Consider the following 55034-nt stretch of genomic DNA (forward strand, 5'->3'; position numbering starts at 1 on the left):
AATCACCCGCACCACGCGCAGAACCGCGAGCAGCATCGCGTCCGCCCGGGCCAGCACCAGCGCGGTGAGCAGAGTCGCGACGGCGTGCGCCGCGGTCATCGCCCAGCCGTCCGGCGCGGTAGCCGCACCGCTCGGGTCGTGTCCGCCGAGCGTCGTCAGCACGAGGTGCATGACGAGCTGTCCGCCGCCGAGCACCGCGATCGTGCCCAGCGGTCCGCGGGCCCGGCCGGCGAGCGCGGTGGCGGTCCAGCCGAGCAGGCCGGTCAGCAGCAGGGTGAGCGCGGGATCCGGCAGCCCGCCGTCGGCGGCCGCGTGCGCGGTGACGGCGAGTGACGCCGAACTCAGAGCGAGCAGTCCGCCGCGGACAGCGGCGAGTGCGCCGCGATGCCGGGCCGGAGTGCTCATTCGGGCAGCTTAACGGCACTCCGGTGGGTGACTGAAGCCTCTCGAATGGTGAACACCTGCGGAAAACGGCCAGGTAGGCGGGTCTCGATCCGGTAAATACCGCCCGGTGGGGCCCATCGCTTCGGTTGCCGACCCCTCGCTGATGCGAAACGGTGGGTAATCACAACCGAGAAGTGGGGGTTTCGACCGTATCCGTTCCGGGTAGTCACCCTGCCGATTGATGGGCTACTCCGAACGGGTGACGTCCGGGGCTCGCAAGCTGGCGGGAGAACGAATACGGATGAACCTCTTCGAGTACATCTCGGACCGGTGGGGAAGGCTGCTGCTCCAGGCATGGCTGCACACCAGCATGGTGGTGCAGTGCACGATCCTCGCCGCGATCCTTGGCGTGCTGATCGGCATCGCCGTCTACCGCAGCCCCATCGGCTCCGCAGTCGCCACGGCGCTGGCCAGCACGATCCTCACCGTCCCGTCGTTCGCCCTGCTGGGTCTGCTGATCCCGCTCTCGGGCCTCGGCTCGACCACGGCGGTGATCGCGCTCGTGCTCTACGGCCTGCTGCCCATCGTCCGCAACACGATCGTCGGCCTCGACGCGGTCGACCCGGCGATCACCGACGCCGCCCGCGGCATCGGGATGAGCAGGCTCTCCGTGCTCACCCGGGTCGAACTGCGGCTGGCCTGGCCGGCGATCCTCACCGGCATGCGGGTCGCCACGCAGATGCTCATGGGCATCGCGGTGATCGCGGCCTACGCCAAGGGCCCCGGCCTCGGCGCGGAGGTCTTCTCCGGCCTCACCAACGCCGGGAGCACGAACTCCCTCAACCAGGCCCTCACCGGCACCGTCGGCGTGGTCATCCTCGCGCTGGTGCTCGACGGCGTCTACGTCCTGATCAAGCGATTCACCATTTCTAGGGGTGTCCGTGGCTGAGCACACTGCGACCGAAGAAAACGTCTCCGGCGTCGAGATCGAACTGGACCACGTCACCAAGCGCTACTCCGGCACCCGCGCCCCGGCCGTCGACGACTTCTCGATGGTCGTGCCCGCGGGCAAGATCGTGGTGTTCGTCGGTCCGTCCGGCTGCGGCAAGACCACCACGATGCGGATGATCAACCGCCTGATCGAGCCGTCGTCCGGCCGCATCACCATCGGCGGGCAGGACGCGCTGAAGCTCGACGTGGACACCCTGCGCCGGCAGATCGGCTACGCGATCCAGCAGGCCGGGCTGTTCCCGCACTTCACCGTCTCGCAGAACATCGCCGTCGTGCCCGGCCTGCTCGGCTGGGACAAGAAGAAGGTGACCGCGCGGGTCGAGGAGATGATGGACCTGGTCGGGCTCGACCCGGCCGATTTCCGCGACCGCTACCCGCGTCAGCTGTCCGGCGGACAGCAGCAGCGCGTCGGCGTGGCCCGCGCGCTCGCCGCCGACCCGCCGGTGCTGCTGATGGACGAGCCGTTCGGCGCGGTCGACCCGATCACCCGCGGCAACCTGCAGGACGAACTGCTGCGGCTGCAGACCGATCTGAAGAAGACGATCGTCTTCGTCACGCACGACTTCGACGAGGCGGTCAAGCTCGGCGACCGGATCGCGGTGCTCGGCAACCAATCGAAGATCCTGCAGTACGACACGCCGGAGTCGATCCTGGCGAACCCGGCGGACGACACCGTCGCCGGTTTCGTGGGCGCCGGTGCTTCGCTCAAGCAGCTGACCCTGCTGCGCGTGCGCGACGTCGAACTGCAGCAGGACGCGCTCACCACGACGATCGACGAATCGCCCGCCGACGTGCGGGAGAAGCTGAGCAAATCGCGCAAGCCGTTCGCGCTGGTGCTCGATCAGCGGCGGCGGCCGATCCGCTGGGTGCACGTGCGCGAGCTGACCAACGCCACGTCGCTGGGTTCGGTCGGCAAGCCGCTGCGCGACATCGTGAGCCTCCAGTCGACGCTGCAGGACGCGCTCGAGGCGATGCTCGCCGAAGGCGGTTCGGTGCCGGTCACCGGCGCACGCGGCGAGTACGCGGGCACGATCAAGCTGGACACGGTCATCGCGACGATCCAGCAGCTCCGTGACGAGCACGCCGACGACCACGTCGACGAGGACGGGGCCACGGAATGACCGCTGCCGTCGATACCGGTTTCAGTACCGAGTCAGGCTCCCGCCGCGCGGAACGCGTCCGGCTGTTCGCCCAGCCCGTCGTGGTCGTGCTGATCGTCGCGATCACGCTCATCTGGGTGTTCGCCAGCGGGCTCACCGCGACCGAGAAGGAAACGCTCAACGCGGAGTCGCTGTTCACCGCGCTGCGCGACCACGTGGCGATGACCGTCGTGGTCACCGCGATCGTGGTGCTGGTGGCGGTGCCGCTCGGCATCATCGTGACCCGGCCGTGGGCGAAATGGCTCGCGCCGGTCTTCCTGGCGATCGCGAACATCGGTCAGGCCGCGCCCGCGCTGGGCGTGCTGGTGCTGTGGTTCATCTTCACCGGCGCGGTCGGCGGGCTCTGGGTCGCGGCGCTGCCGCTGGCGTTCTATTCGCTGCTCCCGGTGCTGCGCAACACGATGGTCGGCATTCAGCAGGTGGACCCGTCGCTCATCGACGCGGGCCGCGGCATCGGGATGTCCGCGCAGAAGGTGCTGTGGCGGGTGGAAGTCCCGCTCGCCGTCCCGCTGATCCTGGCCGGCCTGCGCACCTCGCTCGTGCTGGCGGTCGGCACCGCGACGTTCGGCATGTTCGTCAACGCCGGCGGGTTCGGGCTCCTGATCGACACCGGCTACAAGCTCAACCTCACCAAGGTGCTGATCACCGGTTCGGTGCTGGCCGTCGCGCTGGCGCTGCTGGTGGACTGGCTGGGCGCGGTCGCCGAGCAGTACTTCGGACCGAAGGGACTGCGCTGATGAACGTCCTGAAAAAGGCGGGCGCGCTGGTCGGCGCCGCCCTGCTCGCCGGGACGCTCTCGGCGTGCGGGCTCGACGTCAACACCTCGATCCCGTTCAAGATCGAGCCGGGTTCGATCCGGCCGATCCCGTCGCTCGAAGGCCAGCGGGTGGTCGTCGGGTCGAAGGACTTCACCGAGAACATCATCCTCGGCTACATGGCCGAAATGGCGCTGAGCGCGGCGGGCGCGGACGTCATCGACCTCACCGACATCAAGGGGTCGAACTCGTCGCGGCAGGCGCTGCTCAACGGGCAGACCGACGTGACCTGGGAGTACACCGGCACCGGCTGGATCAACTACCAGGGCAACGAGCTGCCGGTGCCGGGCGGGGAGAAGGCGCAGTACGAGGCCACGAAGAAGGCCGACGCGGAGAAGTACGGCGTCACCTGGCTGAACTACTCGCCGCTGAACGACCAGTACGCGTTCGCCACCACCGAGGCGTACGCGGCGAAGAACAACCTCAAGTCCACGTCGGACCTGGCGAAATTCCTCACCGAGCATCCGGACCAGAACCGGTTCTGCCTGGAAACTGAGTTCACCAGCCGCCAGGACGGGTTCCCGGCGGCGGTGAAGGCGTACGGGTTCAAGAACCCGAAGATCGAGAACTTCGGGATCGGCACCATCTATTCGGCGGTGGCCAACGGCACCTGCCCGGTCGGCGAGGTGTTCACCACCGACGGCCGGATCTCCGGGCTGAACCTGCGCGTGCTCGAGGACGACAAGAAGGCTTTCCCGCAGTACAACGCCGCGGCGACGCTGCGAACGGAGTTCCTGAACCAGCACCCGGAAATCCGCGGTCCGCTGGAGAAGGTGGCGGCGGCGCTCGACAACAAGCAGATGGTCGAGCTGTGCAAGAAGGTCGACGTGGACGGCAAGGACGCCGGCACCGTCGCGCACGAGTGGATGCTGGAGAAGGGCTTCATCAAGTAGCGCCCGAGGTCCGTGAAGGGAACCCTGAGGGACTCTGAGTCCCTCAGGGTTCCCCTCACGGCTTTTCAGATGCCCAAGCGGTGCAGCAGCTGGTCTTCCAATCGCTCCAGTTCGCCGGTCACCGCGCGGTGCGCGGCCTTGCGCCGAGCGGCGGGCATGCGCTCGGCGGCGCGCACCGTGGCCGACAGCTGCTCCAGCGTCGACTGCGTATCGGCGGCGAACTTCTGGTCCGCGTCCGTCGCCTTCGCCGACTTCTTCAGCTCGCCGAGGCCCTGCACGAGACCCGCGATCCGGGCGTGCAGCGCCGCGCCGCGGCCGGTGTACTCGCCGAGCTGGTCGACGGCGACACCCAGCTTGCGGGCCTGGTAGCGGTCGTATGCCTCCCGCGCCGCGCCCGCCGCGCGGACCGCGTACGGCGCGAGCACCGGCAGCACCGCCGGTCCCAGCACCTTGGCCACCGCGACCGCGTTCTTCGCCTTCTTCGGGGTGATCCGGGCTTCACCCTCGTCCTGTTTGGCCTTGTCTTGCTTGGCCTTGCGCGCCATGGCCGTTACCTCCCACGCCTTCTCCGGATGAACTTACTGGTCCCCGACGTGACGGGCATGTCGGCTCGCGCGGGGAATGTCGTACCCACGATCTATTGTGATCGCTATGGGAGACGAGGTGTTGCTCGACGCGGGAGCAGTGAGTCGTTGCCGCCGCCGGGTGCACCTGGAACACGACCCGGCGATGCGGGACGTGCCGCTGCCGCCGCCGGATCCGACGGCGCAGCAGCGCATCGACGACGCGACCGCGCACCGCGAGGAAATCCTCGAACAGCTGGTCGCGGCCTCGGGGCCGGACGCCACCTGGGCGCGGGTGCCGCGCACCGCGTCCGCGGGAGAGCGAGTGCGGCTCACCCAGCAGGCGTTCGCCGAGGGCACGCAGTACATCTGGGGCGCGCTGCTGCCCCCCGATCCGGTCGGGCACCGGCGCGGCGGGATCGATCTGCTGGTGCGCGTCGGCGAGGGATACGTGCCGGTGCTGGTCGTCCGGCACCGGATCACCGACCGCGGCCAAGGCGCGCCCACCACCGCCATGACGGAGCTGGATCCGGCGCGTCGTTCGCCGGACCAGTTGCGCAAGGTGCGTTCGCAGCCGCGAGACCAGCTGCGGCTCGCGCACCTGCGGCGAATGCTGGAGTCGTACCAGCTGGCGGCCGGCGGACAAGCAGTCGGCGGCGTGATCGGTCTCGACGCTGATGTCGTCGTCTGGCACGACCTCACCGCGGGCACCTGGCCGGGCGGCCGCAGCGCACTGGACGAGTACGACTCGCGGTTCGAAGACCGGCTCGCCGTGGCGACCGCGGCCGCGACCGGTGCCGAAGCGCTGGCCGCGCCTTCGCGGGTGCTGGAGTGCAGGCGGTGCCCGTTCTGGGCCACCTGCGAGGTCGTGCTCACCGAAACCCGCGACGTGAGCCTGGTGGTGCGCGGCGAGGACGCGGGCGAGCTGCGGCGGGTCGGAGTGTCCACTGTGGACAAGCTGGCCGCGCTGGACCCGGCCGCCGAGGCGCCGCCGATGAACTGGACCGGCGGCACGTTCTCCGACGCGATCATGCTCGCCCGGGCGTGGCTGGCGGATCTGACCGTGGTGCGCCGCACGCCGCGGGTGGAGGTGCCGCGCGCGGACGTCGAGGTCGACGTGGACATGGAGAGTTTCGGCGACGCCGGGGCTTACCTGTGGGGAACGCTGCTGTCCGGAGTGGACATCGGGGTGCCGCGGGGGTACCGGGCGTTCGCGACCTGGGAGCCGCTGCCGACGGTGGACGAGGCGCGGTCGTTCGCCGAGTTCTGGGCGTGGTTCACCGACGTGCGGGAGCGGACTCTCGCCGCCGGGCTGACCTTCCGGGCGTATTGCTACAACGCGCTCGCGGAGAACCGGTGGCTGTTCGGGTCGGTCGAGCGGTTCCGGGAGTACTCCGGGGTGCCGGAGAAACGGGCCGTGCAGTCCTTTGTGGACTCTGACGAGTGGGTGGATCTTTTCCTCAGCGTGACCGATCAGTTCCTGTGCTCGCGGGGCAAGGGACTGAAGGTGATCGCCCCGGTGGCCGGGTTCGCCTGGCGGGATCCGGAGGCGGGCGGCGAGGCGTCGATGCGCTGGTACCGCGACGCGGTCGGCATGGACGGCGAGGTCCCCGACGACGAGCAGCGCGAGCGGCTGCTGCGCTACAACGAGGACGACGTGCTGGCCACCAAGGCCCTGCGGGAGTGGATGAGCGGGCGGGCCCAGGACGAGGTCCCGTACATGCTGGACCTCTGATTCCTCCCGGAAGCCGCGGTGGCCCCGGAATTTCCGCACGGAGACAGCGAAACGAGTGTTAGCGGTTCCGAAGGGCTGTCGCCGAGCAGGGTAGGCGGCTGACCTGCGAATGGCGCCGGGGGTGTGCTGCAGTGTCCGGGCAGCACACTTGACCCGGCAGGAGGTTATTCGCCCGCGCGCAGTTTCTTGTTTTCCCGCTGGGACTCGTGGAGCTGGTCCTCAAGGGCGACGATGCGGCAGGCGGCGTCGACGGCCGTGCCCTGGTCGACCAGTTCGCGCACGCGTGCGGCGAGACGCAACTGCTGGCGGGAGTAGCGGCGATGCCCGCCGGACGAGCGCTGCGGCTCGATCAGACCGGCCTCGTCCAGGCTGCGCAGGAAATTCTGGCTGGTGCCGAGCATCTCGGCGGCCCGGCCCATCGTGTAAGCGGGGTACTCGTCGTCATCGAACTTGTCCGCCCCGCTTGAACCCGCGGACGGGGTACCGCGTGGGTCAGGGATCATTCCACCTCCACATCACAAGGGACCCCGGGTGCCACGCGGCACCCGGGGTCCCAGGGTTGGGTTTCATCATTGTCAACCGGCCGTGAGGCCGACTTCTGGTATCCGCGAGGTCCGTTCACCGGACAAACTGCGCGGAGATCGCTGATTCGTAACCGAGAACCACCTGCCAATCTGATGGGACTGCGGTACCCGCGCGGCATTGCTGCTCCGCCGCCGCGGGCGATCCAATGATGTTCCCGTTCCCTTCTTTCCGGTGTTTTCCTCTTGCGGTGTTGCACTTCCGGTACTGCTTCTACTGCTGGTACTGCTTCTACTGCTTCGAACGTCACCGGCTGGAACCCTTCCGCTGATCGGCCCCAGCACGCGTAACGCCGCTGGTCACTGCCCGGAACCCCATCGAAAATCGGCTCCGGCCACCTGACCGTTTCCGCACCGCGTGACTTGCCGGTGCGTTTACTGCAACTGCGTTTCCTGCACGGTCCCGGTCGAAACCCGTTCGTTAAGCGGCTTCGTCCTGCTTGACCGTCTTGTCTCACCTCACGGGCAGTTCGTCATCTCCCGTGCCTGATTGACGTTGTCTCTCTCGTACAAAGAGGATGCTACCCACCATCGGCATCGAATGTCTACCCCGACCGCCATAGATTTTCTCCAAGTTAGGTCCTCGGCCGGATTTCCGATATACTCGTCGGCGAGTACTCGTCCACGAGGAGGTTCGGCGTGAAGCGGCGGAAGGTGTCCAACATGCTGGGCCTCGCCGTGCTGGCCACGTTGTGCGAGCGGCCGATGCACCCGTACGAAATCGGCAATGTCCTGCGGGGGCGCGGCAAAGAGGGCGACCTGAAGATCAAGTGGGGCTCGTTCTACACAGTGGTCGGCAACCTCGAAAAGCACGGCTACATCGAGGCGGTCGAGAACGTGCGGGACGGCGCCCGGCCGGAGCGGACCGTGTACCGGATCACCGGCCCCGGCCAGGCCGAGCTGGAGGATTGGGTCGCCGAGCTGCTCGGGACGCCCGATCCGGAGCCGACTCGGTTCCACGCTGGGCTGTCGGTGATGCTCGCGGTCGGGCCGGATGTCGTCGACCAGCAGCTGGGGCACCGGATCGGCGAGCTGGAGCGGATGATCGACGACCGCGTCCAGATGCTGGAGGAGGCGCGAACCCAGCTGTCCCGGCTGTTTCTCGTGGAGAGCGAATACCAGCTGGCGATGTGGCGCGCGGAGGCCGAATGGGTCCGCGGGCTGCGCGAGGAGCTGGCCTCCGGAGCGATTCCGGGGGTCGGGGAATGGCGGCACTACCGGGAAACCGGGGAGCTGCCCGACATGAGCGCCTTCGTCAAGACCGAAGGCGAATAAAGAGGTCCCGGAGGAGGTGCTGGCACACCGCCGCCGGGACCGGGAACCGTCGAACTGGAAACCGCTGGTGCGGAATCTGTCCTCAGGCCGCGTCGAGAAGGATACCGGCCCCGCGGCAACCGGTTCGGTCTCAACCGAACAGGGAGAAGCACATGGGGAACACCCAGGTCAAACGTCATCGCACGAAACTGCTGCCGGAGATGGAGGGGCCGATCGCGCGGGCATACGCGCGCGGGCGCGGCACCGAACCGCAGCTCGTGCAGTACCGCGAATCGGCAGAAATGCTGGCCGCGGACCTGGCCGAGGGCACTGACCTGCTCGAGGTCGCGCCAGGGCCGGGTTTCTTCGCCGTCGAGATGGCCCGCACCGGGCGGTGCACGGTGACCGGACTGGACGTCAGCCGCACGTTTGTCGAGCTGGCCAGGGAGTACGCGAAAGAACAGGGCGTCCCGGTGGACTTCCGCCGAGGCGACGTCGCGGCGATGCCGTTCGCGGACGGATCGTTCGACTTCCTGATCTGCCAGGCGGCGTTCAAGAACTTCGCCGACCCGGTGGACGCGCTCGACGAGATGCACCGGGTGCTGCGGCCCGGCGGCGTCGCATTGGTGCAGGACTTGAGCAAGAGCACCACGGACGCGGAGCTCGACGCCGAGGTCGCGCGGATGAATCTCGGTCCGGTGGCCACGTTCACCACCGTCCGCACGCTTCGCGGGCTGCGGCGGCGGGCGTACACGCCGGAGCAGTTCCGCGCGACCGTCGCGGAGTGCAAGTTCCGCACCTGCGAGGTGACCCCGGACGGGATCGGCCTCGAGGTGCGGATGCGCAAGGCGTGACCTGAACAGCAGGGTGTGCCGCCGAGGGGGCGGCACACCCTGCTGTTCAGCAGGTCAGCGCGGGGCCATCCGCAGCGAGCCGTCCATGCGGACGACCTCGCCGTTGAGGTAGTCGTGGTCGATCAGCGACACAGCGAGCTGCGCGTACTCGTCCGGCCGCGCCAGCCGCTTCGGGAACGGCACGCCGGCGGCGAGGCCGGCCCGGAACTCGTCGCTGACGGTGGCGAGCATCGGGGTGTCGACGATGCCGGGCGCGATCGTCAGCACGCGGATGCCGTGCGAGGCGAGGTCGCGCGCGGCGGGCAGGGTCATCCCGACCACGCCGCCCTTGGACGACGCGTACGCCACCTGCCCGATCTGGCCGTCGAACGCGGCGACGGACGCGGTGTTGATGATGACGCCGCGTGCGTCGTCGGCCAGCGGCTCGGTCTTCGCGATCGCTTCGGAGGCGATGGTGACCACGTTGAAGGTGCCGATCAGGTTGATCTGGATGACCTTCGCGTACAGCCCGAGGTCGTGGCGGCCCTTCTTGGACAGGATGCGCGCGGACGGCCCGATGCCGGCGCAGTTGACCACCGTGCGCAGCGGTACGCCGGAGCCGGCCGCGGTGTCGACGGCGGCCTGCACCTGGTCCGGGTCGGTCACGTCGGCCTCGACGTAGGTGACGCCTTCGACCTGCTCGGCCTTCTCGATCGAGGGCGCGAGGTCGAGGGCGAACACTCGCGCGCCTTTCGCGGCCAGTGCCTTGGCGGTCGCGCCGCCGAGACCGGACGCGCCACCCGTGACGAGCGCTGCGGTGTCGGTGATCTGCATCTTCAGCCTTCCTCCTGCTCTCAGGTGCCGCGGTGCACCTCCGCGCCCAGGTTAACGCTCGTTCGCACCCGTGCCGGAGTGTGCCGCCTCACCCGCTGTCTCGTCGCGAGGAGTATTCGGCCGCGACCGCTTCCGTTAGCACTGAGGTCAACTCCGGCTGTCACCTTCAGCACCATGAGCTCAGCTCGGATCGTGGTGGTAGGGACGGGATACGTCGGATTGACCACGGGGGCTTGTCTCGCGAGCCTCGGGCACCGCGTCACCTGTGTGGACGTGGACGTGGCGAAAGTGAACCGGCTGTCGGCCGGCCGCGTGGACATCCTCGAACCAGGACTCGCCGAATTGGTTTCCCGCGGACTGGCGAACGGACGGCTGTCGTTCGTCGTCGGAGCGCGGGAAGCCGTTCGTGGCGCGGAAGGGGTGTTCCTCTGCGTGCCGACGCCGATGGGCGCGGGCGGGTCCGCGGATTTGCGTGCGGTGGAGTCGGTGACCACCGAGATCGGCGACGTGCTGCCGCCCGGCTGCGCGCTGATCACGAAGTCGACGGTGCCGGTCGGCACCGCGAAACGGATCCGCGCGATGGTCGGCCGCGACGACGTGCCGGTGGTGTCCAACCCGGAGTTTCTGCGGGAAGGCACTGCGGTGCAAGACTTTCTGCACCCGGACCGGATCGTGGTCGGGTCGGATTCCCATTCGGCGGCCGCGTGGGTCGGGCAGCTGTACGGCGATCTCGCCGCACCCATTGTGGTCGCCGACGCGGCCAGCGCGGAACTGGTCAAGTACGCGGCGAACTGCTTTCTCGCGCTCAAACTGTCCTATGTGAACTCAATCGCCGAGCTGTGCGAACGACTCGGCGCGGACATCGACCTGGTCACCGAAGGCATGGGCTACGACCGGCGGATCGGCCGCACATTCCTGAAACCCGGCCCGGGCTGGGGCGGTTCGTGCCTGCCCAAGGACACCAGCGCGCTGGTCAAGGTCGCCGAATCGGTGGACTACGACTTCCGGATGCTGACCTCGGCGATCGACGAGAACATCGCCCAGCGCGACCGCATTGTGGCGAAGATCGCCGGCGCCTGCGGCGGAACACTGGCCGGCGCGCGGATCGGCGTGCTGGGCCTGGCGTTCAAGGCGGGAACGAACGATCTGCGCGATTCTCCTGCGCTGGCAGTGTCTTCGGTGCTCGGCGCGCTCGGCGCGGAGATCACCGCGTACGACCCGGCGGTGTCCGGCGGGATCGCCGGGATGACCGTCGTGGACGATCCGTACCAGGTCGCCAAGGACGCGGATGTCGTTGTGGTGCTTACCGAATGGGCCGAGTTCCGCAATCTGGACTGGGTGGCGATCGCGGACGCGATGGAAGGCGACGACGTCGTCGACACCCGCAATCTCCTTGACCCGGGGATGATTCTCGACGCGGGGCTGTCCTGGCAGGGCGTCGGCCGTCCGCGCGCGGCCCGGCGGCGAGTGGCGATTTCCTGATTGGAGATTCGCGCGGACTGGGTTATGCTCACCGGCGGCATCGCGTGTCGGTCACCGGCTGGGTGAGACATGGAGGTGCTGGGATGCCTTCTGGAGGCATTGCTTCGTGTCCGTTTCCCTAGAACTGAATCACCTGATGATCCCGTCCCGGAACAACCGGGAATCCGCCGAATTCTTCGCGAACCTGTTGGGATTCGAGATCGGCGAGGAATGGGGTCCGTTCATCCCCGTCGAAACCAGCAACGGCGTCCGGCTGGACTTCGCCACGATCCCGGACGGGGATCGCAACCTGCAGCACTACTGCTTCCTCATCCCGGAGGACGACTTCGACGCGTTTTTCCTGCGGCTGAAGGAAACCGGGATCGAGTACCACGCCGACCCGATGGGCAAGCAGGTCGGCGAGATCAACCACAACCACGGCGGCCGCGGCGTGTATTTCCTTGACCCGGGCGGAAACGGGATCGAGGTCCTCACGCAGCCGTACGAGCCGGAGCGGAAGCGCCCCGCGCGCTGGTAAGTCCTTTGTAGACGGACGGCGGGCGGGTCACAGCGGAAGCGAGGCCCACCCGCCGCCCGCGGCCAGCAAGGTCCGGACGCCTTCGGCGTGATCGGCGAAAGCGGCCAGATCGGCGTGCAGCAACGCGGCCCGCTCGGAATCGAGCGGGTCCGCGTCGTCGCGCCACAGTTCGAGCGTCCAGTTGGCGGCCAGGATCATCGAGCGCACCAGCCCGGCGACCGCGGAGTCCGGCTGGTCGTGCGCGGCGAGGATCTCGTCGCACGCGGTGAAACAGCGTTCGAGGCCGCGGACGGCTTCGGCGGGCGTGCCGTCCCAGTCCGGTCCTGGCCAGGCGCACGAGCCCAGCGCGAGCCACAGCTGCCAACCGGCGGTCAGTTCGGCTTCGTCGCGGGGCGTCCAGTGCGCGGCCATCCCTCGAGTGTGCGCCCCGGCAGCCGGTTTGCCGCCGGGGTTTTGGCCGAGGTCACGTGCGTGGTTGTTCCCACAGCCAGAACTCGATCCCCTGGTCGTCGGCACAATCGGCCGTTCGGCCGTACGGCTGGTTCTCCACCTCGCCTGCCCGGCCGCCCGCCTCGCGCACCCGGCCGAGCGCCGCTTCGAGGTCGTCGACAGCGAACATCAGCTTCCAACCGGTCTGCAGTTCCGGCCCGCCCCACAGCCCGCCGGGAAGACCGTCGCCCTCGATGCGCCACGCGGTCGGCAGGCTGCCCTGGTTGAACTGCCAGCCGAGCACCGCGCCGTAGAACGCCTTGGCCCGGACGTCGTCGGGCACCTGGAAGGTGAAGTACCCGGCCTCGCCGTGCCGATACGTGCGCTCCCCAGGCTTTTGCGCGCTCGGCGCGGCCTTTCCGACCAGCCAGCGCTGGCCGTACGGGTCGCGGATCACGCCGTTCAGCCCGTAGCCGCGGTCCTCGACCGGACGCAGCAGTTCCGCGCCCAGTTCCACCGCGCGCTGCGCCGCGCCCCGAGGATCGGGCACCTCGACGCGCACCAACGCGCCACCTTCGGGAGCGACGACGTTGCCTAGTTCGGGGAATTCCTCGGCCAGCATCAGCACGCTGTCGCCGATGTCCAGCTCGGCGTGCCCGACCCGGCCGTCGTCCATCACGATCGGCTCGGACCGTCGGCGCGCGCCGAAGACCTCGACGTAGAAATCGAGCGCGGCCCGGGCGTCGGTCACGACCAGGTAAGGCGTCAGCGCCCCTGCTCGGGCCTGCTGGGTTTCGGTGGTGGTCATCTCCGCTCCGTTCAGGATCAGCCGGCGAAGGTCGTCCCGCAGCTGGTCGGCGAAGGCCGGATCGGGGTCGGCCGGAGTCGAGGGCAGCGCGAGCGCGTCGAACGGTTCAGCCATCACGTCCCTCCTTCTCCTGGTAGCTGCGGCGAAACGCGGTCTTGGCCCGCGTCAGCAACGCCTCCGTCGCGTGGATGGTCCGGCCCAGGTGCGCGGCGACGTCGCGCACCGGAAGGCCGTCGACGTACCGCAAGGTGAGCGCCGCCCGATGCGAGACCGTCAGCGATTCGAGCACCTGCCGAGCGCGCAGGGCGTCGAGCTGTTCGTCCCAGGGATCCTCGACGTCGCATTCGGCGTCGTGCACGAGCCGCAGCCCGCGCTGTTCCCGTTCGGCGCGCCGCCAGTGATCGGCCAGCTTGTGCCGGGCCACTCCGATCAACCAGGGCGTGCTCACCGGCGGCGCTTGCTCCTTACGGCAAGCGGCGACCGCGCCGAGGAACGTCTCGGACGTCAGCTCCTCAGCCAGCACGCGGTCGCCACACCTCGCGAGCAGGTAGCCATAGACCTCCGGCAGGGCCTTCTCGTAGAGGCCGAGCAGCGCGAAGGCCGGGTCTGGCTGCACCCGGGGTTCCGTCACATCCCCATCGTCGTCCGGGAGCGGGGTTTTCCGTCGGTCGAATTTCTCAGCGGGGGTCGGGCAGCTTCCGCGCCAGCCCGGACACCAGCAGCGCGAGCGCCGCCAAGATCCCGATGACCAGCACGAACGCACCCTGGTAGCCCATCGCGCCGGGCACACTCAGGCTGGCGAACAAACTGCCCAGCACCGCGACGCCCAACGCCAGCGACGTCTGCTGGGTCGTGGTCAGCACGCCGCCGCCGACACCCGCCAGATCCGCAGGCACCCGGGACAGCACGACGCGGAACAGGGTGCTCATCGCGAGCCCGTTGCCGATGCCGATCAGCACCATCGCCGGGGCCAGCTGCCAGAGCGACAGGTCGGGCCAGTCCAGCAGCGCGGTGCCGGCGAGCGCGAGCAGGCCGACCGCGAGGATCGACCCGCCGATCGGCACGATCTTGCGCCCGAACCGGGCGACCAGGTGGCTGCTGACCAGCGACGTCGTGAAGTACGCGACGGCCATCGGGGTCAACGCCAGGCCAGCGCCGAGCGGGCCGAGGTGCAGGCCGTTCTGCAGGGTCACCGCGTAGATGAACATGAACGAACCGAAGGTGCAGAAGAACGGCACCGCGACAGTGAGACCGTGCCGCACGCTCGCGGTGCGCAGCAGGGCTGGCGGCAACAGCGGCGTTCCGCCCGCGGCTTCAAGCTTCCGCTCCACCCGGGCGAAGCCGTAGGCCGCGAACGGGAAGAGCACCAGCAGCGCGATGCTCCACCACGGCCAGCCGAGCGCGCGGCCTTCCATGAGCGGGATCAGCAGCGACAGCAGCGAAACGGCCAGCAGCACAGTGCCCCAGCGGTCGACGCCGAGCGGGTTGCTCGCCCGGCTGTCCGGCACCGTGCGGCGCGCGAGCAGCAGGCCGATGATCCCGATCGGCACGTTGACCAGGAAGATCGGCCTCCAGCTCAGGTCCCATACGTTGGCCGCCACCAGCGCGCCGCCGAGCAGCTGCCCGACCACGGTGGCGATGCCGCCGGTCGCGCCGTAGAGGCCGATCGCGCGGGAGCGGCGTTCGCCGGACGTGCCGGCCTGGATGATCGACAGCGCCTGCGGCAGCAGCAGTGCCGAAGCCGCGCCCTGTGCGACACGGGCGATGACCAGCGTCGCGGCGTCCGGGGCGACCCCGCAGGCCAGCGAGGTAAGCGTGAACAGCGTGAGGCCGAGCAGGAAGAGCTTGCGGCGGCCGAAGGTGTCGCCAAGTCGACCGCCGAGCACGAGCAGCACCGCGTACGCGACGCCGTAGCCCGCGACGACGAGTTCGAGGGTCGCGGTGGACGCGCGCAGGTCGGCATCGATCGTCGGCAGGGCGACGTTGACGATGAAGAAATCGATGATCGGCAGCGCTGCCCCCAGCAGCACGGTGATCAAGCCGGCGGACGTGAGTCCCGTCCTCGCCGGCGTCCCGACAGCAGCGGTGGCCGTCGCCGGGGCAGGGGTGGTAGTCGTCATGGGTACTACGTTCCGCCGCGCGCGACCCTGGTACCAGGTGTGCTTTTATCCTGGTACTGAGACTACCTGGTAACAGGGTCGGCGGTGTGCTTACCTGGTAGTCGTGACCACTGGCATCGAAGACCGCCTGCGCCGGACCGAGCTGGGCGAGTTCCTCCGCAACCGGCGCGGGCGGATCACGCCCGAGCAGGTCGGCCTGCCGCTCAGCGGCCGCCGCCGCACGCCGGGGCTGCGCCGCGAGGAGGTCGCGCAGCTCGCCGGGGTGGGCGTCACCTGGTACACGTGGCTCGAACAGGGCCGCGACATCAACGCGTCCGAACAGGTGCTCAGCGCGATCTCCCGCACGCTCCGGCTCGATCCGCACGAGCACGTGCACTTGTTCACCCTCGCCGGCGCGCCGGAGCCGGTGACCGAGAAGAAGCACTGCTCCGCGATCACCCCGTCGATGCGGGACATGATGGTCCAGCTGGAGCCGTTCCCGGTCGCGGTCCGCAACGCGCGCTTCGACGTGCTCGGCCACAACGCCGGCTACGACTGGCTGATGGGCGGCGTCGACGCGATCCCGTACGAGGAACGCAACACGCTCGTGCAGTGCCTGCTCAATCCGCAGTGGAAGGAGCGGATGGTCGACTGGGAGCAGAACGTGCCGCGGATGGTCTCGTCCTTCCGCGCGGCGATGGCCGAGCACGTGGGCGAGCCCGGCTGGAAGTCGCTGGTCAAACGGCTCCGAGCGGAGTCGCCGTGCTTCGAGGAGCTGTGGAGCCAGCACGACGTGAACACCGAGCTGGCCAAGACCAAGCGGTACCTGCACCCGGAGGCGGGCCTGCTGACCTTCGACTTCACCTACCTCTACGCCGGCCGCCGCTCGGAAATCCGGATGTCGGTCTACACCCCGGCGAACGACGAGACGCTGGAGAAGCTGCGGGAGTTCGTGCCGGCCAAGCGGTAGTACAGGTGGGTCACGCCTTCACCGGGGGTGACTTCGGGCGTGCCGAGGCACACCGGTCCTAGACCGAACTCGCCGAAGAACGGCACCCCGCCGCCGAGCAGCACCGGCACCAGATCGATTCGCACCGCGTCGAGCAGTCCGGCCTTCAAGCACTGCCGCGTCATCTCGCCGGAGTTCACGCCGACGTCGCGGCCGTCGGCCAGTTCCTTCGCCCGCGCCGCCGCGACCTCGATGCCTTCGGCGACGAAGGTGAACGGCGAGTCCTCCCACCCGGCAGGCGGCTGATGCGTCACCACGACCACCGGCCCTCCGAACGGATGCATCCCGCCCCAGCCCGAGGTCAGGTCGAACAGCCGCCGTCCGACGACCAGCGCTCCGGTCGATTCAAGCTGCGCGCGCATGACCTTCGCGCTGGCCGGGGACCGTCCAGCGACATGCTCGCCCCAGCCACTACCTCGCCCATGGCCGTCTCCTTTTCCGTCGTTTACCCAAGGAACGGAGCCAGTCGGACGTCCTCGACATACCGCGCCGCGCGTAGTCCGATCCCGCGCTCCACGACGGACGCGCCGAGTCGCCTTCCCCGGTAGCTTTCGCTCCATGCACTACTGGTGGCGGACGCGGAACCCGTGGTTCGGGCGGGTGTTCCGGACCTTCGTGGTGCTCGCTTTCGTGCTTGGCGGCTCCAGCGCGTCCGGTCGCTGGCAGCACGCTCCGCATCCGCTGAGTCCGCTCGGCGCCGCGTGGCTGGCCGCGACCGTGCTCACCCTGCTGTTCGTCCACCGGTATCCGCTGCCGCTCTTCGTGCTCACCGCGGCCTCGGCGTACGCGTACTACCTGTCGCCCGAACCGGGCGGGCCGGTGATCATCGTCCCCACGATCGCGCTGTTCGTGCTCACCCGGCGGAAGGGCCCGGTGGTCGCCGGAAGCACCGGCGCCGCTGTCCTCACGGCGGCCTACGTCGTCCACATCATCCTCGCGCAAACGTTTGCAGTCAGCGCCTGGGCGCTGTTCTCCGTGGTCTGGATGGCCGCCGTGATCGGCATCGCGACCGCGGTCCGGTTCCAGTTCGCGGCCGTCGCCGCCCGGCGCGAGCAGGCCGATGAGCACCGGCACCGGATGGCCGAGCAGGAACGGCTCCGCATCGCTCGCGAGGTGCACGACGTCGTCGCCCACAGTCTCGCGATGATCAACGTCCAGGCGGGCGTCGCCGCGCACGTCGCGGATCGGCGGCCGGAGGAGGCGAAAGAGGCGCTGCTCAACATCAAGGCGGCCAGCGCGTCCGCCCTCAACGACCTCCGCGCGACGCTCGCGGTGCTGCGTTCCGGCGAGAACCGCGCGCCCGCGCCAAGCCTCGCGCAGGTCGAAGAGCTGCTCGACCATGCGCGCGCCGCCGGGTTGGAAGTCGAGCTGCACGGCGAGGTCGGCGACCTGCCCGCGCCGGTGGACGGCGCGGCGTACCGGATCCTGCAGGAGTCCCTCACCAATGTCGTCCGGCATGCCGACGGGGCTCAGCGCGTCGAAATCCGCTTCGAACGGAAGGCGGGCACGCTGGTCCTGATCGTGCGCGACGACGGCCGCGGCACCGTCCAGCCGACACCCGGGCACGGGCTGCGCGGCATGCGGGAACGCGCGGCCGCGCTCGGCGGCAGCGTCGAGGCGAGTGTCACCGGGCAGGGTTTCCAGGTGCGGGCGGAACTGCCCGTGGAGGGGGAGAAATGACCATCCGCGTCGTACTGGCCGACGACCAGGCCCTGGTCCGCGCCGGATTCCGGCTGCTGCTGGACACCGAGGACGGTTTCGAGGTGGCCGGCGAGGCGGGCGACGGCGAGCAGGCCGTCGCGCAGGCGGTCGAGCACCGGCCGGACATCGTCGTGATGGACATCCGGATGCCCGGCACCGACGGCCTCGAAGCGACCCGCCGGATCACCTCGCACCCCGACCTCGCCGGGGTGAAAGTGCTGGTCCTGACCACTTTCGACGTCGACGAGTACGTCTACGAGGCACTCCGCGCCGGGGCCAGCGGCTTCCTGCTGAAGGACACCGAACCGGTCGAACTCCTGCACGCGCTGCGCGTCGTCGCGGCGGGGGAGGCGCTGCTCGCCCCGACCGTCACGCGCCGGTTGATCGCCGAGATCGTCGGACGGCCGGAGCACCGGCGCATCGACACCTCGGCCGTGCGGGAGGTGACCGAACGCGAACGCGAGGTGCTGGCGCTGGTCGCGGGCGGGTTGTCGAACGACGAAATCGCCGCGCACCTGGTGATCTCCACGGCGACCGCGCGAACGCACGTCAGCCGCATCATGACCAAGATCGGCGCTCGCGACCGGGCGCAATTGGTGGTGCTGGCGTACGAATCCGGCCTCGTCACCCCGCGCCGCGGCTCGCACGAATGAGCTAAGCCGAGAGTGTGAGTTACGCCGTGTCGGTGAACGTCCTCCCACCCTCGCACGCCCTACAGGCAGAGCATCACCCTCAGCGAGGGGTGTGGCGGAAGGAGTCCCCGTGGCGTGGGAGATCGTCGTGGTCGCCGCGCTGGGCCTGGTTTTCCTGGTCCGGTTGGTAGCGCAGCTCCGGCGGAGCTGACGGACGGCGACGCGGCGGCATCGCCCGGCGCACCGGCGGTTCGGCAGTGCGGTCGACGCCCGATTCGGCAGGCCGCGCCCGGTGGGCGCCGCCATTCGAACGGGGCGGCATCGCGCGCGGAGCGTCGTTCGGCGGCGGAGCGCCGTTCCTCGGCATCCGCCCGTTCGGTGCCGGAAGCGGCCGAGGCGCCGGACGACGCGGCGGTGCCGGTTCGGCGGGAATCCTCGGGATCTCGAGGGTCACTTCGGTGTCGTCGACGAACTGGGTCTTTTCCCCTGGCGTTTCGACCGGCGGTTCCACCGGCGGTTCGGGCGTTTCCGGCGCGGGCGGAGGCGGCTTCGGCCGGTGCGACAACCGCCGCGCCAGCGAGTGGCTCGGCCGCTCGACGAACCGGTAGCTGAACTCGACCACCCCGAACACCACCGGGATCACGATCAGCAGCGCGATCGGCAGCGGCACCGCCGGGCGCAGCAACTGCAGCAGCACGAACGTGACCAGCATGTGCAGCAGATAGATCGAGTAGCTGCGCTCGGACAGCATGGTCCAGATCTTGCGCTGCTTCAGCCGGTCCTCGGCGAACATGCCCATCAGGAAGCAGGCGACGGCGAAGGCCAGCGCGAGGTTGTACGAGCTGTCCACGCGGCCGACGTTGATGATGTCCGCCAGCACGTACAGCGACCACGCGCAGCCGCCGTACAGCGCGCCCGTCCAGAGCGGGATCTGCTTCTTGGTCGTCGCCCAGACGACCTGGCCGATCAGCATCGCGGGCAGGTACGAGACGTTCACCGCGAACAGCGACCACGACGGTCCGAACTGGGACCGGCTCATCATCACCACGAAGATGAACGTCAGCTCCACCGCGATCCCGAGCCACACCCACCGGCGCAGCAGCGGCAGCACCGCCATCAGCAGCAGGTAGAAGATGACCTCGACGATCATCGTCCAGGCCACCGGCACCAGCACGACCTGCGGGAAGATCAGGTAGTTGACCAGCGCGGTGTTGGTGAGGACGGTGAGCGGGTTCAGCGTCTGCGCCTGCCCGGTCGACGGCGGGTGCAGGTTCACCAGCAGCAGGAACGCGGTCAGCAGCACCACGAACAGCATCGGCGCGTACACCCGGATGAACCGGTTGAGCGCGAATCGCCCGGTACCCTGGCGCAGCGCGATCGGCGTCACGACGAAACCGCTGACCAGGAAGAAGAACGGCACCGCGATCTGCCCGATGCCCTGCTTCGACATGTGCATCGGAGCGCTCGTGAGCGCCTCGATGAAGTCGACGTACGGGGCTTTGTCGTTCTTCGCGATGACCCACGGATGGGCGATGTGGCTGTAGAAGACCAGCAGCGCGCCGAGGCCGCGACCGATGTCGATGAAGACGATCCGGGTCTTCTTCGGCGGCGCGGGCGACGACTCGGCCAAGGCAGCGGAATCCGGCTCGGCCAGCGTGCTCACCCCCGTCTTCCGCTACCGACAACCTCGTGAAGGTTACCGCCTCGTACCCCCGGCCCGGACGTACTCCCCGCAATTGGCGGTAAGCGGGGGATAAGTCACAACACCCGTTCTGGCCTCGGATTATGCAGTCGGCAGGTACGATCAGGCGCGAATTCGTCCGGTTTCGCACGAGGTAGTTCAGGAGTTCGGGGAGCGTGCAGCAGTCCAGTCTCGACGGAGCCGTCGAGCGTTCAGCGACCCTGCGAGCCGCGTTCCGCCAAGCCGCCCCGGCGATCAGCCTCTATCTGTTGTTCCAGATCGTCGCGTTCGGCGTGCTGTGGATGATGAGCTGGAAAGCCGACGTGTCGCCGGGCCGGTTCATCGACAACTTCGACGCCAACTGGTTCGTGTCGGTCGCGCAGCACGGCTACGACCAGCCGATCACGCTCGGCACCGACGGGCTTCCGGTCGAGAACAGCCTGGTGTTCTTCCCCCTCTACCCGGCGACGGTGGCCTTGCTGGCGCTGGTCGGGATCCCGCCGCTGGCGGCCGGGGTGACGATCTCGCTGCTGGCCGGATGCGCGGCCGCGTGGGGCCTGTTCGTGCTGGGCCGCGACCTGGCCGGACCGCGCGTGGGCCTGCTGGTCGCCGTGCTGTGGTCGATCGGGCCGGGTTCGACGGCGCTGCATCTGGCGTATTCGGAATCGCTGCTGATGGCGCTCGTGTCCTGGACGTTCGTGATGCTCGCGCGGCGCGAATGGCTGGTCGCCGGCGGGTTCGCGGTGCTGGCCGGGCTGACCAGGGCGAGTTCGGGCGCGTTGATCGCCGCCGTCGGCATCGCCGCGCTCATCGCGGTTTTCCAGCGGCGCGACGGCTGGCGGCCGTGGGTCGGCGGGCTGCTCGCGCCGCTCGGTCTGCTGGGCTACCTCGGGTACGTCTGGATCCAGACCGGCCGCCCGGACGGCTGGTTCTGGCTGCAGAACGCCTGGCGGATGCACTTCGACTTCGGCGTCTTCACCTGGACCCAGGTCCGCGACGGCCTCACCTCGGACGACGCCAGCTGGATCACCGTGACCGCGCTCGTCGTGCTCGCCGCGGTGGTGCTGCAGTTCTGGACCTGGGCGACGCGGCTGCCGTTGCCGTGGCAGATCTACGGCACGCTCACCGTGATCATCGCGCTGTGCTCGTCGAATTTCTTCCAGTCCCGCGCGCGTTTCCTGCTGCCGGCTTTCGTGCTGACCGTGCCGGTCGCGCTCATGCTGGCGAAGCTGCCGAACCGGGTACTGGCGGTGCTGCTGCCGGTAATCGCCGTCGGAAGTGCTTGGTACGGCTCGTTCCTGCTGACCATCGCGCACGTGGCGCCCTGAGGCACCACGTGCGCGATCAGCTCAGGGCGCGAGCCAGAGCGTGACGAACTGCTTCTCGTCCGCCTTGGCCGCGGCGATGATCGCCGAGTCTTCGAGCACCTGGTCGGCCGGACCGTCGTCGGTGACCACCTTCGGCGTGTAGCCGAACGAGCGGTACCCGGCGAGCACGGCGACCGGATCGTCGCCCAGCTCCGCGATCGCGCCCGGGTCGAACTCGCACACGACGTGCGGCCGGTCGCGGCGCAGCACCTCGGCCAGACCGGCCAGCGCACGGTGGTCGCGGCCCTGCAGGTCGACCTTCACCAGGCTGATCCGCTGCCCGGTCACCTCGGGCACGGCGTCCAGCCGCACCGCCGGGACCTCGACACCGGAGCCGTCGGTGGTGACGCGGTTGTCGCCGCTGTTGCCCGGGGTCGCCTGCGCCAGGTGCACGGTGCCGGGCTCGTCCCACGCGGCCGACTCGACCACGGTGACCAGCTCGCCCGCCGCGGCGGGCAGGTTGACCTCGACGTTGCGGCGCAGGTACGCGGCGTTGACCGGGTCGGCCTCCACCGCGATCACCCTGGTCACTTCCGGCGTGGCCCGAAGCAGCCGCAGCGTGTGGTAGCCGACGTGCGCGCCGATGTCGAGGAACGCGCCGTCCGCCAGCGACGCCATCAGCTCGGCCTCGCTGTCCTCCCAGGACCGGTGGAACAGGATCCACGGGAGCATGACCTCGTCGACCGGCATCAGCAGCGCGCCGACGTCGCACTGGACGACGTCCGCCCCGCGCGGCACCGGAGCATGCCGGAGCCGGGCGGCGTCCCGCATCGCACTGACGTCGAGGGTCACCCGCTGGATGGCCTTCTCGTCGGCGTCGAGCCGCTCGTCGCGGGTCGCGAACATCTTGTGCACGGTCCCCGCCGCCGTTTCGACCTGAGCGCCGACCCCGTCGTAGCCCTCGGCCAGCTTCGCCACGTCCGCTTCGAGATTGCGCAGCGCGAGGTCCGTTTCCGGGGTCTGCCGGCGCAGCTCGTCGACCGTGCCGCGCAACGCTTCGAGCCGTTCGCCGAGAGCGCGCGTGGACAGTGCGGTCCGGCGAGACTCGTCGATGTTGCGTTCCAGGCCTTCGATCCGGTCCAGCAACCGCCGGTTGCTTTCCTCAGTGGCGCTGAGCAGCGCGCTCATCACGTGCCGCTGGTGCACGTCGTAATGGTCGATCGCGCGCAGCACGGCCTTGCGCAGCGCGGGCGCGAGCGGCAGCCGCGACGGCGCGCCTGCTTCCGGACGCCAGCGCAACGCCTCGGTCGCCTGCTGCAGCGGGCTGAGCGGGTGCTCCGGCACCGGTGCCGCAGTGCGCTGCCGCTCCTGCCAAGTCGCGTGCGCCTGCTCCAGTTCGCGCCGCATCCACTCGGCGGCGGCGGTCATCGACCGCTCGCGCAGGATGACCTCCCGCGCCCGTCGGCCGCGGGCGGTCGCCTCGGCCGGGTCGTCGGCGATCTGCAGCATCGCGGCCGCGGCGGCGTCCAGATCGGGCTCCGCCCAGACCGCGTCGGAGTGGTACGGGTAGTTGCCGTCGCCGACCGGCACCAGCCGGTACGGGATCGGCCAGCCGGTGGACGCGTCGAGGAACTCGGTGGTGCTGGAGTAATCCGTCGAGAGCACCGGCATCGCGCGGGCCATCGCCTCGGCGACGGTGAGCCCGAAGCCCTCGCTGCGGTGCAGCGAAACGTACGCGGTGCTGGTCTCGTACAGGTTGTGCAGTTCGGCGACGCTGAGGTAGCGCTCGATCAGTTCGATCCGGTCGTCGCCGCGAACCACCGCGCGCAGCCGTTCGGCGGCCTGCGGGTGCAGCTTCGCGTTGATCGCCTTGACAGTGAGCCGGACGTCCTCGCGGCCGGGGAACGCCCGCTGGAACGCTTCGACCGCGCCCCAAGGGTTTTTGCGCTCCGCGACGCTGTTGAAGTCGAACGCGAACAGGAACCGCACCGGTTCGCCCTTGTCCCGCGCGGGCGGGGACGGCTCGCCCGGATCGCGCACCGGCACCGGAATCGTCTTGACCGGGATCGGCGAATGCTCGGCGAACGCGCGGCGGCAGAAGTCGCTGACAGTCCAGACCTCGTCGAGCATCCCGAACGCTTCGTGCTGCCACTGCGGGAAATCCTCGAGTTCCCAAGCCCACAGCCCGATCCGGTACCGGCCTGCGCCGACCTCGGGGTGGTTGGTCAGGATCGTGCGGGTCTGGTCCGCGTTCACCGCGAACACGCTGACCGGGAACCGCGGATCGCCGACCGTCGCAGGCCGTTCGATGCCGGTGCGGTTCGAGACCGCCTTCTCCTCCAGCACCGTGGCAACCGGCACGCCGCCGGTTTCGATCGCTTCGAGCACGATCCGGCCCATCTCGCCGAGTCCCAGCTCAGCGGTCAGGTAGCCGAGCAGGTTCACGCCGAACTCGTCGTGCGGCGGACGGGTGGCGACCGGTTCGGACGGCAGCGCCCACTCCGGCAGCCCGGCCTCGGAGACGCCGGACCCGGCGCACCAGTGCCGGAAGGCGTCCGCGTCGTCGCCGTAGGGATGCGGGAAGGCCATCTGCAGGTCGATCCGCGACGCCCAGATCGCGTGCGTCAGCCGGTTCAGCCCGGCCGCGGCCTGGCCCTGGTCCTCCGGGGTGGCGAGCCATTCGCGCAGCGCGAGCCCGCCGTCCTCGGCGTAGGCGTGCGGCGGCGCGGGCTTCTTCTTGCGCTCGGACTTGATCCAGCCCTCGCGGAAAACGCGCCGCGCGAGCTTCGGCACCGGTGTGCCGTCCTGGAAGTCCTTGAAGCCGTACGGAATCGAGTCGAGCGACTCGGCGTACCCCGCTTCGCGCAGCTTCGTGCCGTACGAATCGCAGATGGCGCGAAGGTCGTCGTTGTGCGACAGCAGCACGCGCGGCTTGCGCGCGCAGTGGAAGCTGAGCAGCCACGGCTTCTCCGGCCGGTAACCGCTGAAGTGGAAGAACCGCAGCTTCGCGCCGCCTGCGGTCAGGTTGCCGTCCTTGTCACGGCCGATCGGCCGCTCGTGGAGGTTCCAGTACGCGACGTCGAATCCAGGGTCAGTGACCACGTGGTGCCGGAACAGCGACGGCACCTGGTCGACCCAGCGCTGATCGGTGAACAGCTGCTGCTCGGGCGCGACGATCGCGTCGTGACGCAGCCTGCCCGCCCAGAAGTCGAGGAACGGCCCGGCGCCGCGGCCGACGCCGATGAAGCCGAGGTTGAACATGCCGGTGCCCATGATCACCGCGTCGTCCGGCTCCATGCCGTCCTGCGGCAACGGCGTCAGGAAATGCGGCGCGAGCACGATGTCGTGCTCCTTGGCCAGCTCGGCGACCTCGGGGATCGGCGCGAACAGCTCGATGTCCGGGTCGAGGTAGATCGCGGCCTCGGACTCTTTCAGCAGCTCGCGCAGCAGGTACGGCTTGACCGACGTGGCGAGTTCGGTGACCGAGTAGGCGGTCGCCATCCGCAGGTAGTCGTCCTCGTCGATGCCGAACGCGGCCGGGCCGACGACGGTGAGTCCGTCGCCGGCCCGGTCCGACTGGTCGCGCGGGGCGTCGATGACCGCGATGACGAAGCGGCCGCCCGGATGGTGCTCGAGGTAGGAGCGGGCCAGCACGCGCGCGGCCGGCACGTAGTTCCGGGCGACGATCGTGCAGGCGGTGGTCCCGGGCTCAGGCATCGGCGGTCAGTACCGTGAGCTGCTGGTTCAGCGCGGTGGTGAAGTCGGTCTTCGTCTGGTCCTTGCCGGACACCTCGACGCGGACGACCACGTTCCCGTGCGCGTAGTGCCCGCGCGACTGGGCCGACTGGCCTTCCTTCGCGTCGATCGAGGTCGCGTACACGCCGTTCGGCGCGGTGGTGTCGCGCTTGGCCCCGTTCGTGACCTGGACCTCCATCAGCTTCTCGGCCGCGGTCTTCGCCGCGGTCGGGCTGCTGGCCTGTGCCAGGAACAGCGTGATCAGGTTGCCGTCCTCGAGGTGGTACACGACGAACTTGACCTTGGACACGCCCGCCGCCTGGTAGGCGCTCAGTTCCTGCGGGTTGAGGTACTTCAGGGTGTCGACCTGCGAGAACGACGTGATGTCGTCGTGCGTCTCGGCCTTGCCCGGCATGCTCGCGACGCCGAGCGGGTCCGGCGGCTTCGGAGCCGACGACGGACCGGGCTGGTGCTGCGCGGAGGTCTGCTCGGTGCCGCCGCCCCCGCTGTCGCGGCCCCACAGCCAGTACGCGCCGAACGCGATGCCGGCCAGCACGATGACGGCGCCGACGATCGCGCCGATCTTCTTGCCGTTGCTCTTCTTCGGCTTGTCGGTGAAGTACTCCGGACCCTGGCGGACCCATTCGGAGTCGCCCCCGGACGGGCCGAGCGGCGGAAGGTCGCCGCCGCCCCACGGCGGGGTCTGGTCGCTCTCGGCCGCGTTCCACGGCTGCTGCGGGAAGCCCCCGGGCGGCGAGGCGGGCGCGCCCTGCGGGAATCCGCCGGGCGGGGAGTAGTGCGCCTGCGGCTGGTGCTGCTGCGGCTGCACGACCTGGGTGCGCTCGGGACCGGGGTCCGCGGGCGGCTGCTGGGTCTGCCACGACTGCACGACCTGCGTGCGCTCGGCACCGCCGTCGGCGGGCGGCTGCTGCGGGGCCTGCGGCTGCTGCTGCGGCATGCCGCCGGGCGGGCTGACCGGGGCGATCACCTGCGTCGAGTCCGCGCTCTGGCTCTGCGGCGGCGGGGCGGGCTGGTCCTGCTGGCCGACAGCCGAGGACAGCACCTGATCACGCCGGATGCGATAGTCGTCCGCGGAGAGTCGCCCTGACGCGAGCTCCTCGTCCAGCCGGCGCAGCTCCTCCTGCCAGGACACCAGGGCCCCCCTTATCTGTCGGCATGGCGACGGTCAATGCGTCGTCGCTACCCGATTGTGTGTGACGACGTGGACATTGTGCACGGGTGCGACCCCGCGTGACCTGGCGGGTCGCCTTGTGCGCCGGGCGAGTTCAGCTGGCGGGCAGCGCGGCCGCGACCTTCGCGCGGATCTCTTCCATCCGGGACCGCAGCGCCGCCGGATCCTGGCCGACCGGGCCCGACACGCCGATGCCGACCGACACGCCGCCGGAGGTGTACCAGAAGGCCAGCACGCGTCCGGCCGGGCTGCTCCCGGTGTAGAGCAGGTCGGTGGCCGCCGGGCCGAGCGGGCTGCTGTCGAACCCGCCGGTGACGAGGTTCTGCCGCAGCCCCTGGACGAGCTGGCCGGCCTGCGCCTTCGACGGCGTCGGGACGGCGATCAGCGTCGTGCCGCCGTCGGTGCCCCCGTAGGCGTGGAAGACGAGCTGGTCCGCGCCCGCCGCGCGCATGAGGTTCGCGTCGGCGTCGGAGACCGCCTTGGCCTGGACCGCCTTGTCCAGCGCCATGGTCGAGTTCGCCGGGTTGGGCGTGCCCTGTAGCGCGGGCAGCTTGTCCTCGAGCGAGGGCGGCTGGGTGTTCGGCGCCGAAGACGCGGCGGGCGGCGGCGCGGCTGTGTCGTTCGAGTCGTTCTTGTTGCCGAGGAACCAGATGCCGCCGACGACCAGCGCCAGCACCACGAGCACGGCCAGCGACAGGAACAGCCAGGTCGGCTTCGAACGGCGCGGTTTGGCGTCGTCCTCCCAGAGCCGGCGCGGCTCCGGCTGGTTGCCGTTCGCCGGGATCGCCCCGAAGACCGCGGTGGGCCGGTCGTCGGCGGGGCTCGGCGCGGTCGTCGGCCGGTCGGTGGAGAACGGGGTGCCCGGGGTGTGCGCGAACGCGGGCTGGGTCTTCTCCGACGCCGGGGTCGCCTGGGTCGCCCCCGCGGAGTTCAGGAACGACTCGACCGCGGGCGGTTCGGGCGCTGGCATCGCCGGGTTGGTGCTGGCCCATCCGACGACAGGCTGGTTCGGTTGTTGCTGCTGGTTCGGCTGTTGGCCGGGGGAGTGCCACTGCACGGGAGCGACGCCCGGCCAGGTTCCCGGCTGCGCGGGCATCTGCTGCTGGGGCTGGTGCGGCGGGGGCGGGCTGGCCTGGCTCGGCGCGCTCGGCGGCGGCGCGACCGGGCTCGGCGGCGGGGAGAAGAAGGGCGCTGCCGGGCTGGCCGAGTTCGCCGGGTTGGCGGCGGGCTGCTCCGGCGTCGTGGTGCCTCCGGGCGGAGTGCTCGGCAAAGCGGTGCCGTCCGGTCCCAGCCGCAGGCTGGTCGTCGGGCCGTCGAACGGACCGTGTCCCGTCATCGTCGCCACGACCTGCGGAGTGCCCGATTCCGGCGAGCCGTTCTCCGCGGAGGTGCTTGGCTGCGGTGCTGCCTGGCCGCCCGGGGAGGGCGTGCCAGAGCTGCTGGAAGACGCCTGCGGGGCCGGGGTGCTCCAGGTGGGTGACCCGCTCGCTGCGGGCGCGTCCTGCCGCAACGGCGACGCCACTGGCGAAGCCGCCCCGCCGCCCGACGCCTCGGCGAGCAGTTCGTCGCGCTGGCGGCGGTGTTCGGCGTGTCCGAGGCGGCCGGCGGCCAACTCCGCGTCCAAACGGCGGAGCTCTTCCTGCCAGCTCATCACGCAACCCCCTGTCACCGGTTCGGGCGACAGTGTTCCACGCGCCCCGGCTCCGTGGGGCTCAGGTGCGCAAGATCAGCCGCGATCTGCCCAGATCAGGCACCCGGATCGCGGCCAGCCGCGCACCCTCACCTCGTCCGTACGATCGGGGTATGTCCTCCGCGCGCGGTGCGCTCGCCGCCCTTGCCGTGGATCGGCTCGCCGGTCTCGACATCACCGCTGCCGAACTCGTCGAGGCCGGGGCGCGGGCCGTCGGCGAGGGCCTGGACGCGCCCTCCCTGCCTGAACTGGCCGCCCTCGACCACCGCGACCACCAGGCGGTTTCCGACGCCTTCTCGCACGTGGTCGCGGAGCTGGGCATCGAACTCCCGGCCGACGCCACCGCCGCGCAATGGCAACTGCTCGGCGAACATCTCGGCGAGATGGTGCGCGGCGACCTTCCGCTGGCCGAAGCGGCGAAGAGCGTCAAAGCCTTCGACGGACGGCTCGGCCACCCGGCCGCGCTCTCCGAACTTCGCCAGTGGCTGGCGATGCTCGCGACCTGGATCCCGACCGACGTCACGCCGGTCAGCTACTGCGAGCAACAGGTTCTGCAGCAGGCACGGGCGGTACTCGCCGGTCCGTGGCCGCCGGTCACCCGTTAAGCGGCAAAAACTGTCGTACATATGTTCTAAAATTGGCCGTGTACTGGGGAAACATCCACCGGAAGGCGGCCGCCCATGACCAGTTCTCAGTCGGCATACGTCACGCTGCCCACGTTCGTCGGGTACAGCGCCAGCAAGGGCCCGTCGCGTTCGTCGTTCGTCCGCAGGCAGCGCCGGTTGTACGAGGATCCGGCCCGGGCGGCGTTCAACTACTACCGGCGCGCGGCGAACGCGGTCCGGGCCGGCCGAGCGGCCCGGCAGGACGAGGTGGCCATGCGCGCGCTGGTCAACAACGCCGACGAGCGCACCCGCCCGCATTACGCCGCCATCGCCGAGGGCTGGCTGCGCTATCTCGGCAGGCGCGATCCGAGGCTGGTCGAGGTCGGGCGGGCGAAGTTCGCGCTCGGCGAGCTGGAGATCGGCATCACCCCGCAGCTGGGGCTGCGGAAGTCGAACGGCCGCAAGTTCGCCACCTGGCTGTACTTCAAGGAGGAGCCGCTCACCCGGGATGCCGCGCAGCTCGCGTTGTGGCTGCTCACCGAGGGCATGCCGGATCTGCTGCCGGGAGGGGAGGCGCTGGTCGTGGACGTGCGCCGGGCGAAGGAGTTCACCTTGTCGGCACGGGACCGGGAGCGGCTGCGGCCGTGGGCGTTCAGCGAGGCGTCGGCGTTCGTCACGCTGTGGCGCGCCGCATAACGGCTGCGTGCATGACTGACGGGGGCGTGGGGTAGAGGTAGCTGCGGACCGGGCGGTGTTTCCCGGTCCGCAGGCCACCCGGTCGAGTGACAGCTTGGCGCTCGGCTCCGGTGGACTGGACAATCCCGGCCCCGGACACGAAGCTTTCGGCAGTTTCGAGCCCGGTCGATGACTTCGAGGTCGACAAGTGAACGCTGCTGCAGCCTGGGAGCCGCTCTCGCGAGTGGCTGACGAACCCGCTTGGTATTGGGTGCACGACAAGCTCAGGTTCTGGCCGAGCACCTTCGCGCACGACTGGCCGGGTTTCCATGAGCCGCGCCCTTCGGCGGCCTGGGATCTCTCCACCGGCGAGTACGACCGCGCCTCGGCCGAGTTCCGCCTCGGCCCGTACGCGGTGGAAGAGCACGACGTGGCCCGCGCGGTGCTGGCCGCCCTGCAGGAGGCGACGGCCGAGGACGAGTGGCTGTGGGTCCTGCACTGGCAGCACCAGTCGTTCAAGTTCTGGCCGCACCGCATGCGGCAGAACGCGGCCTGGCCGGTCTCGGTCTTCCCTCGCGGCGACTACCACCTGTTCCTGGCCGCCGATTTCAGCTACGGCACGCTCGGCCACCCGTGGGAACGCACCCTGTGCGTCTTCGGCGACAAACTGCTCCCCGCGGTTGAAAAGCACGCCGACGGCATCCTCACGAACCAGCTGCGCCGGGACGGCCAGCCCTCTGCGCTGACCCGCTGAGCACCGCCGCTGCTACCGTCTCGCACGTGTTCGAATACCACGGCTGGGTGACCATCGCCGCCACCACGACGGGCGACGACGACGCAGCTCTGCTGGAGCGCCTGGTCGAGCGGGTCCATCGCTCCCTGCGCGACACAACCATGCTGGACCTAGTCGACCTCCGCTGGAGCGCGGGCCTGCCCATGCTCCATCTGGGTGGTCTAGACAAACACGGCGGAGCCATCACCCCGCAACTCCTGGAAACCTTCGCCCGGGTAGCGGAACTGGCCCCCGGCTCCTACGGCCTCCTGCACATCTGGGACGACCAGCACCCAGAACACGACAACGCCTTCCAGGTATACCGAATGGCAAGAGGCCAAATAACCGAACAAAAAGACCCGCACCTGTCCCCAGTAGCCCCCACCGCCCTAGACACCTACGAGCTATAACCAACAGGGCCAACAAGAGCTAACACGGGATTCTGAACCACCTCCGCGGAGAACCTTCCCCGCAGCTCTTTCGCTTGCCACGCAAGCACAAACCAGCCCCCACCCAACCGCAGCCGACGGCACCGCGGGGGTTCCGGGGGCTCGGCCCCCGGGTGAAATGGCGAAGGGCCCGTATCCACGCTTTTTGTGGATACGGGCCCTTCGGAACCTGAGCGGATGACGGGATTCGAACCCGCGACCCTCACCTTGGCAAGGTGATGCGCTACCAGCTGCGCTACATCCGCGTTAACCGCTTGGTGCTCGGTGTTGAAGACACTCTATACCGTCGCCTCGGTGACACTTTCGGGGGCCCCGAGATACGCGCGGACCTGCTGAGATGTGGTGCTTGCGCGTCACGTCGAGCGCACAAGGGGTGACGACGGGCGCTCTGCTCCGTATGGTGTCCCCAATCGACTTCAGTGGTGAGTCCTTCGGGGGAGGAGGTGCCTTGCCGGATGACCGAGCTGGGCACGGCGCCGCCACCAGCGGCCTCGGAATCCGACGAGCAGGCACTTTTGAAGCGGCTGCGCGACGGCGAGGACGCCGCGTTCGGGGAGTTGTTCGAGCTGCACGCGGCGGCGGTGCGCAGATTGGCGCAGAGCCTCGCCTCCGACCGCTCTGAAGCCGAGGACATCACCGCGGAGACCTTCTTCCGCGTGCTGCAGGCGTTGCGCCGCGGTGCGGGTCCGCGGGACTACATCCGGGCTTATCTGCTGACGGTCGCGCGGCGGGTGTCGTGGGAGTGGCACGGCGCGCGGCGCGATGTGCCGGTGACTGACGACGAGCTGACGTTCCGGGCCGGCGCTGGGGTGGACACGCCCGCCCGTACGGCCGAGCACACGTTGATCACGACGGCGTTCACGAGTTTGCCGGAGCGGTGGCGGACGGTTCTGTGGCAGACCGAGGTCGAGGGCGAGCAGCCGTCGATGGTGGCTCCGCATTTCGGGCTGTCGGCGAACGCGACGGCGGCGTTGGCGCGGCGCGCGCGGCAGGGGCTGCGGGCGGCGTATCTGCAGGCGCATTTGTCGGTGAACCGCGGGCCGGAGACGTGCCGGGCGGTGGTGGAGAAGCTGGGCGGGTTCACCGCGGGCAGTGTCACCGGCGCGGAGGCGGAGCGGATCAAGGCGCATTTGCTGGGGTGTCCGTCGTGCCGGGCGACGCAGGACGAGCTGCGGGATGTGTGCTCGTCGTTGCGGGCGCACGCCGGGGTGCTGGTGCTCGCGGTGCCGGCGTTGGCCGGGATCGGGAAGGTCGGCGGCGCGTTCGCGACCGTGAAGAGCGTGGTGTTCGGCTCGAAGGTGAAGGTCGGGCTGGCGCTGGCGTCGACCGCGGCGGCGGGCGCGGTGAGCCTGACCGCTGGTCCGCTGGTGTTCGGGTCGCATCCGGTGCAGAACGTCGGGCTGGGCGGGGGCGCGCCGGAACTGGCGTTGCAGCCGCCGGAGCAGCCTCCGCCGCCGGCGCAGCAGGGGCCGCGGATCATCTCCGGGAAGCTGTACGGAAGTGCGCGGCCGGCGCGATCGGCCGTCCATCCGGGTGCTTCGCAGCATCTGGGCGTGGCCGAGGTGCCCCATTTGCCGCCGGCGCCTCAGCCGGACTCCGCCGAGCAGCCGGCGACGCCGGATTCGGCTGGTTCGACCCCGCGCGACGATCTGCCCGGTCAGGAGAGCAGCCATTCGGGTTCGCCGATGACGAGCCGGTCGTCGAGCACTGAGTCGCGCGCGGATCTGGACACGTCCACCAACTCGTCCACCCCGGGCGTGCTGAGCACGACGACGGACGACACGAGGTCGACTTACGCCCCGCCGCCCTCGTCGTATGTGCCGTCGCCGGATTCGTACGTGCCGCCGTCGGTCACGACGCCGCCGACCGGGTCTCGGCACGTCGCTTCGGCCGCTCCGCAGTCGTCTGCTGACTCGTCCGGCCGCCCGAAATCCTCGAGGGCAGCCAAGACTCCCAAGCCCGTGAAGTCCGGCAAGCCGGCCAAGCGCGCCGACTCCGCCAAGCCCGCCGTGCCGGCGAAGTCGTCCAGGACGGACTCCACGTCCGGGAACGATGTCACCGGTTCGGCCGATTCCTCAGCGGACGCAAGCTCCCGAACAGCCAAAACCCGGCAAACCGCCAGTAACTCTCAGTGAGCACCTCGCGCTCGACGGCACGGTCACGGTAACGTTGACCGAGTTCGACGTCGCCCGGGAGGCAACAGGATGAACCGGCTGGTGCGCGGCGAAGACGGTCGCCATTGGGTGGTCCGTGCCCAGATGGAGTGGCGGGCTCCCGCCACCGCAGACGATTTCGAACACGACGTCGCAGGCAGTTACGGACCTGGCATCGCGATGATCGTGGTCATGGTGTTCCTGGTGGTCGCTTTGGTGGTCTGGACGCCCGATGTCGTGAAGGTGCCCGCGTGGGTGCTGCTGGCGTTGCTGCTGGTGGTGCTGTTCTTCCCGCTGCGGTGGATCCTGCGCCGCCCGTGGACGGTGGTCGCCGAGACCGAGGGCGACGTCGCGGGGGACCGGCCGTCGGAGCGCTGGGTCGGCACGATCCGCGGCATGCTCACCGTGTCCGGCGAGGTGAAGCGGATCTCGAAGACGATCCAGAAGCATTCGCTGCCGGACTTCGACGGTCCGCTGCACCCGGTCGAATAGGCCTGGCCGGAACGGGACCGGCGCGCGAGACTGGTGCCATGCCCGAGTTGCCCGAGGTCGAAGCACTGGCCCATCACCTGCGCGAACACGCCGTGGGGAGCACCGTTTTCCGGCTCGACGTCGCGTCGCTCAGCGTGCTGAAGACCGCGGTGCCGCCCTATACCGAGCTGCACGGTCGCGAGATCACCGACGCGACCCGGCACGGGAAGCACCTGGACGTCGTCCTGGGCGATCTGCACCTGGTGGTGCATCTGGCGCGGGCCGGTTGGCTGCGCTGGTCGGACGGGTTGTCCCCGGCTCCGTTGAAGCCGGGCAAGGGGCCCATCTCGCTGCGGGTGCATCTGGAGTCGGCGTCCGGGCCTGGCTTCGATCTGACCGAGGCCGGGACGAAGAAGGGGCTGGCGGTGTGGATCGTCGCGGATCCTTCCGAGGTGCCGAGCGTGGCCCGGCTGGGGCCGGACGCGCTGGCGATTGATGCTTCGCAGTTGCGGGAGTTGTTCCAGGGGAAGGGGACTCGGCTGAAGTGGGCGTTGACTGATCAATCGTTGATCGCGGGGATCGGGAATGCTTATTCGGACGAGATCATGCATCGGGCGAAGTTGTCGCCTTATGCGACTGTGGGGAAGTTGGACGAGGGTGCGTTAGAGGTCCTCGCCGAAGCGATTCATGAGGTGGAGACGGACGCGGTCTCGCGGTCTGTGGGGCAGAAGGCTGCGAGGTTGAAGGGGGAGAAGCGGTCTGGGCTGCGGGTGCATGCTCGGACTGGGCTGCCTTGTCCGGTTTGCGGGGACACTATTCGGGAGATTTCGTTCGCGGATAAGTCGTTTCAGTATTGTGCGACTTGTCAGACTGGGGGGAAGCCGTTGGCTGATCGGCGGATGTCTCGGTTGTTGAAGTAGGGGGTGTGGGGGCGGCTCGTCGCCTGGCGGCGACATTGCGCCCTGGTGGGTTGGGGGCACCCCGAAGCCCGATTGTGATGACGTCCGCATTTTGGCTTCGTATCGGGGTGCGGGGGTGGTGTGGGTGTTTGGTGAGTTGGGTGCGTCCGCGGTGGTTTCGCGGGGGGTTGAAGGACTGCTTGGGCAGCTACGTCCGTGGAGGTTTCTCGTACGGTGCGTAGATGTCCGTGAGGGGAACCCTCACGGACGCTGATTCCCTCAGGGGTCCCCTCACAGCCCGCTGGTCTTGCGGGGGCAAGGTCGCTGGTTGGTCTCCACGGGTGCCGGTTGGTCTTGGGGCGAGGCTTGCGGTTGATCTCGACGGGCCTCGATTGGTCTCGTGGGGAGGCGCCGTGAGACTGGCGGGCAATCCCCTCCGCTCGCTCCTGCTCCCCCTCTGCTCGCTCCCGCCGCGCGTGCGGGGAGGTTCCCTCACAGCGCACCCGGAGCCAAGTGGGCCTTCGCGCGCTCCGCGTGCAAGGAGCCAATCTGGGCTCGCAAATGGGTGCCGGGCCAATCTGGTCCGCCGGGCCACTTCGGGCTCGCAATCGGGGCACCCGGCCACCCCATCCCCCAAGAACCCTCATCCGCACTAGCAAACAAATGAAGGGACCCTTCACCCCTAACCATCCGTAGCCATGAAGGGTCCCTTCACTCCACCCCCGGCGACTCATCGCCATCGTCACCACCCGAATGGCGCAAGATCCTCACGCTCACCGGGAGTGACGGTAGGGTTTGCCCACCCTCGGCGTCGCTACTGGACAGAAAGTGGGAAGCAGACCTTGCACCCGGTCGGTCGAGCGCAGAGCATGGACGTCGTGTCCGACTTCCCCTATGCGCTGGTCGTCCCGTGGGTCCTGGTCGGCATCCTGGTGATCGTGGTGCTGGTCCTCGCCTTCCGGGCGCGCCGGCCCAAGGGCGTCATCCAGGACGCCGTTCTGCAGGCCGTCCACCGGATGTCCAAGGCCACGCCCAACTTGCGGGCTGGGCTCGACGAGGAGGCCGCCAACCGGATGACGGCGGAGTTGCTCGAGGTGCTCGACTGCTTGGCCGTCGGCATCACGGACAGTGAAGGCACGCTGCTGTCCTGGGCGGGCGAGGCCACCGATCACTATCTGGACGTCGTCGAGGACATCGGGACCGCGTTGCGCAAGCATCGGCGGGCCGTCGCTGATCACAACAAGATGCCGTGCAATCACCGGGGCACTTGCAAGATGAAGACCGCCGCGATTGTGCCGATTCTCGTCGAGGGCGAGGCCGAGGCGACGCTGATCGTGGTCGGGCGTACGCGCGGCAAGCTGGTGCAGATGGCTGAGGCAGTGGGTCAATTCGTCTGCACGCAGTTCGAGCTCGCGCGGCTGGAAGAGTCGCGCAATCAGTTGCAGCAGGCGGAAATCAAAGCCCTGCGCGCACAGATCTCGCCGCACTTCGTCTACAACGCGCTCAACACGATCTCCGCGCTGATCCGCACCGATCCGGAGGAAGCGCGCGAACTGCTGCAGGACTTCGCGGACTTCACCCGCTATTCGTTCCGCACGTCCGGCATGTACACCACGCTCGCCGAGGAACTGCGCAACATCGACCGGTACCTGACCATCGAAAACGCTCGATTCGGCGGTCGGCTCGAGGTGCGGATGAAGATCGCGCCCGAGGTGCTGAGCGTCGTCGTGCCGTTCCTGATCATTCAGCCGCTCGTCGAAAACGCCGTCAAGCACGGTCTGGCCAGCAAGCCGAGCGGTGGCTGCGTCACGGTGATCGCGCGCGACGACGGGCACGAAGCGCTGATCACGGTCGAGGACGACGGCATCGGGATGGATCCGCGTCAGCTCACCGATCTGCGCAACGCGCACCGCACCGGCGCGCACGTCGGGCTCGGCAACATCAACCAGCGGATGCGGCAGGTGTTCGGCGAGGACTACGCGCTCACCGTCGAAACCGCGCCGGGTGCGGGGATGAAGGTCGCGTTGCGGGTGCCGAAGTTCAAGCTCGGGGTGCGGCCGAACATGCCGGACTACTCGGCGGACGTCCCGCAGCAACCGCAGGTGCCGGTCGAGCCGGAACCGGAACCCGACGGAGTGCACGGCTCGCGTTCGGGAATGCTGCCCGCGCACTGAACTGGTTAGCCTGGGCAGATGAGCGTGACCGACAAGCTGACTTCCCGCCTTCCCATGCTCGGCGACCGGGGCGACCGCAAGGACGTGGTCGCCGTCGTGAAGCTGCACGGGGTGATCACGCCGACGCCGTCGCCGCTGGCCCGGGGCGCGATCAACCTCGGTGCCGTCGAATCCGCGCTCACCAGGGCGTTCGCGCACGACCGGCTCAAGGCGGTCGCGTTGCAGATCAACTCGCCGGGCGGCGCGCCCACGCAGTCCGGCCTGGTCGCGGAGCGGATCCGGCAGCTGGCCGACGAGAAGGGCGTGCCGGTACTGGCTTTCGCTGAGGATGTCGCCGCGTCCGGCGGGTACTGGCTCGCGTGCGCGGCCGACGAGATCTACGCGCACCGGACGTCCATGGTCGGTTCGATCGGCGTCATCAGCGGCGGATTCGGGTTCACCGGACTGCTCGAACGCTTCGGCATCGAGCGAAGGCTGCACACCGCGGGAGCGAACAAATCGCGGCTCGACCCGTTCAGCCCGGAGAAGCCAGAGGACGTCGAGTGGCTGAAGAACATGCACAGCCAGCTCCACGAACTGTTCGTCGAATGGGTCAAAGAACGCCGCGGTGACCGGCTGACCGATTCCACCGACCTGTTCACCGGCGACGTCTGGCTCGGGCAAAAGGCCGTTGACCTCGGGCTGGTCGACGGGCTCGGCTCGCTGCGCGAGATCGTCCGCGAGCGGTACCCGGACGCCGAGGTTTCCGTGGCCGAGCCCAAGAAACCGCTGCTCGCGCGGCTCGGGATCGGGGCTCCTGTGGCGGCGAGCGCGCTGCTGGACGCGGTCACCACGAAGGCGGCTTGGTCGCGTTTCGGTCTGTGACAGCTGGTGAGCGGCGACTCCGGTATGCCACTCACAAGCGGCTCTCTCCGCTGGGGTCTGGACAACGCACCTCGCAATCGGCAGGATGCGTCTCACTGTGAGTGCTCACGACGACACCCGGAAACTCATCGTCCTTGCCGTGGACGACGAGCTGGCCGGGCTGGACGAACTCAGCCACGGACTCCAGAACAACCCGCACATCCACCGCGTTTTCCAGGCCTCGGACGCCTCTGACGCGCTGCGGCTGTTCTCGCACGACGACCCGGAACTGGCTGCCCGGCGGGCAAACGGCCTGCCGACGGTCGACGCCGTGTTCGCCGACATCGACATGCCCGGCCTGTCCGGGATGGAGATGTCGCGTGTGATCGCGGCGATGAACCCGTCGCCGGTACTGGTGTTCGTCACCGGGCACGCCGAGGAAGCGGTGAACGCGTTCGACCTCGGCGCGGTCGACTACGTCCTCAAGCCGTTCCAGCAGGACCGGCTCGACCGGTCGGTCGCGCGCGTGCGCGAGAAGCTGGCCACGGCCGCGGGTCCGCCCGCGGGCCAGGGCGGCGCCGAGCCGGTGAAGAACGACGACGAGGTCATCCCGGTCGAACTGGCCGGCACCACGAAGCTGATCCCGCGTTCGTCGGTCCGCTGGGTGGAAGCACAGGGCGACTACGCGCGGTTGTTCACCACTGAGGGCAGCCACCTGGTCCGGATCCCGCTCGCCCAGTTGGAGGAACGCTGGGAGAAGGCCGGATTCGTGCGGATCCACCGGTCGTTCCTGGTCGCGCTGCCGCTGATCACCGAAATGCGGATGGGCCAGGGCGGCTACCAGGTCGTGATCGGCAACGAGGAGAAAGTGCTGCCGGTCAGCAGGCGGCACACCCGGGCGCTGAAGGACCGCATCGTCGGTTCCGGCCGGGGCGGCTAGCCGTCGATGTCCTCGCCCGAAGACCCTTACCACCGGCTCGAGAACGGAGTCCGCAAACCGGACCCGACGCTGGGCGTGCGGCCGGAGGACCGCGCGGTGGTGGAACCGGTGCCGCCCGCACCCGAACCGGCCCCGCGGTCCAGCGAACCCGCGCACGTGCGGCCGAAACGGGAACGCGTGGTGCTCGCCGATTCGCGGCAGTCGTCCGGGCGGATGCGCGGGCGGGTCGAGCTGGAGGAACAGACCAGCTGGGGAAAACTGCTGGTCCGCGACCTGGTGAAGGTGCAGTTGCGGACGTCGGTGTGGCTGGCGGTGCTCGTGCTGGTTGTGCTCGGGATGCTGCCCGCGTTGTTCTACTTCCTCCCGGCAGTCGCGCGGTTCACCGTGATCGGCATCCCGATCCCGTGGCTCGTGCTCGGCCTGCTTCCGTTCCCGTTCCTCTTCGCCGTCGGCCTCTGGTACAACCGGCTCGCCGAGCGGCACGAACGCGACTTCGTCGACATGATCGAGAACTGACCCGCGCGGGGGATGCGCACCCTGGTGGCGGCGCGTCCCGAAACCGTGCGGTCGTGCGAGGATTCACGCCGTGCAGCTGACCCCGTGGACGTTGACCGGCTTGGCGCTGGTCGCCTTCGCGACGTTCTACCTTGGCTTCCGTTCGTCGCGCGGTGCCACCAGCACGCACGATTTCCTCGTCGCCCGCCGAACGGTGCGCTCCAGCCGCAACGCCGCGGCGATCTCCGGCGAATACCTTTCGGCGGCGTCGTTCCTCGGTGTCGCGGGCATGGTGCTCAAGCAGGGTGCCGACGCGACCTGGTACCCGATCGGCTTCACCGCCGGATACCTCGCGCTGATGCTGTTCGTCGCCGCGCCGCTGCGCCGTTCCGGCGCGTACACGCTGCCGGACTTCGTGGAGGCCCGGCTCGGTTCGATCGGCCTGCGCCGGTTCGCGACCGCGTGCGCGGTGTTCATCGGGATCCTCTACATGGTCCCGCAGCTGCAAGCCGCCGGTTTGACGCTCGCGCAGATCGTTCCGGTACCGGCGTGGGCGGGCGCACTCCTCGTCATCGTCCTGGTCGCGGTCAACGTGATGGCCGGCGGGATGCGCGCGATCACGGTGGTCCAGGCGTTCCAGTACTGGCTCAAGCTGTTCGCGATCGCCGTGCCGACTTTCGTGCTGTGCATGGTTTTCTTCGCCGGCGGCGGCCCGGGCGGGGTGCGCGCGCTCGGTGCGCCCGCGCCGCCGGTGTTCCCGTCGGACACCAAGGTGACGGTGCAGACCGACGTGACCGTGAAGGTCACCACCGAGACGTTCTTCTACGCACACGGCCGCATCGACGACGGTCCCGCGGGCGGCATGGCGCGCTGGTCGCCGCTCGTGCCGCACAAGGTGTCCTCGGGGACGACGCTGGAATTCGCCGCGGGCACGCCGGTGCCGATCGTGAGCGACGCGCCCACGTCGAACGACGCGTGGCTGCATCCGGCGTCGAGCGGCATCAGCGACCTGCTGCAGACGTACTCGCTGATTTTCGCGCTGTTCCTCGGCACCATGGGCTTGCCGCACGTGCTGGTCCGCTTCTACACCAACCCCGACGGCAAGGCCGCACGCCGTACTACCGTGCACGTGTTGCTGCTGCTCGGGCTGTTCTACCTGTTCCCGACGATGCTGGGCGCGCTTTCGCGGATGTACGTGCCGCAACTGCTGCTCACCGGCAACACCGACGCGGCCGTGCTGCTGCTGCCGACCGCCGTGTTGCCGGGCTGGCCGGGACAGATCCTCGCCGCGGTGACCGCGGCGGGCGCGTTCGCGGCGTTCCTGTCGAGCTGCTCGGGGCTGCTGGTGAGCGTGGCCGGGGTGGTGTCGACGGACCTGCTGCCAGGACGGGTCAAGGACTTCCGGGTCGCGACGCTGCTGGTCGCGGTGTGCCCGATGGTGCTCACGCTGATCTTCCGCACCGAGGACATCTCGCTGTCGATCGGGATGACGTTCGCGCTCGCCGCGTCCACGTTCAGCCCGCTGCTGCTGCTCGGCATCTGGTGGCGCAAGCTGAGCTGGCCGGGTGCGCTGGCCGGGATGGTCGTCGGCGGCGGGCTGGTGCTCGGCTCGCTGGCGTACAACATCGTTTGCGAGTACACCGGGGACAAGATGCCCTGGTACACCGTGCAGCCGGCGCTGATCTCGGTGCCCGCGGCGTTCCTGGCGACCTACGTGGTGAGCCGGCTGACCCGGTCCGGCCGCCCGGAACTGGTGAACGACATCATGCTGCGCCTGCACGCCCCCGACCCGCTCGGCCTGATGCGCGACCGCGCGGTCGCCCGCTTCGGCCAGGCCGACGAGAAGCTGCGCGCCGGCCGGGGACGGCACCGCAAGGCGTAGCGGTTAGCGTTCCTCACACGCGTACAACGTCCTGACATGGGAGCATGGAACCTGTGGTGAGCCCTGCTGAAATTCCGACCGCTGAAGTCCGCAACCTTCCCGCGGACGTCGCACTGCTCGACGTCCGCGAGGACGACGAGTGGGCCGCCGGACACGCCCCCGCCGCGGTGCACATCCCGCTCGGCGAACTGCCCGCGCGGGTCGACGAACTCTCCGAATTCCCCGAGGACAAGCCGGTCTACGTCATCTGCCGCTCCGGCGGCCGCTCGGCGCGCGCCACGGCCTGGCTGAACGCGAGCGGCTGGGACGCGGTCAACGTCGCGGGCGGAATGGGAGCCTGGGCCCGCGAAGGCCGGAGCATGGTGAGCGAAACCCCTGACGCTGAACCCGAGGTTCTCTGACGGATGCCTGCCCAGTCTGTTCCCGAGCCGCCGGAGTCCGCGGACCCGGCGTCCTTCGTGCCGGGCTTCGGCCGCGACGAAGGGGACGCTGGGGACGGTTTCCGGCGGGGGGAGCCTTCGGGCGCGCCGGTTGACGCTGGTGCTCGGGTCTTTTCCAGTTCTGGAGAAGGTGCCACGGGGGCTGCTTACGGGCAGCCTGGTCCAGGCGTGGGTCATGCCGGATCGGTGCCGCAGGGGAACGGGTCGGGTTCGCAGTTCGGCGGGCAATCGCAGCCGAACGGCGTGGGTGCTGGGGCAACGGGCCCCGCACATGCGTATCCCGCTCAGCCCGGTGGCGTGAATGCGCAGCCAACTGGTTTCGCCCAGCCCGGCCCACCGCCGCAACCCGGCGCGCAGCAGCACCCGGGCGGTCCTGCCGGGCAGCCCCAGCCGGGACTGCCTCCGCACCCCGGTCACTGGGCGCAGCCGCCGCACGCCGGGTCCGTGCGTCCCGGCCAGCAGTTCGCCAATCCGTACCAGCCGCAGTACCCCGCGCCGTCGCAGTACGCGGCGCAGGGCTACTCGCAGCATCCGGGATACGCCCGCCCGTTCACCGCCGCCCCGCAAGGCGCGGTCCATCGGCCTCCGCAACAGCCGCAGCCGGTTCCGCCGAAGCGGGCGGCCAAGCTGCGCTGGGTCGCTTCCCCGCCGCCGAGTGCTGTCCGGCGTCGGCGCAGCGTGCCCGCGACGCCCTACTCCGGTCCGCCGTCCTATCCGGTGCCGCCGCGATGGGGCTTCCCGAATCTCACCTGGCGCCGCCCGACGAATGTGCCCGGTACCGCGTCCGGCGAGATCCGGCCGATCGACCGGATTCCGGTGCTCGCGCGGAGCCTGACGACGATCCTCTGGACGTTCGCCGTCCTCGCCGTGATCGCGGCGGTGGCGGAGGTCTGGCGGTACGCACTCCTCGTGGAGAGCCGCGATTCCGCGCTGAACACCAGCGTCGTCGGGTTCTCCGACGCTTTCGTCATGCTCGCCGGGCTGCTCACCACGATCTTCTCGTTGCTGCCAGCGGGACTCTCGGTCTGGTGGCTGCTGGTCGCCCGGCAAGCCGCCGCCGACGAAGCCGGGGAGACGCCGCCGCGGCCGGTCTGGCAGGTGCTCGTGGGCGTGCTGGTGCCGATCGTGAACCTGCCGCTCGCGTTGTCCGTGGTCAGCGAGTTGGAGCACGCCGTGCTCCGCCGTCCCCGCGACGCGCGGCCGAAGCCGTCGCGGCTCGTGCTCGGCTGGTGGGGGACGTGGCTGGCGAACTGGGTTCTGCTGGCCGTCACGATCATCTGGCGAATCCGGCCGGGGGTGCAGGCGATGGCGGACAGTGTCCTGCTGGTCGCGCTCACCGATCTCGCCGCCGCCGCGCTCGCGATCGTCACCGCGCTGGTGATCCGGCGGTTCTCGCATCTGCTGATGCCGATCGCCCCGGAACGGCTGCGCGACCTTCGCGTGCTCAAGATCGAGGGCGCGCCGGAGCCGGAGCTGCGGACCGCGCGTCCGGTCGGCGCCGCGCGCTAAAGGTCGCCGAGCGCCGGTTCCAGCTGGCCGAACGCGACCGCCGCCGAATCCCGGATCCGCTCCACCAGGTCGTCCAGTTTGACGTCCTGCCAGGTCAGCTGCCAGACGTCGTCGAGAAGAAGCCGCAGCACTGACGTGAGGTGCGCCCCGGCCGTCCGCGACAGCATTTCGCGGTCCGGATGCCGGTCGAGCAGCGCGGCGACGAGCTGGGTTTCCCGGTCGGCGTGCATGTCCCTGAGCGCGGACGTGAGACGTTCGCTTTGCCGCACCATCCGCACGAAGGACACGTCCGCGAACCCGAGCATCGGGCTCGCCTTGTCCAGTTCCGCGAAGCACCCGTCCCGCACGGCGACCAGCGCTGGCGTCTCCGGATCGGCCCGGACCAGGTCCGCGGGCCAGTCCACGAAATCCGTCCGGATGTCGAAGACCAGGTCTTCCTTCCGGCTGAAGTGATTCGTCACGGTCATCTTGGCGACCCGCGCGGCCTCCGCGACCTCGGCGATCGTCACCTGGTCGAACCCGCGCTGGATGAACAGCCGCGTCGCCACCGCCGAGATCGTCTGCCGGGTCTCCAGCTTCTTCTGCTCCCTGAGGCTCACCCCGGCCAGTGTACTAGGTCCGACCTAAAATTGTGCTTGACCCATTCGCTAGGTTCGACCTAATCTCAGGTCCGACCTAATGAAGGAGGTGACTCGATGACCACGCAGCTTCCGGTCTCCGACTCCGGGCTTCGCAGGCTCGGCGGGGTACTGATCCTTGGCGCTGTGCTGTCGATCCTCGACGCGACGATCGTGTCGGTCGGGATCGGCGTGATGGCCCGTGACCTGGACACTTCGCTGCCGACCGGGCAGTGGGTGGCGAGCGCGTACCTACTGGCCGCCTCGCTCACCATCCCGCTGTCCGGCTGGCTCGCCGACCGGTTCGGCGGCCGTCAGGTGTGGATCGTGGCCGTCGGGCTGTTCACGCTGGGCACAGTGCTGTGCGGGTTCGCCTGGTCAGCACCGGCGTTGATCGCGTTCCGCGTACTGCACGGCCTCGGCGGCGGTCTCATGCAACCAGTCGGCCAGGCGATTTTCGCGCAGGCGGCCGGTCCTCGGCTGGGCCGGATGATCGGCGTCGTCACGCTGCCCGCGACCGTCGCGCCGGTGCTCGGCCCGATGCTCGGCGGCGCGCTCGTCCAGGATCTGGGCTGGCGCTGGCTGTTCTTCGGGATCGTGCCGTTCGGCGTCGCCACCTTGCTGCTCGCCGTCCGGGTGCTGCCGCGCGAGGAACCCGCCGGCACGCGCGACCCGCTCGACGTCCGCGGCCTGCTGCTTCTCCCGCCGGGACTCGGCGCACTCGGCTACGGCCTAGGTGAGGGCTCCACTACGTTCGCCATCGCCGGTGCCGTTCTGCTGATCGCTTACGCCTGGCACGCCCGTCGTGTGCCAGCGCCGCTGCTGGATCTGAAGTTGTTCGCGCACAGGGCTTTCACCGTCGCGAGTGCGAGCACCTTCTTGCTGGGAGCGTCGCTGTACAGCTCGATGTTGTTGCTTCCGCTTTACTACCAACAAATCCAGCACACCTCCGCCCTCGCCGCCGGACTCCTGCTCGCGCCACAGGCTCTCGGGTCAGCCGTCGTCCTCATCGCAGGCGGCAAACTTTTGGACCGCTTCGGCTCGCGAACAGTCATGCTCACCGGCATCGCTCTGTCGTTGGTGGGCACGATCGCCTTCACCCAACTCGGCGATTCCCCAAGCCCAACCCTGCTGACAGTCTCGTTGCTGATCCGTGGGTTCGGCCTAGGCGCGACGGCCACCCCCGGCATGACAATGCTCTACACCTCGTTGGAACGCAGCCAAATCCCGCGAGCGGCGAGCGCGATCAACGTCGTCAACCGCATCGGCGGCTCGCTAGGCACGGCGTTGCTGGTAGCCGTCCTGCACGCGCAACCACCAGGTGCCGCCGGATTCGGCACTACATTCACTTGGGCGCTAGGCCTTTCCCTGCTGAGCTTCATCCCCGCGCTCTTCTTCCCGAAAGGAATCCGCGCATGACGCTGCGCCTCTTGGCCGTGCACGCCCACCCCGATGACGAATCGAGCAAAGGTGCCGCGACCCTGGCCCGCTACGCGGCCGAAGGCGTCGACGTCCTGGTAGCCACCTGCACCGGCGGCGAACGCGGCGACGTACTCAACCCAACTTTGGACCGAGAGGACGTTCGTCGTGATCTGCCCGCCATTCGCCGCCGCGAAATGGCCGACGCGGCAAGGATTCTCGGCATTCGACAAACGTTCCTGGGCCACGAGGACTCGGGTTTGGCGGAACCGTCTCCCGCTGGGAGCTTCGCCGAGATCCCCTTGGCTGAGGCGACAAAACCGTTGCTGGAGCTGATGCGAGAATTCCGTCCACAGGTAGTGGTCACCTACGACGAAACCGGTGGTTATCCACACCCCGACCACATCCGCACGCACGAGGTCACGACCGCCGCGTTCGACGAGTCCGCCGACGGCGCCCCGCGCAAGCTCTACTACCTGGCCACCCTCAGCCGATCCTGGTTCGAAGCCCTGCACGAGGCGACCCTCGCCGCTGGCCAGGAGTCGTTGATGGGTCCGGTCCTGGAAGAACTCCCGCCGACCGACGTGCTCACCGTGACCACCCGAATCCGCTGCGAAGAACACTTCGCGGCCCGGGACGCCGCGTTGCGCGCGCACGCTACGCAGATGGATCCGGGGCATCCGTTTTTCGCGCATTCGCGCGAGATCGAGCGAAAGACGTGGCCCTGGGAGGACTACCACCTGGCCCGCACGAACGGTCCGGTCGAGAACGGTGCCGGAATGGAGGACGACTTGTTCGCGGGCCTGCGGTGACTTCGCGGCCGGGCCTGCCTGGCCGTTCGAAGGTCGCGGCCAGGCTCCGAGCGGAATGTCAGGTCGGCCAACGGTTCGCGGCGTGTCCGCAGCCCGTCTCTGAGCTGTTCGCGAGTCGCGCCGCACTTCCCGGCGGCTAGCGGGCCGCCGAACCCGCGAACCTCAAGCAGTCACCGGCAAACTCCGCAGCCCCCGGATCACGAACTCCGGCCTCCGTTCCGGCGGCGCAGCCAGCCGCAGCTCCGGAAGCCGCTTCGTCAACGCCGTCAACGCGGCCGCGATCTCCACCCGGGCCAGCGGCGCTCCGACGCAATAGTGGATCCCCATCCCGAACCCGAGGTGCGCGTTCGGCGATCGGCCCACGTCCAGGGTGTCCGGGGCGTCGAACACCTTCGGGTCGCGCGCCGCGGCACCCAGCAACGCCCCGATCTTCGAACCCTTCGCGACCCGGTGACCGGCGATCTCCACGTCCTCAGTCGCCGTGCGTTCGAACAACTGCAACGGCGAATCGAAGCGGATCAGTTCTTCCACAGCCGAGTCCAGCAACGTTGGGTCGGACCTAAGCCTCTCCCATTCCGTGCGGTGGGTCAGCAGCGCGGTCACCCCGTTGCCGATCACGTTCACCGTCGCCTCGTGGCCCGCCATCAGCAGCAGCACCGCGGTGGCGACGACCTCGTCGGGAGTCAGTTCGCTCGCGGTCAGGTCCCGGACAATCCCGCGCGGGGAGCCGGCGACAACATCGCGCAGGTACGCCACGAAGTCAGCCGCGGCCTGCTCGGCGGCGTCGCGGCCGTCCTCGGACAGGCCGTATTCGTACATCTTCACGATGGCGTTGCTCCACGCCACCAGCTGTGAGCCGTCCGAGGTCGGGACGCCGAGCAGTTCGGCGATCACCGCGACCGGCAGCGGCTGCGCCAGGTGTTCGAGCAGGTCCGCGCTGCCGTCGGCGGCGATTTTCGTGGCCAGAGTGTCCACCATGGACTCCGCGAGTTCCGCGACCATCGGGCGCAGCCGTTGCACGTGCCCCCGGCCGAACTCGCCCGCGATAACGCGGCGCAGGCGGGTGTGCGCGGGCGGTTCGTTCTCCAGCAACGAGTTGCGGTGCAGCAGATTGAACGACGCGAACCGTTCGAGCGGCTGCGCGTCGGTCCAGATCCGGCCGAGTCCGCGGTGCCGGAGCACTGCAGCCGACGCGGCGTGCGAAACCGTGATCGCGATGCCGAGGCCGTCGTGCTGATGCACCTCGCCCTCGGCGCGCAGCGCGGCGAACGCGGGATACGGGTCGGCGAGGAAAGCGGGATCGCGAGGGTCGAACACGAGCAGACTCTAACCCGCGGGCCCGGACGGCCGGTCGCTTCGATAGCGTCTGACTTCGAGTTCCGAGGAGGCTGAAATGGGTAAGGGCGCGCGTAAGAAGGGTCCCAAGCCGGACCGCAAGCCGAAGGTGCGCGACGTCTTCGTCGGGCAGCCGTTCGAGGGTCTGGCGGCGGAGCCGGAGCTGATCGCGCTGCGCGAGTTCGTCCCGTCGGCCACGGCGAAGCTCACGCTCGCCGACGGCGGCGACGTCACGCTCGGCACGGTGCTGCCCATGGCCGCCGCGGCGTTCGTCCGTTCGGACGGCGAGCGCTTCCTCGGCCTCCAGGTGCAGACGCGGTCCTCCGACATCAGCCGCGACCTCGGCCGCGCGCTCCGCTGGCTGCTCGACGCCGGACCGGGCGACGTGCTGTCGGTGCCGGACACGACGTCGCCCACCGACCCGGACGAGCACAACCGGCTCCAGGACCTGCTCGTGCCGAGCGCGGAGCTGGAGGTCGCCCTCCACAGCGACTTCGCCTGGTGGCTGCCTGAGGACGCGGACGCTACCGGCGACGTCGCGGTGTCCCTCGAGCGCGCGAACGCCGCGATCATGCCCACCGACCGGCTCGGCTCCGGCGCGTACTGGGTGCTCGCCGGCGAGAAGGCGCACCTGCGCTGGGTCCGCCCGGAACCGGAGAACCTGCTGCTGCAAGCGCTTGCGCGGCTGTCCGCGGCGGGCACGCTCGGGCTCGGCGAGGGAACCCGCTATGCCGGTTCGTTCCGCGCGCACGGCCTGCTCGTTCCGGTGTGGGACCTCGACCCCGAGGCGCATGCCCGGGAGTGGGCCGAGCCCAAGGACCAGCTCGGTGCCCGGCTGGACGAGGCGCTCAAATCGCTCGACTCCGAACCGCTCAACGCCACCGAGCGGCGTGCTCGCGACGGTCTGATCGGGCGGCAGCTCACCATCCGCTGACGTATCCACCTGTGGACAACTCAAGCTGAGTTGTCCACAGGTGGATAAATCGATGGGACGATCACAGCGTGATCCTCCACATCTGCACCCGCGACGAGTGGGCCGCCGTGCCCGCCGACGGCGAATACCGTGCGGCGTCGCTCGAAGACGTCGGCTTCATCCACTGCTCGGACCCGGGCACCGTCGCGCTGCCCGCCAACGCGCTTTTCCGCGGCCAACCCGGTCTGGTGCTGCTGGAAATCGACCCCAAGCTGGTCGACGCGCCCGTCCGCTGGGAGGACGGGGCCCCACCGGACCCGCGCGGAATCCAGTTCCCGCACATCTACGGCCCGATCCCGCGAAACGCTGTGGTCTCGGTACACGATTTCCCCACTGACGCGGACGGCGCCTTGACGCTGCCCGAGTCGCTTTCCGTGCGCTGACCTCAGTTGTCCACAGCTACGGAAAGTAGCGACGGAGACGGGACAACCCTCGGGGGCGCTCATGCGTGGTGGGGATGACGAGGAACCGTCGCTGGACGCGGTCATCCGGGGAGGGGGCGATACGGTGACAGCAGCCGCGTTGCCCCTCGCGAGCGGAGATCCGCCCTGGGCCGAGCCTCAGGCGGAAGCCGTCGGCACCGTCGCGGACTTCGGCGACTTCGTGCGCGAGGCCCTGCCCGGGCTGCTCCGCTACGGCCACGTGCTCACCGGAAACCCGCACGACGCCGCGGACCTCGTCCAGACGGTGCTCGAAAAGATGGGCGCACGCTGGTCGTACGTGCAGCAGAAGACCGGCGACCCGCTGGCCTACGTGCGGCGTTCGATGGCGAACGCGCACGTCAGCCGCTGGCGCCGGACGCGACGGGAGAATCTTGTCGCGGACCTGCCGGAGACCAGCCCCAGCGCGCCGAAGGATCCGTTCGAGCACGAGCCGCTGTGGCAGGCGCTGCGCGACCTCCCGCCGCGGCAGCGCACAGTGATGGTGTTGCGGTATTACGAAGGACTGTCCGAAGTGGAGATCGCCAAGGCGCTGGACATCAGCCAGGGGACGGTGAAAAGCCAAGCGAGCAAGGCGATCGCGTCCTTGCGGGCGAAACTGAGGAACCAGGAAGGAGGCGACGCAGGGTGAGCGAGTCCGACGATCTGGAGCAGCGGCTCCGCGCCCTCCTCGCCGACGACCGGTTGGCGGTCAACCCAGCCGAAGACGCCGCGTCGGTCATCGTGGCGGGTGCGCGGCGACGGCGGCGCAGGCAGCGCGTCCTGACGTCCGCGGCCGGGGCGGCGTGCGTGCTCGCGGTCGCGTCGGCCGGACTGGTGGTGCTCCAGTTGCGCACGCCGCCCGCGGCCACTGACTTCGCCGCCCAGCAGGTCGCGCCGGCCCAGCCCACGGTGCCTTCTTCGGTGCCCGAGCCGCCTTCGAGCGCCGAATCGACGCAGGTGCAAGCGCCGGTCGAATCGTCGGAGCACGGTACGGCCGAGCCACCGGTGCCGCCCGCGCATCCGCACCACACGAAGCCAGCACCGCCGAAGACGACGCCGACGAAGGCCGCTTCCGGAGCGTTGGTGACCGCGGACGGCTTGGGCGCGGTGAAGCTGGGCATGACCGAGCAGCAGCTCACGGACCAGGGCATGAAGCTCACGACGGTGAAAGAGTCGGCTGGCTGCACCTACTACGACGTCAGCGGTGCGGGCGTTCCCGCCGCGACGGCTGTCGTGTCGCCGGACAACGGCGTGGTCGCGGTGAAGCCCGACGGCGCGGCGCACACCCCGGAAGGCGTCGGCGACGGGACGCCGAAGGACCAGGTCACGTCGACCTATCCGGGCACGTCGGAGTCGGGGAGCGCGCTCGTGTCGCCCACCGGCGACCAGGGGGCGTATCACTTCACACTGAATTCGGACGGGGCGGTCCAGGCCGTCGAGGTCCGGGCGAAGACGCAGGACTGCGCCAGCTGAAAATTCCGGCGAGCCGATGTCGATCTGGCCGCCCGCCGCTCGTGTAGCGGGTGACGGGCCGGTTCGCGGCCCGCGGAAGCGGAAGGACATTTCCGATGCGTTCGATCAGCGTCATCCTGAGCACCACCCTTGACGGCGTCGTGCAAGGCCCCGGTCGCGGCGACGAGGACACCCGGAATGGGTTCGACCTAGGCGGCTGGGGCAACGGCTACAGCGACGACGTGCTGGCGCGCGAGATGGGGAAGGGCATGGACCGGCCCGGGGACATGTTGTTCGGCCGGCGCACCTGGGAGGACTTCGCCACCGCGTGGGGGCCGCGGACGGACGGGAACGTCTTCACCGCACACATGAACGCGGCGACGAAGTACGTCGTCTCCATCACCCTCGACAACGCCGATGCCTGGCAGAACTCGGTGCTGCTGCGCGGCTCGGCGGTGGAGACTGTCGCGGAGCTGAAAGCCTTGCCCGGCAAGGATCTCGCGATCATCGGCAGCGTTTCGCTCGTGCGCTCGCTGCACGCCGCCGGACTGGTCGACAACTACACGTTGCTGATCCATCCGCTGACGCTCGGCCGCGGCGCGCGGCTCTTCGACGGACCGGTGCCGCTGACCGAGTTCACGCTCACCGGAAGCGTCGCGAGCACCACCGGCGTGCTCATCGCGCATTACAAGCGGCGCTGAAGTTATCCACGAAGTTATCCACATGGGGAAGCCCGGTTGTCCACAATGGGGACAACCGGGCTTCCGGACGTGCTTGAGCTACTACAGCGCGCCACCCGCGACCGGGGGCATCCCAGCGTCCGCGCCGGCGTCGCCGACGGCCTCGCGGTGCAGGAACTTCTCGATCTCGTAGACGTTGTCACCCGCGCGGCGCGCGACCGTGACGAGCGTCGACATCTGGGAGATCTCCTCGACCTGCTCCTTGAGGAACCACTGGGTGAACTGCTCGCTGATGTAGTCCTCCTCGGCCCGGGCGGCCTTCGCGAGCGCGGAGATGTCGGCGGCGACCTCCTTCTCCTGCTCCAGGGCGAGCTCGATCAGCTCGAGCGGGGAGGAGAAGTCGTTGCGGACCTGGCCGGTGCCGGGGATCTCGACGTGGTGGTCCCGGTCGAGCATGTACTGGACGAGCGCCATCGCGTGATTGCGCTCCTCGACGGACTGCTTGTAGAAGTGCTTCGCGAGCTGCGGAAGGTCCTCGTTGTCGAACCAGACCGCGAGCGCGATGTACTGCTGGGAGGCGTTGAACTCGTTGTGGATCTGCGCCTGCAGCAGTTCGTAGAACTTAGAGCGCGGTTCTTTCTTCATAGCGGCCATGTCCATCACGGTACGTCAATGTCCGATTGTTTTCCACTTTTGGCTGGTGATCTCCACCCTATTAGGGTTACCATTCCTCAAGAAGGAAACACTTATTTTGGTTAGCCTTCCCTTAATGTGTTTACCCTTATTAAGGAAAGGCTAACTTCGCCTGCGCGAGGTCAGCGCCGCTTCGGCGGCGGATCGCGGCGCACCGGGCACGACATGCAGCGCGGGCCGCCTCGGCCGGACCCCAGTTCGGACCCGGTGATCGGCAGCACCTCGATTCCCGCCTCGGTGAGCCGTTCGTTGGTCTCCGCGTTTCGTTCGTACCCCACCACTACGCCCGGGGCCAGGGCCAGCGTGTTGTTGCCGTCGTCCCACTGCTCGCGCTCCGCGGTGACCGGGTCGAGGCCGGTGTCGATCACCCGCAGCCGGTCGATCTCCATCGCTTCCGCGGCGGCTTCGAGGAATGGCGTCGGGCCGGCCACTTTCACGCCGCCGTCGCCGGTCGGCTTGATGGTGAAAGCGGTAAGGGAATCGCGGGCGAGCGGATACATCACGACGGCGTCGACATCGACCATCGTGCATACGGTGTCGAGATGCATCGTCGCGCGCGATTGTTCGATCGGCACCGCGACGACGGTATGCGCGAGTCCGTCGGCGAATACGGAACGAGCGAGCGATTCGGCGCCTGCCGGAGTCGTGCGTTCGCCGACGCCGATCGCGACGACGCCGGGGGCCAGCAGCATCACGTCGCCGCCTTCGATCGGCGCGGAGTGCGCGCCGTACGCGCGGGCGGCGTGCCGGAACCGCGGGTGGTAGGCGTAAATCAGGTCGAGCAGTGCCGTTTCCCGCCGCCGCGCGGGCATGGTCAGCGACGAGATCGCGACGCGGTCGCCGATCCACGCCGACGAATCGCGCGTGAAGAGCAAGTTGGGCAACGGATCGACGGCGAAGTCGCGCGGATTGTGCATCATCCGCACCAGCGACGCGCCCTCGGCGGACGGCAGCTCCTCGAACGTCATGCCCGCCATCAGGACTTCGGCGAGCGCGGGCGCGTCGACGCTCGTTAGGTGCGACCTAAGCGAATCCGCGAGGTCGTTGCCGAGCCGGCGGTCGTCCACCGCGGCGTGGACCCCGGCGGCGTGCGCGCGCTGGTCTTCCAGCGCGGTGCGGAGAACGTCGGCGAGCAGCAGCACTTCGACGCCGCGGCCGCGCAGGACGTCGGCGAACGCGTCGTGCTCCTGCTGCGCGCGGCTCACCCACGGGATGGAGTCGAAAAGGAGCTTGTCGTTGTTGCGGGGAGTGAGCCGTTTCAGCTCGTTTCCCGGCCGGTGCAACAGGACTGCCCGAAGAGGCCCGACTTCGCTGTCCACCCTGGGAGGTGCGGTCATCTCGCTCGTCTCGCTCACAAAACGGAGCCTAATGAGCGGGCATCACGGGAGCCAGGAAAGACGGCCTTTCAGCAACGAATAGCCGACGAAGGACACCACATCGAACAAAGTATGCGCGGCGATGAGCGGCCACAGCCGGTTGGTCCGCTGCCACACCCGGCCGAACACCAGCCCCATCACGAGGTTGCCGACGAACCCGCCGAACCCTTGGTACAGGTGGTAGGAACCGCGAAGTACCGCCGCGCCGAACAGCGACGCGTTCTCGCGCACGCCGAGCTGGCGCAGCCGCGTGAGCAGATAGCCGATCACGAGCACTTCCTCGGCGAAAGCGTTGCCGAACGCGGAAAGCGTCAGCGCGATCGGCCGCCACCAGGTATCGCCCAAAGTGGACGGTTGCACCGCGAGGCTGAAGCCGAGGTGATAGGAGATGAAGTACAGCGCGAGCCCGGGAATGCCGATCAGCGCGGCGATTCCGACGGTGATGAGCGCGTCGGAGCGGATGCGCCGGCTCAGGCCGATTTCCCGCAGTTTCAGCCCGGCGCGCCACAGCAGGTACAGCCCGAGCCCGCCCCAGCCGATCAGCTGCGCGGCGCTCAGCAGTTGCTGGAGCAGGTCCAGCAGGCTCGCGGCGGCGCGGGGAACGTTGAGCTGCACTTGCTGCTGTGCCAACGGGGTCGGGCGCAGCAGAGAGTCCACAAGGGACAGCAGACTGCGCGCACCGGACAGCCCGAGGGTGATGCCGAAGACGAGCACCAGCTCGATCTTGATCGCGCGCCGCTCGCGGGCATCGGTGAGCGGGGCCGGGAACGCCGGAAGTGCCGGATTGAGCCAGGATCGCAGGCCCGAGGGCCCTCCGGAACGTTCTGTGGTGCGCATGAACGCACGCTACCGTCGGGGTATGCCGAGGACTATCGCCACCAACACGAAGGTTGAGCGCGCCGAGCTGGTCGCGTTCCTGAAGCCGCGTCACCACGCGATCCTGGTGACCACCCGCGCGGACGGACGACCGCAGCTGTCCCCGAACACCTGCGGCGTCGACGACGAGGGCCGGATCGTCATCGCGACGTATCCGAAGCGCGCGAAGGCGGTCAACCTCCGGCGCAACCCGAAGGTGTCGGTGTGCGTGCTGTCGGACGAGTGGAACGGTCCGTGGGTGCAGGTCGACGGGACCGCGGAGGTGATCGACCTGCCGGATTCGGTCGAGCCGCTGGTCGACTACTTCCGCAGCATCTCCGGCGAGCACCCGGACTGGGACGAGTACCGCGAGGCGATGCGCGACCAGGGCAAGAGCCTGATCCGGATCACGATCGACCGCTGGGGCCCGATCGCGACCGGCGGCTTCCCTCCGGAGCTGGCGGACTGAGGTCCGTGAGGGGAACCCTGAGGGACTCTGATTCCCTGGGGGTTCCCCTCACGGACGGTCAAGCTTCGCCGTGCTGGTGGCGCAGGAACGGGCAGCCGAGCAAGCGCCGCAGTTCCGCGGCCAGCTGCGGCGGGCTGTCGACCGTCCGGGAGAACGCCAGCCGGACGTCGTGGTCGCCCGCCGCCGATTCGACGCGCAGGCGCAGGCCGTACCGGTCGAGCCCGAGCGGGCGGATCCGGCCGCCGCGCAGGTCCCCGGGCAGGTGCCGGGCCAGCTGTTCCACCACGTCCGGATGGTCGCTTTCCAGGTGCCGCAGCCAGTCGGCCTCGTAGTCGTGGAACGGGTCCGGCGGGGCCGCGCTGAACATGTGCGGCCGCAGCGAATGCGTGCCCTCCGCGTCGGCCAGGACCAGCGACGCCGGGGTCAGCCGGAGCAGCGTGAGGCCGTGGCCGACGTCGAGGAGCCGGTGGTCCGGCCGCTGTTCGGCGATCGACACCGCACGCGCGCGGGCCGACACCGCCGTCAGCGGCCGGAGCCATCCGGTGATCCACAGCAGGCCGCGGATCGGTTCCCGCAGCGCTACCGGGGCGTGGTCGGCGAGCTCGACCATGACGGCGAGCTCGCCGCGCTGAGCCTGCCGGGACGCGCACACCATCGGGTGCTCGTCCGGCAGAAGAATGCTGACGCTTCCGCTGTGGTGCACGTGGTGCAGGACGGGCTCGACGCGTTCGGCTTCGCAGCCGGCGCTTTCGACGGTCGGCATGATCGTCGCCGGGCCGCCGCGCGTCGCGATCGTCTTGGCGCGTTCGGCGGGGTTCGGCGCGGGCGGGCGGCGCACGGATACGGGTGCCTCGGTCACGGCTCACCTCCTACTTAGGTGAGCCTAACCTGAATTGCCGTGCGAAGGGAAGAGTGCGCGCGAAGATCACCCACGAGGCGGGAAAGTGCTGGTCAGGGGGTCGGCTAAACGGCGGGGCCGGGCGGATTCGGCGGATTGGGCCGGTTGATCCTCTGCCGGGAAGCGCTCAAAATGCGTCCGCAGAGCGAACGATTTTGTCCTGTTGCCGTACGCTACTAGCGTGTCAGTCGTGTCAAGCGCTGTGGAACTCACGCCCCCCGGCCCCCGTGGAATTCCTCCCCTGTTCGCGCGGCTCGTCGACGACTCGGCGCTCTTCCCGCCCGCGGACGTCGCGATGCCGGAGGCGCTTCGTGCGCACTTCGAATCGCGCGGCGGGGAACACGCCGGGGTGCTCGGGGTTTTCCTGTGCCAGGCCTCGCG

55 protein-coding genes and 1 tRNA gene (2 of these 56 only partly in view) are annotated in these 55034 nt (G+C 69.2%); 36 read left to right on the forward strand and 20 right to left on the reverse strand.

Annotated features, from left to right (window positions below; all coding sequences use genetic code 11):
* Positions 1–405 carry the 5' portion of a hypothetical protein gene (locus ACZ7SW_RS03210; RefSeq protein ID WP_470228762.1) on the reverse strand. 141 nt of this gene lie to the left of the window's left edge, so 405 of the gene's 546 nt are visible here — the first part of the coding sequence; the start codon lies at positions 403–405; its stop codon lies off the left edge, out of view.
* Positions 406–685: 280 nt separating this feature from the next.
* Between ACZ7SW_RS03210 and ACZ7SW_RS03215 the strand changes: the two genes are divergently transcribed.
* The 4 genes from ACZ7SW_RS03215 to ACZ7SW_RS03230 are packed head-to-tail and all read left to right on the forward strand — an operon-like array spanning position 686 to position 4263.
* Positions 686–1333 carry an ABC transporter permease gene (locus tag ACZ7SW_RS03215; RefSeq protein WP_470229233.1) on the forward strand — a complete coding sequence of 216 codons (648 nt, stop codon included), beginning with the start codon at positions 686–688 and terminating at the stop codon, positions 1331–1333.
* The gene (locus ACZ7SW_RS03220; RefSeq protein ID WP_470228763.1) at positions 1320–2516 is read left to right on the forward strand and encodes an ABC transporter ATP-binding protein; all 1197 of its coding nucleotides are present in this window, start codon (positions 1320–1322) and stop codon (positions 2514–2516) included. The genes ACZ7SW_RS03215 and ACZ7SW_RS03220 overlap by 14 nt, the downstream gene beginning before the upstream one ends.
* Positions 2513–3292, forward strand: a complete 780-nt coding sequence (locus tag ACZ7SW_RS03225) for an ABC transporter permease (protein ID WP_470228764.1) — start codon at positions 2513–2515, stop codon at positions 3290–3292. The genes ACZ7SW_RS03220 and ACZ7SW_RS03225 overlap by 4 nt, the downstream gene beginning before the upstream one ends.
* Positions 3292–4263 carry a glycine betaine ABC transporter substrate-binding protein gene (locus ACZ7SW_RS03230; RefSeq protein ID WP_470228765.1) on the forward strand — a complete coding sequence of 324 codons (972 nt, stop codon included), beginning with the start codon at positions 3292–3294 and terminating at the stop codon, positions 4261–4263. The genes ACZ7SW_RS03225 and ACZ7SW_RS03230 overlap by 1 nt, the downstream gene beginning before the upstream one ends.
* A gap of 65 nt (positions 4264–4328) precedes the next feature.
* On the opposite strand, the gene ACZ7SW_RS03235 is transcribed toward ACZ7SW_RS03230, so the two are convergent.
* Positions 4329–4808: a DUF6474 family protein gene (locus tag ACZ7SW_RS03235; protein ID WP_470228766.1), complete on the reverse strand. Its 480-nt coding sequence runs from the start codon at positions 4806–4808 to the stop codon at positions 4329–4331.
* A 106-nt stretch (positions 4809–4914) separates the two neighbouring features.
* Here ACZ7SW_RS03235 and ACZ7SW_RS03240 point away from each other — a divergent pair, with 106 nt between their 5' ends.
* Positions 4915–6561, forward strand: coding sequence for a TM0106 family RecB-like putative nuclease (locus tag ACZ7SW_RS03240; protein WP_470228767.1), 1647 nt, complete (start codon positions 4915–4917; stop codon positions 6559–6561).
* 164 nt (positions 6562–6725) lie between these two features.
* Here the strand turns inward: ACZ7SW_RS03240 and ACZ7SW_RS03245 are convergent, their stop codons facing one another.
* Positions 6726–7064 (reverse strand): MerR family transcriptional regulator, encoded by a 339-nt coding sequence (locus ACZ7SW_RS03245; protein WP_470228768.1) that lies wholly within the window; start codon positions 7062–7064, stop codon positions 6726–6728.
* 717 nt (positions 7065–7781) lie between these two features.
* Here ACZ7SW_RS03245 and ACZ7SW_RS03250 point away from each other — a divergent pair.
* Both ACZ7SW_RS03250 and ACZ7SW_RS03255 read left to right on the forward strand, forming a co-directional pair.
* On the forward strand, positions 7782–8417 hold the full coding sequence (locus ACZ7SW_RS03250) for a PadR family transcriptional regulator (RefSeq protein WP_470228769.1): 636 nt from the start codon (positions 7782–7784) through the stop codon (positions 8415–8417).
* A gap of 152 nt (positions 8418–8569) precedes the next feature.
* A complete protein-coding gene (locus ACZ7SW_RS03255; protein ID WP_470228770.1) occupies positions 8570–9250 on the forward strand; it encodes a class I SAM-dependent methyltransferase in 681 nt (226 codons plus the stop codon).
* Positions 9251–9304: 54 nt separating this feature from the next.
* On the opposite strand, the gene ACZ7SW_RS03260 is transcribed toward ACZ7SW_RS03255, so the two are convergent.
* The gene (locus tag ACZ7SW_RS03260; protein ID WP_470228771.1) at positions 9305–10063 is read right to left on the reverse strand and encodes an SDR family NAD(P)-dependent oxidoreductase; all 759 of its coding nucleotides are present in this window, start codon (positions 10061–10063) and stop codon (positions 9305–9307) included.
* A gap of 174 nt (positions 10064–10237) precedes the next feature.
* Between ACZ7SW_RS03260 and ACZ7SW_RS03265 the strand changes: the two genes are divergently transcribed.
* Complete coding sequence (locus ACZ7SW_RS03265; RefSeq protein ID WP_470228772.1) at positions 10238–11545, forward strand: UDP-glucose dehydrogenase family protein; 1308 nt, start codon at positions 10238–10240, stop codon at positions 11543–11545.
* Positions 11546–11651: 106 nt separating this feature from the next.
* Entirely contained in the window at positions 11652–12062 is a 411-nt protein-coding gene (locus ACZ7SW_RS03270) for a VOC family protein (protein WP_470228773.1), read from the forward strand.
* A 27-nt stretch (positions 12063–12089) separates the two neighbouring features.
* Here the strand turns inward: ACZ7SW_RS03270 and ACZ7SW_RS03275 are convergent, their stop codons facing one another.
* From ACZ7SW_RS03275 to ACZ7SW_RS03290, 4 genes are read right to left on the reverse strand one after another with little or no spacing between them, the layout of a single operon-like run.
* Positions 12090–12473 (reverse strand): hypothetical protein, encoded by a 384-nt coding sequence (locus ACZ7SW_RS03275; protein WP_470228774.1) that lies wholly within the window; start codon positions 12471–12473, stop codon positions 12090–12092.
* Between the two features lie 52 nt (positions 12474–12525).
* Positions 12526–13413 (reverse strand): VOC family protein, encoded by an 888-nt coding sequence (locus tag ACZ7SW_RS03280; protein ID WP_470228775.1) that lies wholly within the window; start codon positions 13411–13413, stop codon positions 12526–12528.
* Entirely contained in the window at positions 13406–13930 is a 525-nt protein-coding gene (locus ACZ7SW_RS03285) for an RNA polymerase sigma factor (RefSeq protein ID WP_470228776.1), read from the reverse strand. The genes ACZ7SW_RS03280 and ACZ7SW_RS03285 overlap by 8 nt, the downstream gene beginning before the upstream one ends.
* A 46-nt stretch (positions 13931–13976) precedes the next feature.
* On the reverse strand, positions 13977–15419 hold the full coding sequence (locus ACZ7SW_RS03290) for an MFS transporter (protein WP_470228777.1): 1443 nt from the start codon (positions 15417–15419) through the stop codon (positions 13977–13979).
* 103 nt (positions 15420–15522) lie between these two features.
* Here ACZ7SW_RS03290 and ACZ7SW_RS03295 point away from each other — a divergent pair, with 103 nt between their 5' ends.
* Positions 15523–16368 carry a helix-turn-helix transcriptional regulator gene (locus ACZ7SW_RS03295; protein ID WP_470228778.1) on the forward strand — a complete coding sequence of 282 codons (846 nt, stop codon included), beginning with the start codon at positions 15523–15525 and terminating at the stop codon, positions 16366–16368.
* On the opposite strand, the gene ACZ7SW_RS03300 is transcribed toward ACZ7SW_RS03295, so the two are convergent.
* Positions 16305–16769 (reverse strand): dihydrofolate reductase family protein, encoded by a 465-nt coding sequence (locus tag ACZ7SW_RS03300; protein ID WP_470228779.1) that lies wholly within the window; start codon positions 16767–16769, stop codon positions 16305–16307. The genes ACZ7SW_RS03295 and ACZ7SW_RS03300 overlap by 64 nt on opposite strands.
* A 196-nt stretch (positions 16770–16965) precedes the next feature.
* On the opposite strand from ACZ7SW_RS03300, the gene ACZ7SW_RS03305 reads away from it, so the two are divergent.
* Both ACZ7SW_RS03305 and ACZ7SW_RS03310 read left to right on the forward strand, forming a co-directional pair.
* Positions 16966–18087, forward strand: a complete 1122-nt coding sequence (locus tag ACZ7SW_RS03305) for a sensor histidine kinase (protein WP_470228780.1) — start codon at positions 16966–16968, stop codon at positions 18085–18087.
* Complete coding sequence (locus ACZ7SW_RS03310; protein WP_470228781.1) at positions 18084–18761, forward strand: response regulator; 678 nt, start codon at positions 18084–18086, stop codon at positions 18759–18761. The genes ACZ7SW_RS03305 and ACZ7SW_RS03310 overlap by 4 nt, the downstream gene beginning before the upstream one ends.
* Before the next feature lie 79 nt (positions 18762–18840).
* On the opposite strand, the gene ACZ7SW_RS03315 is transcribed toward ACZ7SW_RS03310, so the two are convergent.
* Positions 18841–20403 (reverse strand): acyltransferase family protein, encoded by a 1563-nt coding sequence (locus ACZ7SW_RS03315; RefSeq protein WP_470228782.1) that lies wholly within the window; start codon positions 20401–20403, stop codon positions 18841–18843.
* A 194-nt stretch (positions 20404–20597) separates the two neighbouring features.
* Between ACZ7SW_RS03315 and ACZ7SW_RS03320 the strand changes: the two genes are divergently transcribed.
* Positions 20598–21749 (forward strand): hypothetical protein, encoded by a 1152-nt coding sequence (locus ACZ7SW_RS03320; RefSeq protein WP_470228783.1) that lies wholly within the window; start codon positions 20598–20600, stop codon positions 21747–21749.
* A gap of 21 nt (positions 21750–21770) precedes the next feature.
* On the opposite strand, the gene ACZ7SW_RS03325 is transcribed toward ACZ7SW_RS03320, so the two are convergent.
* The 3 genes from ACZ7SW_RS03325 to ACZ7SW_RS03335 form a co-directional block, all read right to left on the reverse strand.
* Positions 21771–25445, reverse strand: coding sequence for an FkbM family methyltransferase (locus ACZ7SW_RS03325; protein WP_470228784.1), 3675 nt, complete (start codon positions 25443–25445; stop codon positions 21771–21773).
* Positions 25438–26616, reverse strand: a complete 1179-nt coding sequence (locus ACZ7SW_RS03330) for a flagellar basal body-associated FliL family protein (RefSeq protein ID WP_470228785.1) — start codon at positions 26614–26616, stop codon at positions 25438–25440. Before ACZ7SW_RS03330 ends, ACZ7SW_RS03325 begins: the two co-directional genes overlap by 8 nt.
* A 133-nt stretch (positions 26617–26749) precedes the next feature.
* Positions 26750–28306, reverse strand: coding sequence for a hypothetical protein (locus ACZ7SW_RS03335; RefSeq protein WP_470228786.1), 1557 nt, complete (start codon positions 28304–28306; stop codon positions 26750–26752).
* Between the two features lie 152 nt (positions 28307–28458).
* Here ACZ7SW_RS03335 and ACZ7SW_RS03340 point away from each other — a divergent pair, with 152 nt between their 5' ends.
* From ACZ7SW_RS03340 to ACZ7SW_RS03355, 4 genes are all read left to right on the forward strand, one after another.
* Entirely contained in the window at positions 28459–28950 is a 492-nt protein-coding gene (locus ACZ7SW_RS03340; protein ID WP_470228787.1) for a hypothetical protein, read from the forward strand.
* A gap of 75 nt (positions 28951–29025) precedes the next feature.
* Complete coding sequence (locus ACZ7SW_RS03345; RefSeq protein WP_470228788.1) at positions 29026–29646, forward strand: hypothetical protein; 621 nt, start codon at positions 29026–29028, stop codon at positions 29644–29646.
* Between the two features lie 223 nt (positions 29647–29869).
* Positions 29870–30379 carry a DUF2716 domain-containing protein gene (locus ACZ7SW_RS03350; RefSeq protein ID WP_470229234.1) on the forward strand — a complete coding sequence of 170 codons (510 nt, stop codon included), beginning with the start codon at positions 29870–29872 and terminating at the stop codon, positions 30377–30379.
* 26 nt (positions 30380–30405) lie between these two features.
* Positions 30406–30807, forward strand: a complete 402-nt coding sequence (locus ACZ7SW_RS03355) for an Imm7 family immunity protein (RefSeq protein ID WP_470228789.1) — start codon at positions 30406–30408, stop codon at positions 30805–30807.
* Between the two features lie 211 nt (positions 30808–31018).
* Here the strand turns inward: ACZ7SW_RS03355 and ACZ7SW_RS03360 are convergent.
* A tRNA-Gly gene (locus ACZ7SW_RS03360) sits at positions 31019–31091 on the reverse strand.
* Between the two features lie 210 nt (positions 31092–31301).
* Between ACZ7SW_RS03360 and ACZ7SW_RS03365 the strand changes: the two genes are divergently transcribed.
* From ACZ7SW_RS03365 to ACZ7SW_RS03410, 10 genes are all read left to right on the forward strand, one after another.
* Entirely contained in the window at positions 31302–32981 is a 1680-nt protein-coding gene (locus tag ACZ7SW_RS03365; RefSeq protein WP_470228790.1) for a zf-HC2 domain-containing protein, read from the forward strand.
* A gap of 69 nt (positions 32982–33050) precedes the next feature.
* Positions 33051–33491: a DUF983 domain-containing protein gene (locus tag ACZ7SW_RS03370; protein ID WP_470228791.1), complete on the forward strand. Its 441-nt coding sequence runs from the start codon at positions 33051–33053 to the stop codon at positions 33489–33491.
* 38 nt (positions 33492–33529) lie between these two features.
* Complete coding sequence (locus tag ACZ7SW_RS03375) at positions 33530–34390, forward strand: Fpg/Nei family DNA glycosylase (RefSeq protein ID WP_470228792.1); 861 nt, start codon at positions 33530–33532, stop codon at positions 34388–34390.
* An 848-nt stretch (positions 34391–35238) separates the two neighbouring features.
* Positions 35239–36543, forward strand: coding sequence for a sensor histidine kinase (locus ACZ7SW_RS03380; protein WP_470228793.1), 1305 nt, complete (start codon positions 35239–35241; stop codon positions 36541–36543).
* Between the two features lie 18 nt (positions 36544–36561).
* Positions 36562–37407: a S49 family peptidase gene (locus ACZ7SW_RS03385; protein ID WP_470228794.1), complete on the forward strand. Its 846-nt coding sequence runs from the start codon at positions 36562–36564 to the stop codon at positions 37405–37407.
* 85 nt (positions 37408–37492) lie between these two features.
* Positions 37493–38326, forward strand: coding sequence for a LytR/AlgR family response regulator transcription factor (locus ACZ7SW_RS03390; protein WP_037719084.1), 834 nt, complete (start codon positions 37493–37495; stop codon positions 38324–38326).
* Positions 38327–38332: 6 nt separating this feature from the next.
* Positions 38333–38842 carry a hypothetical protein gene (locus tag ACZ7SW_RS03395; protein WP_470228795.1) on the forward strand — a complete coding sequence of 170 codons (510 nt, stop codon included), beginning with the start codon at positions 38333–38335 and terminating at the stop codon, positions 38840–38842.
* A 70-nt stretch (positions 38843–38912) separates the two neighbouring features.
* Positions 38913–40703 (forward strand): sodium/solute symporter, encoded by a 1791-nt coding sequence (locus tag ACZ7SW_RS03400; RefSeq protein WP_470228796.1) that lies wholly within the window; start codon positions 38913–38915, stop codon positions 40701–40703.
* Between the two features lie 44 nt (positions 40704–40747).
* On the forward strand, positions 40748–41104 hold the full coding sequence (locus tag ACZ7SW_RS03405) for a rhodanese-like domain-containing protein (RefSeq protein ID WP_470228797.1): 357 nt from the start codon (positions 40748–40750) through the stop codon (positions 41102–41104).
* Between the two features lie 435 nt (positions 41105–41539).
* The gene (locus ACZ7SW_RS03410) at positions 41540–42652 is read left to right on the forward strand and encodes a DUF4328 domain-containing protein (protein WP_470229235.1); all 1113 of its coding nucleotides are present in this window, start codon (positions 41540–41542) and stop codon (positions 42650–42652) included.
* On the opposite strand, the gene ACZ7SW_RS03415 is transcribed toward ACZ7SW_RS03410, so the two are convergent.
* A complete protein-coding gene (locus tag ACZ7SW_RS03415; RefSeq protein WP_470228798.1) occupies positions 42649–43251 on the reverse strand; it encodes a TetR/AcrR family transcriptional regulator in 603 nt (200 codons plus the stop codon). The two genes, ACZ7SW_RS03410 and ACZ7SW_RS03415, sit on opposite strands and share 4 nt — an antisense overlap.
* Positions 43252–43347: 96 nt before the next feature.
* On the opposite strand from ACZ7SW_RS03415, the gene ACZ7SW_RS03420 reads away from it, so the two are divergent.
* Both ACZ7SW_RS03420 and mca read left to right on the forward strand, forming a co-directional pair.
* The gene (locus ACZ7SW_RS03420; protein WP_470228799.1) at positions 43348–44688 is read left to right on the forward strand and encodes a DHA2 family efflux MFS transporter permease subunit; all 1341 of its coding nucleotides are present in this window, start codon (positions 43348–43350) and stop codon (positions 44686–44688) included.
* Complete coding sequence (mca, locus tag ACZ7SW_RS03425) at positions 44685–45500, forward strand: mycothiol conjugate amidase Mca (protein ID WP_470228800.1); 816 nt, start codon at positions 44685–44687, stop codon at positions 45498–45500. The genes ACZ7SW_RS03420 and mca overlap by 4 nt, the downstream gene beginning before the upstream one ends.
* A 162-nt stretch (positions 45501–45662) precedes the next feature.
* On the opposite strand, the gene ACZ7SW_RS03430 is transcribed toward mca, so the two are convergent.
* A complete protein-coding gene (locus tag ACZ7SW_RS03430) occupies positions 45663–46817 on the reverse strand; it encodes a cytochrome P450 (RefSeq protein ID WP_470228801.1) in 1155 nt (384 codons plus the stop codon).
* A 76-nt stretch (positions 46818–46893) separates the two neighbouring features.
* Between ACZ7SW_RS03430 and ACZ7SW_RS03435 the strand changes: the two genes are divergently transcribed.
* The 5 genes from ACZ7SW_RS03435 to ACZ7SW_RS03455 all read left to right on the forward strand — a co-directional run bounded on the left by ACZ7SW_RS03435 (position 46894) and on the right by ACZ7SW_RS03455 (position 50383).
* Positions 46894–47769, forward strand: a complete 876-nt coding sequence (locus ACZ7SW_RS03435) for a DUF5926 family protein (protein ID WP_470228802.1) — start codon at positions 46894–46896, stop codon at positions 47767–47769.
* A 68-nt stretch (positions 47770–47837) separates the two neighbouring features.
* Positions 47838–48191: a DUF952 domain-containing protein gene (locus ACZ7SW_RS03440; protein ID WP_470228803.1), complete on the forward strand. Its 354-nt coding sequence runs from the start codon at positions 47838–47840 to the stop codon at positions 48189–48191.
* A 61-nt stretch (positions 48192–48252) separates the two neighbouring features.
* Complete coding sequence (locus tag ACZ7SW_RS03445; RefSeq protein ID WP_470228804.1) at positions 48253–48879, forward strand: SigE family RNA polymerase sigma factor; 627 nt, start codon at positions 48253–48255, stop codon at positions 48877–48879.
* On the forward strand, positions 48876–49703 hold the full coding sequence (locus ACZ7SW_RS03450; RefSeq protein WP_470228805.1) for a hypothetical protein: 828 nt from the start codon (positions 48876–48878) through the stop codon (positions 49701–49703). The genes ACZ7SW_RS03445 and ACZ7SW_RS03450 overlap by 4 nt, the downstream gene beginning before the upstream one ends.
* 95 nt (positions 49704–49798) lie before the next feature.
* Positions 49799–50383: a dihydrofolate reductase family protein gene (locus ACZ7SW_RS03455; protein WP_470228806.1), complete on the forward strand. Its 585-nt coding sequence runs from the start codon at positions 49799–49801 to the stop codon at positions 50381–50383.
* A gap of 81 nt (positions 50384–50464) precedes the next feature.
* Here the strand turns inward: ACZ7SW_RS03455 and ACZ7SW_RS03460 are convergent, their stop codons facing one another.
* From ACZ7SW_RS03460 to ACZ7SW_RS03470, 3 genes are all read right to left on the reverse strand, one after another.
* Entirely contained in the window at positions 50465–51016 is a 552-nt protein-coding gene (locus ACZ7SW_RS03460) for a ferritin (RefSeq protein WP_470228807.1), read from the reverse strand.
* Between the two features lie 161 nt (positions 51017–51177).
* Positions 51178–52374, reverse strand: coding sequence for an arginine deiminase (locus ACZ7SW_RS03465; protein WP_470229236.1), 1197 nt, complete (start codon positions 52372–52374; stop codon positions 51178–51180).
* A gap of 60 nt (positions 52375–52434) precedes the next feature.
* Complete coding sequence (locus ACZ7SW_RS03470; protein WP_470228808.1) at positions 52435–53268, reverse strand: CPBP family intramembrane glutamic endopeptidase; 834 nt, start codon at positions 53266–53268, stop codon at positions 52435–52437.
* A 22-nt stretch (positions 53269–53290) separates the two neighbouring features.
* Here ACZ7SW_RS03470 and ACZ7SW_RS03475 point away from each other — a divergent pair, with 22 nt between their 5' ends.
* Complete coding sequence (locus ACZ7SW_RS03475; protein ID WP_470228809.1) at positions 53291–53755, forward strand: PPOX class F420-dependent oxidoreductase; 465 nt, start codon at positions 53291–53293, stop codon at positions 53753–53755.
* Positions 53756–53813: 58 nt separating this feature from the next.
* On the opposite strand, the gene ACZ7SW_RS03480 is transcribed toward ACZ7SW_RS03475, so the two are convergent.
* Positions 53814–54614, reverse strand: coding sequence for a DUF2470 domain-containing protein (locus ACZ7SW_RS03480; protein WP_470228810.1), 801 nt, complete (start codon positions 54612–54614; stop codon positions 53814–53816).
* Between the two features lie 241 nt (positions 54615–54855).
* On the opposite strand from ACZ7SW_RS03480, the gene ACZ7SW_RS03485 reads away from it, so the two are divergent.
* On the forward strand, positions 54856–55034 hold the start of the coding sequence (locus ACZ7SW_RS03485) for a hypothetical protein (RefSeq protein WP_470229237.1). It continues 676 nt past the right edge of the window; only the first 179 of its 855 coding nucleotides appear in the window; it begins with the start codon at positions 54856–54858; its stop codon lies beyond the right edge, outside the window.

This window comes from Amycolatopsis sp. NPDC114484 (assembly GCF_055633755.1).

What these genes read in the sequence shown, in the direction of transcription:
- ACZ7SW_RS03300 (WP_470228779.1), bottom strand. Translation starts at nt 16,769, where the DNA reads ATGCGCGCGCAGCTTGAATCGACCGGAGCGCTGGTCGTCGGACGGCGG.
- ACZ7SW_RS03230 (WP_470228765.1), top strand. Translation starts at nt 3,292, where the DNA reads ATGAACGTCCTGAAAAAGGCGGGCGCGCTGGTCGGCGCCGCCCTGCTC.
- ACZ7SW_RS03260 (WP_470228771.1), bottom strand. Translation starts at nt 10,063, where the DNA reads ATGCAGATCACCGACACCGCAGCGCTCGTCACGGGTGGCGCGTCCGGT.
- ACZ7SW_RS03325 (WP_470228784.1), bottom strand. Translation starts at nt 25,445, where the DNA reads ATGCCTGAGCCCGGGACCACCGCCTGCACGATCGTCGCCCGGAACTAC.
- ACZ7SW_RS03240 (WP_470228767.1), top strand. Translation starts at nt 4,915, where the DNA reads ATGGGAGACGAGGTGTTGCTCGACGCGGGAGCAGTGAGTCGTTGCCGC.
- ACZ7SW_RS03420 (WP_470228799.1), top strand. Translation starts at nt 43,348, where the DNA reads ATGACCACGCAGCTTCCGGTCTCCGACTCCGGGCTTCGCAGGCTCGGC.
- ACZ7SW_RS03345 (WP_470228788.1), top strand. Translation starts at nt 29,026, where the DNA reads ATGACCAGTTCTCAGTCGGCATACGTCACGCTGCCCACGTTCGTCGGG.
- ACZ7SW_RS03365 (WP_470228790.1), top strand. Translation starts at nt 31,302, where the DNA reads ATGACCGAGCTGGGCACGGCGCCGCCACCAGCGGCCTCGGAATCCGAC.
- ACZ7SW_RS03475 (WP_470228809.1), top strand. Translation starts at nt 53,291, where the DNA reads ATGCCGAGGACTATCGCCACCAACACGAAGGTTGAGCGCGCCGAGCTG.
- ACZ7SW_RS03470 (WP_470228808.1), bottom strand. Translation starts at nt 53,268, where the DNA reads ATGCGCACCACAGAACGTTCCGGAGGGCCCTCGGGCCTGCGATCCTGG.
- ACZ7SW_RS03445 (WP_470228804.1), top strand. Translation starts at nt 48,253, where the DNA reads ATGCGTGGTGGGGATGACGAGGAACCGTCGCTGGACGCGGTCATCCGG.
- ACZ7SW_RS03290 (WP_470228777.1), bottom strand. Translation starts at nt 15,419, where the DNA reads ATGACGACTACCACCCCTGCCCCGGCGACGGCCACCGCTGCTGTCGGG.
- ACZ7SW_RS03275 (WP_470228774.1), bottom strand. Translation starts at nt 12,473, where the DNA reads ATGGCCGCGCACTGGACGCCCCGCGACGAAGCCGAACTGACCGCCGGT.
- ACZ7SW_RS03370 (WP_470228791.1), top strand. Translation starts at nt 33,051, where the DNA reads ATGAACCGGCTGGTGCGCGGCGAAGACGGTCGCCATTGGGTGGTCCGT.
- ACZ7SW_RS03390 (WP_037719084.1), top strand. Translation starts at nt 37,493, where the DNA reads ATGCGTCTCACTGTGAGTGCTCACGACGACACCCGGAAACTCATCGTC.
- ACZ7SW_RS03280 (WP_470228775.1), bottom strand. Translation starts at nt 13,413, where the DNA reads ATGGCTGAACCGTTCGACGCGCTCGCGCTGCCCTCGACTCCGGCCGAC.
- ACZ7SW_RS03460 (WP_470228807.1), bottom strand. Translation starts at nt 51,016, where the DNA reads ATGGCCGCTATGAAGAAAGAACCGCGCTCTAAGTTCTACGAACTGCTG.
- ACZ7SW_RS03455 (WP_470228806.1), top strand. Translation starts at nt 49,799, where the DNA reads ATGCGTTCGATCAGCGTCATCCTGAGCACCACCCTTGACGGCGTCGTG.
- ACZ7SW_RS03265 (WP_470228772.1), top strand. Translation starts at nt 10,238, where the DNA reads ATGAGCTCAGCTCGGATCGTGGTGGTAGGGACGGGATACGTCGGATTG.
- ACZ7SW_RS03225 (WP_470228764.1), top strand. Translation starts at nt 2,513, where the DNA reads ATGACCGCTGCCGTCGATACCGGTTTCAGTACCGAGTCAGGCTCCCGC.
- ACZ7SW_RS03340 (WP_470228787.1), top strand. Translation starts at nt 28,459, where the DNA reads ATGTCCTCCGCGCGCGGTGCGCTCGCCGCCCTTGCCGTGGATCGGCTC.
- ACZ7SW_RS03435 (WP_470228802.1), top strand. Translation starts at nt 46,894, where the DNA reads ATGGGTAAGGGCGCGCGTAAGAAGGGTCCCAAGCCGGACCGCAAGCCG.
- ACZ7SW_RS03385 (WP_470228794.1), top strand. Translation starts at nt 36,562, where the DNA reads ATGAGCGTGACCGACAAGCTGACTTCCCGCCTTCCCATGCTCGGCGAC.
- ACZ7SW_RS03335 (WP_470228786.1), bottom strand. Translation starts at nt 28,306, where the DNA reads ATGAGCTGGCAGGAAGAGCTCCGCCGTTTGGACGCGGAGTTGGCCGCC.
- mca (WP_470228800.1), top strand. Translation starts at nt 44,685, where the DNA reads ATGACGCTGCGCCTCTTGGCCGTGCACGCCCACCCCGATGACGAATCG.
- ACZ7SW_RS03395 (WP_470228795.1), top strand. Translation starts at nt 38,333, where the DNA reads ATGTCCTCGCCCGAAGACCCTTACCACCGGCTCGAGAACGGAGTCCGC.
- ACZ7SW_RS03255 (WP_470228770.1), top strand. Translation starts at nt 8,570, where the DNA reads ATGGGGAACACCCAGGTCAAACGTCATCGCACGAAACTGCTGCCGGAG.
- ACZ7SW_RS03305 (WP_470228780.1), top strand. Translation starts at nt 16,966, where the DNA reads ATGCACTACTGGTGGCGGACGCGGAACCCGTGGTTCGGGCGGGTGTTC.
- ACZ7SW_RS03245 (WP_470228768.1), bottom strand. Translation starts at nt 7,064, where the DNA reads ATGATCCCTGACCCACGCGGTACCCCGTCCGCGGGTTCAAGCGGGGCG.
- ACZ7SW_RS03235 (WP_470228766.1), bottom strand. Translation starts at nt 4,808, where the DNA reads ATGGCGCGCAAGGCCAAGCAAGACAAGGCCAAACAGGACGAGGGTGAA.
- ACZ7SW_RS03310 (WP_470228781.1), top strand. Translation starts at nt 18,084, where the DNA reads ATGACCATCCGCGTCGTACTGGCCGACGACCAGGCCCTGGTCCGCGCC.
- ACZ7SW_RS03380 (WP_470228793.1), top strand. Translation starts at nt 35,239, where the DNA reads ATGGACGTCGTGTCCGACTTCCCCTATGCGCTGGTCGTCCCGTGGGTC.
- ACZ7SW_RS03215 (WP_470229233.1), top strand. Translation starts at nt 686, where the DNA reads ATGAACCTCTTCGAGTACATCTCGGACCGGTGGGGAAGGCTGCTGCTC.
- ACZ7SW_RS03405 (WP_470228797.1), top strand. Translation starts at nt 40,748, where the DNA reads ATGGAACCTGTGGTGAGCCCTGCTGAAATTCCGACCGCTGAAGTCCGC.
- ACZ7SW_RS03375 (WP_470228792.1), top strand. Translation starts at nt 33,530, where the DNA reads ATGCCCGAGTTGCCCGAGGTCGAAGCACTGGCCCATCACCTGCGCGAA.